Source organism: Acinetobacter sp. YH12135, from assembly GCF_013418565.1.
Classification (GTDB): domain Bacteria; phylum Pseudomonadota; class Gammaproteobacteria; order Pseudomonadales; family Moraxellaceae; genus Acinetobacter; species Acinetobacter towneri.
In genome coordinates this window covers 1-43,215 of sequence record NZ_VPBU01000024.1, presented here as the reverse complement: position 1 = coordinate 43,215, position 43,215 = coordinate 1, and the positions used below count along the sequence as shown (strand labels likewise).

At 42.9% G+C, this 43,215-nt stretch carries 37 protein-coding genes, 3 tRNA genes and 1 pseudogene; 19 read left to right on the top strand and 22 right to left on the bottom strand.

The genetic code is table 11. The features are described from left to right. The 3 genes from FTU70_RS12300 to FTU70_RS12290 form a co-directional block, all read left to right on the top strand. The coding region (locus FTU70_RS12300) for a zinc ribbon domain-containing protein (protein WP_180060668.1) at positions 1 to 337 on the top strand (337 nt) is incomplete at its 5' end. 206 nt (positions 338 to 543) lie between these two features. Then, on the top strand, positions 544 to 780 hold the full coding sequence (locus FTU70_RS12295) for a DUF2061 domain-containing protein (RefSeq protein ID WP_004976091.1): 237 nt from the start codon (positions 544 to 546) through the stop codon (positions 778 to 780). A gap of 207 nt (positions 781 to 987) precedes the next feature. Further along, positions 988 to 1,848 carry a LysR family transcriptional regulator gene (locus tag FTU70_RS12290; RefSeq protein ID WP_004976089.1) on the top strand — a complete coding sequence of 287 codons (861 nt, stop codon included), beginning with the start codon at positions 988 to 990 and terminating at the stop codon, positions 1,846 to 1,848. A 94-nt stretch (positions 1,849 to 1,942) separates the two neighbouring features. Here FTU70_RS12290 and FTU70_RS12285 read toward each other — a convergent pair whose 3' ends face one another. Further along, positions 1,943 to 2,188 (bottom strand): DUF2789 family protein, encoded by a 246-nt coding sequence (locus tag FTU70_RS12285; protein WP_004976087.1) that lies wholly within the window; start codon positions 2,186 to 2,188, stop codon positions 1,943 to 1,945. Between the two features lie 154 nt (positions 2,189 to 2,342). Continuing rightward, entirely contained in the window at positions 2,343 to 2,993 is a 651-nt protein-coding gene (locus FTU70_RS12280) for an HAD family phosphatase (RefSeq protein WP_070155338.1), read from the bottom strand. Positions 2,994 to 3,176: 183 nt separating this feature from the next. On the opposite strand from FTU70_RS12280, the gene FTU70_RS12275 reads away from it, so the two are divergent. Both FTU70_RS12275 and ptsP read left to right on the top strand, forming a co-directional pair. Continuing rightward, positions 3,177 to 3,659 (top strand): RNA pyrophosphohydrolase, encoded by a 483-nt coding sequence (locus tag FTU70_RS12275; RefSeq protein WP_004976084.1) that lies wholly within the window; start codon positions 3,177 to 3,179, stop codon positions 3,657 to 3,659. A gap of 99 nt (positions 3,660 to 3,758) precedes the next feature. Beyond that, positions 3,759 to 6,056: a phosphoenolpyruvate--protein phosphotransferase gene (ptsP, locus tag FTU70_RS12270; protein WP_154321075.1), complete on the top strand. Its 2,298-nt coding sequence runs from the start codon at positions 3,759 to 3,761 to the stop codon at positions 6,054 to 6,056. A gap of 15 nt (positions 6,057 to 6,071) precedes the next feature. On the opposite strand, the gene FTU70_RS12265 is transcribed toward ptsP, so the two are convergent. After that, entirely contained in the window at positions 6,072 to 6,263 is a 192-nt protein-coding gene (locus FTU70_RS12265) for a hypothetical protein (protein ID WP_004976081.1), read from the bottom strand. 442 nt (positions 6,264 to 6,705) lie between these two features. Here FTU70_RS12265 and FTU70_RS12260 point away from each other — a divergent pair, with 442 nt between their 5' ends. Further along, complete coding sequence (locus FTU70_RS12260; RefSeq protein ID WP_004976080.1) at positions 6,706 to 7,197, top strand: macro domain-containing protein; 492 nt, start codon at positions 6,706 to 6,708, stop codon at positions 7,195 to 7,197. 135 nt (positions 7,198 to 7,332) lie between these two features. Here FTU70_RS12260 and FTU70_RS12255 read toward each other — a convergent pair whose 3' ends face one another. After that, on the bottom strand, positions 7,333 to 8,985 hold the full coding sequence (locus FTU70_RS12255; protein ID WP_180060667.1) for an acyl-CoA dehydrogenase family protein: 1,653 nt from the start codon (positions 8,983 to 8,985) through the stop codon (positions 7,333 to 7,335). 81 nt (positions 8,986 to 9,066) lie between these two features. Here FTU70_RS12255 and FTU70_RS12250 point away from each other — a divergent pair, with 81 nt between their 5' ends. Together FTU70_RS12250 and FTU70_RS12245 are read left to right on the top strand one after the other, a co-directional pair. Further along, on the top strand, positions 9,067 to 9,699 hold the full coding sequence (locus FTU70_RS12250) for a TetR/AcrR family transcriptional regulator (protein ID WP_131261060.1): 633 nt from the start codon (positions 9,067 to 9,069) through the stop codon (positions 9,697 to 9,699). Between the two features lie 268 nt (positions 9,700 to 9,967). Further along, positions 9,968 to 11,488, top strand: a complete 1,521-nt coding sequence (locus tag FTU70_RS12245; RefSeq protein WP_026437976.1) for a catalase — start codon at positions 9,968 to 9,970, stop codon at positions 11,486 to 11,488. Between the two features lie 163 nt (positions 11,489 to 11,651). On the opposite strand, the gene FTU70_RS12240 is transcribed toward FTU70_RS12245, so the two are convergent. From FTU70_RS12240 to hcaE, 8 genes are all read right to left on the bottom strand, one after another. After that, the gene (locus FTU70_RS12240; RefSeq protein ID WP_180060666.1) at positions 11,652 to 12,704 is read right to left on the bottom strand and encodes an MBL fold metallo-hydrolase; all 1,053 of its coding nucleotides are present in this window, start codon (positions 12,702 to 12,704) and stop codon (positions 11,652 to 11,654) included. Between the two features lie 247 nt (positions 12,705 to 12,951). Beyond that, positions 12,952 to 13,860, bottom strand: a complete 909-nt coding sequence (locus FTU70_RS12235; protein WP_179991223.1) for a DMT family transporter — start codon at positions 13,858 to 13,860, stop codon at positions 12,952 to 12,954. 88 nt (positions 13,861 to 13,948) lie between these two features. Beyond that, positions 13,949 to 15,175: a 3-phenylpropionate/cinnamic acid dioxygenase ferredoxin--NAD(+) reductase subunit gene (hcaD, locus tag FTU70_RS12230; protein ID WP_180060665.1), complete on the bottom strand. Its 1,227-nt coding sequence runs from the start codon at positions 15,173 to 15,175 to the stop codon at positions 13,949 to 13,951. A 4-nt stretch (positions 15,176 to 15,179) separates the two neighbouring features. Beyond that, the gene (locus FTU70_RS12225) at positions 15,180 to 16,145 is read right to left on the bottom strand and encodes a 3-carboxyethylcatechol 2,3-dioxygenase (RefSeq protein WP_180060664.1); all 966 of its coding nucleotides are present in this window, start codon (positions 16,143 to 16,145) and stop codon (positions 15,180 to 15,182) included. A 71-nt stretch (positions 16,146 to 16,216) separates the two neighbouring features. Beyond that, the gene (gene hcaB, locus FTU70_RS12220) at positions 16,217 to 17,032 is read right to left on the bottom strand and encodes a 3-phenylpropionate-dihydrodiol/cinnamic acid-dihydrodiol dehydrogenase (protein WP_168460356.1); all 816 of its coding nucleotides are present in this window, start codon (positions 17,030 to 17,032) and stop codon (positions 16,217 to 16,219) included. 2 nt (positions 17,033 to 17,034) lie between these two features. Next, positions 17,035 to 17,361 carry a 3-phenylpropionate/cinnamic acid dioxygenase ferredoxin subunit gene (gene hcaC / locus FTU70_RS12215; protein WP_004976057.1) on the bottom strand — a complete coding sequence of 109 codons (327 nt, stop codon included), beginning with the start codon at positions 17,359 to 17,361 and terminating at the stop codon, positions 17,035 to 17,037. Continuing rightward, positions 17,361 to 17,879 (bottom strand): 3-phenylpropionate/cinnamic acid dioxygenase subunit beta, encoded by a 519-nt coding sequence (gene hcaF / locus FTU70_RS12210; RefSeq protein ID WP_180060663.1) that lies wholly within the window; start codon positions 17,877 to 17,879, stop codon positions 17,361 to 17,363. The genes hcaC and hcaF overlap by 1 nt, the downstream gene beginning before the upstream one ends. Further along, positions 17,876 to 19,243, bottom strand: coding sequence for a 3-phenylpropionate/cinnamic acid dioxygenase subunit alpha (gene hcaE / locus FTU70_RS12205; protein WP_154321080.1), 1,368 nt, complete (start codon positions 19,241 to 19,243; stop codon positions 17,876 to 17,878). The genes hcaF and hcaE overlap by 4 nt, the downstream gene beginning before the upstream one ends. A 280-nt stretch (positions 19,244 to 19,523) precedes the next feature. On the opposite strand from hcaE, the gene hcaR reads away from it, so the two are divergent. Next, complete coding sequence (hcaR, locus tag FTU70_RS12200; RefSeq protein ID WP_180060662.1) at positions 19,524 to 20,426, top strand: DNA-binding transcriptional regulator HcaR; 903 nt, start codon at positions 19,524 to 19,526, stop codon at positions 20,424 to 20,426. 331 nt (positions 20,427 to 20,757) lie between these two features. Beyond that, on the top strand, positions 20,758 to 21,435 hold the full coding sequence (locus FTU70_RS12195; protein ID WP_096901303.1) for a DUF1345 domain-containing protein: 678 nt from the start codon (positions 20,758 to 20,760) through the stop codon (positions 21,433 to 21,435). A 65-nt stretch (positions 21,436 to 21,500) separates the two neighbouring features. On the opposite strand, the gene FTU70_RS12190 is transcribed toward FTU70_RS12195, so the two are convergent. From FTU70_RS12190 to FTU70_RS12160, 7 genes are all read right to left on the bottom strand, one after another. Further along, positions 21,501 to 22,361, bottom strand: coding sequence for an alpha/beta fold hydrolase (locus tag FTU70_RS12190; protein WP_179989463.1), 861 nt, complete (start codon positions 22,359 to 22,361; stop codon positions 21,501 to 21,503). Positions 22,362 to 22,640: 279 nt separating this feature from the next. Next, positions 22,641 to 23,912 carry an OprD family outer membrane porin gene (locus tag FTU70_RS12185; RefSeq protein WP_180060661.1) on the bottom strand — a complete coding sequence of 424 codons (1,272 nt, stop codon included), beginning with the start codon at positions 23,910 to 23,912 and terminating at the stop codon, positions 22,641 to 22,643. 426 nt (positions 23,913 to 24,338) lie between these two features. Next, the gene (gene dmpG / locus FTU70_RS12180; RefSeq protein ID WP_096901305.1) at positions 24,339 to 25,358 is read right to left on the bottom strand and encodes a 4-hydroxy-2-oxovalerate aldolase; all 1,020 of its coding nucleotides are present in this window, start codon (positions 25,356 to 25,358) and stop codon (positions 24,339 to 24,341) included. 11 nt (positions 25,359 to 25,369) lie between these two features. Further along, complete coding sequence (locus FTU70_RS12175; RefSeq protein ID WP_180060660.1) at positions 25,370 to 26,266, bottom strand: acetaldehyde dehydrogenase (acetylating); 897 nt, start codon at positions 26,264 to 26,266, stop codon at positions 25,370 to 25,372. A gap of 25 nt (positions 26,267 to 26,291) precedes the next feature. Next, positions 26,292 to 27,089, bottom strand: a complete 798-nt coding sequence (locus tag FTU70_RS12170; protein ID WP_168417527.1) for a 2-keto-4-pentenoate hydratase — start codon at positions 27,087 to 27,089, stop codon at positions 26,292 to 26,294. A 429-nt stretch (positions 27,090 to 27,518) separates the two neighbouring features. After that, a complete protein-coding gene (locus tag FTU70_RS12165) occupies positions 27,519 to 28,187 on the bottom strand; it encodes an HAD-IA family hydrolase (RefSeq protein WP_154321084.1) in 669 nt (222 codons plus the stop codon). 353 nt (positions 28,188 to 28,540) lie between these two features. Beyond that, entirely contained in the window at positions 28,541 to 29,503 is a 963-nt protein-coding gene (locus tag FTU70_RS12160; RefSeq protein ID WP_168417529.1) for an RluA family pseudouridine synthase, read from the bottom strand. Positions 29,504 to 30,264: 761 nt separating this feature from the next. On the opposite strand from FTU70_RS12160, the gene FTU70_RS12155 reads away from it, so the two are divergent. From FTU70_RS12155 to FTU70_RS12135, 5 genes are all read left to right on the top strand, one after another. Then, positions 30,265 to 33,696, top strand: coding sequence for an Rne/Rng family ribonuclease (locus FTU70_RS12155; protein ID WP_180060659.1), 3,432 nt, complete (start codon positions 30,265 to 30,267; stop codon positions 33,694 to 33,696). 258 nt (positions 33,697 to 33,954) lie between these two features. Then, complete coding sequence (locus FTU70_RS12150) at positions 33,955 to 35,796, top strand: long-chain-acyl-CoA synthetase (protein ID WP_096901309.1); 1,842 nt, start codon at positions 33,955 to 33,957, stop codon at positions 35,794 to 35,796. Positions 35,797 to 35,990: 194 nt separating this feature from the next. Next, positions 35,991 to 36,066: transfer RNA gene (locus tag FTU70_RS12145), tRNA-Lys, on the top strand. A gap of 21 nt (positions 36,067 to 36,087) precedes the next feature. After that, positions 36,088 to 36,163: transfer RNA gene (locus FTU70_RS12140), tRNA-Lys, on the top strand. A 52-nt stretch (positions 36,164 to 36,215) separates the two neighbouring features. Then, positions 36,216 to 36,291 (top strand) — tRNA-Lys (locus FTU70_RS12135). Between the two features lie 261 nt (positions 36,292 to 36,552). Here the strand turns inward: FTU70_RS12135 and FTU70_RS12130 are convergent. Beyond that, the gene (locus FTU70_RS12130) at positions 36,553 to 37,125 is read right to left on the bottom strand and encodes a hypothetical protein (RefSeq protein ID WP_180060658.1); all 573 of its coding nucleotides are present in this window, start codon (positions 37,123 to 37,125) and stop codon (positions 36,553 to 36,555) included. Positions 37,126 to 37,443: 318 nt separating this feature from the next. Between FTU70_RS12130 and FTU70_RS12125 the strand changes: the two genes are divergently transcribed. Further along, entirely contained in the window at positions 37,444 to 37,710 is a 267-nt protein-coding gene (locus FTU70_RS12125) for a PspC domain-containing protein (RefSeq protein WP_180060657.1), read from the top strand. Positions 37,711 to 37,936: 226 nt separating this feature from the next. Here FTU70_RS12125 and FTU70_RS12120 read toward each other — a convergent pair whose 3' ends face one another. Further along, the gene (locus FTU70_RS12120; protein WP_096901312.1) at positions 37,937 to 39,040 is read right to left on the bottom strand and encodes an HPP family protein; all 1,104 of its coding nucleotides are present in this window, start codon (positions 39,038 to 39,040) and stop codon (positions 37,937 to 37,939) included. A gap of 202 nt (positions 39,041 to 39,242) precedes the next feature. On the opposite strand from FTU70_RS12120, the gene glyQ reads away from it, so the two are divergent. The 3 genes and pseudogenes from glyQ to FTU70_RS12105 form a co-directional block, all read left to right on the top strand. After that, positions 39,243 to 40,229 carry a glycine--tRNA ligase subunit alpha gene (glyQ, locus tag FTU70_RS12115; protein ID WP_004976017.1) on the top strand — a complete coding sequence of 329 codons (987 nt, stop codon included), beginning with the start codon at positions 39,243 to 39,245 and terminating at the stop codon, positions 40,227 to 40,229. Beyond that, positions 40,229 to 42,298: a glycine--tRNA ligase subunit beta gene (glyS, locus tag FTU70_RS12110; protein ID WP_180060656.1), complete on the top strand. Its 2,070-nt coding sequence runs from the start codon at positions 40,229 to 40,231 to the stop codon at positions 42,296 to 42,298. The genes glyQ and glyS overlap by 1 nt, the downstream gene beginning before the upstream one ends. Before the next feature lie 258 nt (positions 42,299 to 42,556). Next, positions 42,557 to 43,093, top strand: a pseudogene (locus FTU70_RS12105) (YaaC family protein); the annotation flags it as partial. A 27-nt stretch (positions 43,094 to 43,120) separates the two neighbouring features. On the opposite strand, the gene FTU70_RS12100 reads toward FTU70_RS12105, so the two are convergent. After that, a partial coding sequence (locus tag FTU70_RS12100) for a transposase domain-containing protein (RefSeq protein ID WP_046889966.1) occupies positions 43,121 to 43,215 on the bottom strand: 95 nt, incomplete at its 5' end.

Sequence of the window (43,215 nt, the reverse complement as noted above, 5' to 3'; positions counted from 1 at the left end):
ACATGCAGCCATCTTCGTTGGCAATGTGAATGCCAAAGCATTAGCACAAACCAGATTGGCTAAATCAGTGCTAGATGCCAGTTGGACAACACTAAGAACCATGCTCAAGTATAAATGCGAGAACGCATGTTATGAAGAAGTCAATGAAGCCTATACCACCCAAATTTGTTCGTGCTGTGGCTCACGCTCCAGTAGTCCGGAAGGTAGAGCAGGACTTGGAATAAGAGAATGGCAGTGTGTGGAGTGCGGTACGCTCCATGATCGGGATGTAAATTCCGCACTGAATATTCTTGCGCTCGGGCATGAGCGTCTAGCAGTAGGAATCTCCGTCCTTTAGGTCGGGGAGGATGTCAATGATTCATCACGACCTACCTATAAGCAAAACATGATAGATACTTAAAATTTTTTATCTTTGATATTTTTATTAAAATCTAATTTTCCAATCAAAATTACAAAATTATTCGTTTTTACAAATTAAACAAGAATAATTATCCTTTAGCTATCCACACAGAAAACGGTCAAAGCAGCAGAAGGAGTATTCACATGAGCCATATTCAAAAATTTGTCGCCAACAATCAACGCATGTTCAAAAAAACTTTAAGCTACTACATCATGCACATCACCGTGGCGATGGTGGTCGGTTATATAGTCACAGGCAATATTTGGATGGCCATTACCTTAAGTTTGGTCGAACCGACAGTACAAGCTGTTGCGTATTTCATTCACGAGCGGATTTGGGAAAAGAAAGCACAAACGCAAGATTCTAAAATTATCGCTTAATGGTTTTATAGATTCTGCTTGTGAATATTCCATTTCAGTTTGAGATCATCTTGGTTGCAGCCCACGATGATCTTTTTTTATCTCTGCTGTATCTCTACAAGATCATCCCGAATGCATAGTTTAAAAATAAGTAGAATTTGTTTTGATTAATTCTAATTTTTTCTAAATAATAAGCACAGTAATAAAAAATCTTTATGGATGGTGCAAATGAATCTTGCAGCCTTTGAAGCCTTTGTTAAAGTCATGGAAACAGGTTCTATTTCTTTGGCAGCAGATCAGTTATTTATTACCCAACCTGCGGTGACCAAACGCATTCACAGCCTAGAAGACTATTTTGGCGTGAAACTCTTTGAATCGGCAGGTCGTGGGGTGCAAGCCACGCATGCAGCACACTCACTATTGCCCAAAGTCAAAAACTGGCTGAATGAACTGGGCGATATTCACCACACCCTCAGTCATGAGCAAGGACAGGTTCAAGGCAAACTGAAAATTGGTACCAGTCATCATATTGGTTTGCACCATTTACCCAATCATTTGCGTGAATATGTGCAGGAATTTCCCAACGTCACGCTAGATGTGCATTTTGTCGATTCCGAACAGGCGCATGAACAAGTTTTGGCGGGCGATTTAGAACTGGCTTTTCTGACCTTACCGCCCAAATTAGATGAACGTCTGTCTTATGTCACCATTTGGAATGATCCATTGGTGTTTGTGGTCGCATCTTTTCATCCGCTTGCACATCAGAAAAACCTGCAATTGACCGATTTACTCGCCTACCCTAGTTTGTTGCCTGCCGCGCAAACCTATACCAGTCAAATCACTTTGGCAGAGTTTGAAAAGCAAGGTGTTAAACCTAAAGTCACCATGAGCAATAATCCGCTAGAATCTATTCGGATGTTGGTGTCAATTGGTTTGGGATGGTCTGTTTTACCTAAAACTTTGGTCAATCAAGACTTACAACAGTTAGATATTGACTTAGAAATGAACCGTCAATTAGGCATGGTATGGCATCCGGGACGAACGCAATCACGCGCTGTTTTAGAATTGATTGAGATGATGAAACACTAAAAGATTAATCGTTTCTTTTGAATGAAAAACACCCTCAGACACGATTGTACTGAGGGTGTTTTTTTATTGGCTCAACTTGGACACAAGTGAAGTCTTAACGACTCACCGAATCTTCATGCAAAGATTCATTCAATTGGTCTACCACAATTGCCCATGAACCATCCGATTTCATTTTTTCGACGATAAACTGACGCTGTGCTTCCGTCCAAAATTCTGCCTCGGCAATTGTTGTTTCTGCATTCAATTGATGCGTTTCAATAAATTGCTGAATCGCAGCTTCACTGGCATCCAAACCCAGTTGTTCAAATAAATGTGTCATTCTTGGGCGTACACCACTCATTTTTTCACTCCTGATCATTTTTAATTCTTGTCTTACCTTAGCATGCCTATTCTAAAAATGAATGACATAATCCAACATTGCAATAAATAAAAACAAAAAACAAATCAATAAGCTAGTAAAAGCCAAAGTAGCAACACCTCAAAAAAATTCAGACTTAAATTGACCAGTCCTGCACATCCCAACCTTGCTCTTCAGCCAAAGCCTGTAAACGTGCATCAGGATTTACAGCAATGGCGTGATCTGCATATTCCAACAAGAAACGGTCATTAATTGAGTCTGAATATGCCCAAGATTCTGTGACTTCGCGCCCTGCAAGCCACTGCTCCAAACGCACCAACTTGCCTTGTTGATAACACGCAGTATTAATGACTTTGCCTGTATATTTACCATCGACCACTTCGGCATTGGTGGCAATAATTTCACTAATACCAAACTCACGGAAAATAGGTGCAGTAATAAAGTCAGATGTTGCTGTAATCCCCACCAATTCATGCCCTAATTCTTGATGACGCTGAATAGCTTTAAACCCTTCAGGGCGCATTTGTGGACGAATCACCTTTTGCATAAATAGTTCATGCAAATCTGTGAGGTACTGATTGTCGTGCTGGGTTAAAAACTCAAATACAAATTCGTTATATGCAATTGGGTCGAGTTGCCCTGCTTTGTAGTCTTCATAAAACTTGTCGTTCATGGCGCGATGGCGAACAGGATCAACCAAGCCTTCACTTACCAAAAACTCACCCCAAGAATGATCTGAATCAGTATTTAACAAGGTGTGATCGAGATCAAATAGCGCCAATTTCATGAAAATACTCGTAAAAACTGAAATTTAAGAAAAAAATTGTAAATCTATCTCCGCTAGTCGATAGAAATTCGTTAAGATCATAGCAATTTTAACATTATTTACACTTTGCGTTTTCGAGTTGGAGAAAAGAAATCATCATCCCCGAGTGCAAAGTCATAAATTAAACAATATTTAGGTAGCCAAATGATCGACTCAGAAGGTTTCCGACCCAATGTCGGGATCATTTTGGCAAACGAGTTTGGACAAGTTTTATGGGCAAAACGCATTGGTCACAATGCATGGCAATTTCCGCAAGGAGGTATCCAATATGGAGAAACCCCTGAACAGGCACTTTATCGTGAGCTGAGAGAAGAAGTTGGCTTACTGCCCGAACACGTCCAAGTTATCGCGCAAACTAAGGGTTGGCTGCGTTATCGTTTGCCACATCGGTATATACGCACGGATTCAGATCCCGTATGTATTGGTCAAAAACAGAAGTGGTTTTTATTGCAACTGACAGCGTCAGCGCATCATATTCGGCTGAATTTGTCAGACCCACCCGAATTTGATCAATGGCAATGGGTCAGTTACTGGTATCCGCTTGGTCAGGTCGTCAATTTTAAACGTGACGTCTACCGTAAAGCGATGGTGGAATTGTGCAATCAATTGCCCCTGAAAAAACCTTAAAATTTGCATGAAGATGTAGATTTTTTAGCTTATTGTTATAGGGTCATCTGTGGTGTAAAACTGACCTCAAATCATTGATTGGAATATGGAGTAGCGCGTATGTCGAACATGCAACTGGATACCCTTAGACGCATTGTACAAGAAATCAATGCGTCCACCAGTTTGCATGAATCGCTCGATATTATGGTCAATCAGGTCGCAGAAGCCATGCATGTGGATGTCTGCTCGATTTACCTGTTGGATGAACGTAATCAGCGCTACCTCCTCATGGCTTCAAAAGGTTTAAACCCTGAATCTGTAGGACATGTATCTTTACATACCAGCGAAGGTCTAGTCGGACTGGTTGGACAACGTGAAGAAATTGTCAACCTAGACGACGCACCTAAACACGAACGCTTCATGTATTTGGCCGAAACAGGCGAGGAAATTTATAATTCTTTCCTTGGCGTGCCTGTCATGTATCGCCGTAAAGTTATGGGCGTTCTTGTGGTGCAAAACAAGGACAAACAAGACTTTTCTGAAGCCGCAGAATCCTTTTTAGTCACACTTTGTGCTCAGCTTTCAGGTGTCATTGCGCATGCGCATGCCGTGGGCAACATTGATGTGTTCCGCAAACCCAACAACCTGCCTGCCTACAAAACCTTTCAGGGCGTATCAGGTTCGGGCGGGATTGCACTGGGTCGTGCGGTAATTCTGTATCCACCTGCAGATTTGGCGGCTGTACCTGATCGTGAAGCTGAAGACATTAGTGAAGAGTTAGAATTACTAGACAACGCACTAGATGCAGTGCGTCAAGAAATTCAGGCACTAGATGACAAAATGCAGGATGCCTTAATGGCAGAAGAACGCGCTTTATTCAGTGTGTTCCTACGCATGTTGGATGAAAATGCCCTGCCTGCAGAAATTAAAGAACTGATTCGTGAAGGTAACTGGGCACAAGGTGCAGTGCGTATTGTAATTGACAATCACATTGCCCTATTTTCGCAAATGGAAGATGACTATTTACGCGAACGTGTTTCTGACCTGAAAGATTTAGGGCGTCGTATTCTCGCCTCTTTACAAGAAGCCGATGCCAGTCACCGTGAACTGACCGATGAAAGTATTTTAATTGGCGAAGAAATTTCCACAGCAGCTTTGGTAGAACTACCTGTCGATAAAATTGCAGCGATTGTTACCACCGAAGGCGCAATGAATTCTCACATGGTCATTGTGGCACGTGCTTTGGGTATTCCAACCGTAGTTGGCGTAACTGAATTGCCCATCAACAGCCTAGACGATGTGGAAATGATTGTAGATGCGCACCAAGGTCGGGTGTTTATCAACCCGCCACGTCGCATGCGGACGCGCTATAAAGAAATTCAAAAAGAAGAAGAACAGATTGCCAAAGACCTCAAGCAATATGAAACCAAAGACGCGATTACCCCTGACGGCGTAGCGGTAAAATTGTATGTCAATACAGGCTTGATGATTGACGTAGTGCGTGGCGTACAACGCGGTGCTAAAGGTGTTGGTTTATATCGTTCTGAAATTCCATTTATGCTACGTGACCGTTTCCCGGGCGAAGAAGAACAGCGTGCTATTTACCGCCAACAGCTCAGTCACTTTGCCAACAAACCTGTGGTGATGCGTACGCTAGATATTGGCGCAGACAAGGACTTGCCGTACTTTTCGATTGAAGAAGAAAACTCAGCCTTGGGTTGGCGCGGGATTCGCTTCACGCTAGATCATCCTGAAATTTTTTCTTCGCAAATTCGTGCCATGCTCAAAGCCAGTATTGGTTTGAATAATCTGCATATTTTGCTGCCAATGATCACCAGTGTCAGCGAGGTTGAAGAAGCCTTGTATTTGCTAGATCGTGACTTGCAAGCAGTGCAGGAAGAAGAACAGGTTAAAATCACCAAACCGAAAATTGGCATTATGGTAGAAGTACCGAGTGTGCTGCTGCAAATTGATGAATTTGCCCCGTTGGTGGATTTTTTCTCGGTAGGATCAAACGATTTAACCCAGTATTTATTGGCAGTGGATCGTAACAATCCGCGTGTGGCCAACGTCTATTCACACTTTCATCCTGCAGTACTGCGCGCCTTAACCCGCTTGGTGAAAGAATGTCATAAATATGACAAGCCTGTGAGCGTTTGTGGCGAAATGGCAGGAGATCCGCTGTCTGCGGTAATTCTGATGGCAATGGGCTTTAATACCCTGTCGATGAGCTCAAGTAATATCTTGCGGGTGCGTAAAGCAATTTGTCATGTACCAATGACCGATGCACAACATTTATTAGATCAGGCGTTAAAAATGAATAATCCGCTGATGGTGAAAAGTCTGATGGAATATTATTTTAAAACCCATGGCTTGGGCGATATGGTGAAACTAGCGACACGTATCGTATCTCCATAAAACTTAGTTTAAGCCTCAAGCAACACACCATTCACTCCAAAAACAACAAGGGCGATAATCATCGGAATATCGCCCTTGTTTGTGTTTGCTATAGCCTCGTTTGGCATTTTTCTTACGGTCTACAAAAACCTGACTTTTGTTGACCTCGTGCATGTGCTTGGCCACAAAGTTATGCTGAATAAGCTCAGGCTGTTTTTTCTTTGCCATTACGCTGTTCCTTTCGGTTGATCATGGAAATGAGCAGTGTCGCTACTCTTTTAGATGGAGATGTTGAGGGAAAATTCAAGCCAATTGCTTCTGCATAACGTGACTATTCTCTCACCAATGTTCCATATTAAATTGGGAAGCCGATCATACGCTTTTTTGTACATTTTACAAGCGATTTTCACTCAATAGTGCTAAGATAAAAAGAAGGGTAAATAAATTATTGCCGCCACTTTATCAGATTTTTCTGACGGTTATTTTTGAAGGCTATTTTAAAGAACACTCAGCGGCTTTACCCATACAATTATAGCATAAAATTCTAAAAATTTTTATTACTTTTCAAAGACTTATTAGTTATAAAATCCACTAGAAAAACTGCAATGATTGGCTAATATGAATATAGAAGATCAGTTTAACAAGACCATTAAAAACAGGAGTCAAATTCATGATTTATGAAGTTTCTGGAGATATTTTACTGAGCGAAGCACGTGCGATTGCTCACGGTGTTGCCCCTAACGATAACTTTGCAACAGGTTTGGCTTTAAGTCTGCGTGAGCACTGGCCTGCGCTATATAAAGACTTCCGCAACTATTGTCATATTTACCATCCTAAAGCGGGTGAGCAATGGACTTGGGTCAATGCCGAAGGTCAACGCATCGTCAACCTGATGACTCAGGAAGCGGCTTATGACAACGGTTCAAAACCAGGTAAAGCATCGACAGAATACGTCAACCGCACTTTGAAAAACTTAAAACAGTTGATTGAAGAAGAGAAAATTGAAAGCTTGGCGTTACCGCGTCTTGCAACAGGTGTAGGCGGTTTAGATTGGGAAGATGTACGTCCACTCATCTACAAACACTTAGAAGATTTGGATATTCCAATTTACATCTACACTCTATATCAAAAAGGTGTAAAAGCTGAAGAGCCTGCGAAATAAGTTTCGCTGAAGCAATCAGCTTTGCTACAAGCGAGCGTGATTGATCACGACTCGACTGCAATATACGGTTCAATTCACCCGTTTGGTTTTACCAAGCGGGTGAATTTTTTGTGCAGAATCAAGTAGCAAGGGATGCTATGCTGAAAATGCACGCTGCAAGATGGATGCAACATCGACCTGTTTAGGTTTAAGCATACCCACCACTTGCCCATGCAATGCACTATAACGCGACTGAATAAAACCTTCTGCCACAAAACTTGGCGCATAACGCAACAACAAAACCGCTTGTGCCAAAATCACCAAACGGCTCACCAAAACACGTGCCATAAATTGTAAATCGTTGCTGTTCGTGGTCTGCAATAACTGCTGCAAACCATCTAATTCACTGCCCAAAATAGGATGAGTAACGGCGGTGCGAGCAAAATCCTGCAATAACACCTGAATCAGCTCAGGTTCTCGCTGCATAGCGCGTAGTACATCCAGACACATGACATTGCCTGAACCTTCCCAAATGGTATTTACAGGTGCTTCTTTGAAAATACGTGCCATGATGCTGTTATCGACATAACCATTGCCACCAAAAACTTCCATCATCTCACCTGTAAGTTCCACCGCGCGTTTGCAAATCCAGAACTTTGCAGCAGGGGTCATTAAACGCTTCCATGCCAAAGACACAGCATCATCGCTTTCATAACAATGTGCCAAATGAAAACTGAGCTGTACCGCAGCTTCAGTTTCCAAAGCCAAATCTGCCAAGACTGCCTGCATTAATGGCTGATTCGCCAAAGTCTGTCCAAATGCTTGACGTTGTCGAGTATAGGCAAGGCATTGCACCAAGGCTTGACGCAGCATGGCACTACTGCCCACAGCACAGGTTAAACGAGTGTAGTTCGCCATTTCAATAATGGTGGGAATACCGCGCCCTGCTTCGCCAATCATGATGCCCCACGCCTGCTGAAATTCGACTTCAGAACTGGAGTTACTCCGATTTCCCACTTTGTCTTTTAAACGCTGTACCTGAATATTATTTTTTCTGCCATCTTCTAACCAACGCGGTACAAAGAAACAAGCCAAACCATCTTGTTCGGTATTGGCAACCACCAAATGTGCATCACACATTGGTGCAGAGAAAAACCATTTATGACCTGTGAGCAAATAGGCTTGCCCACGCCCTGTTGCTGCGACTGGAATGGCAAGCGTTTGGTTGGTACGTACATCTGAACCACCCTGCTTTTCGGTCATGCCCATGCCCAACCAAATAGATTTCTTTTGTGAAATCGGCACATCACGCGGGTCATATTCATGCGATAACAGTTTTTCGCCCATGCTTGCCCATAATTCAGGTTCACGCTGAATGAGCGGAATACTGCCTAAAGTCATGGAATTTGGACATAAATTGCCACACTCAACCTGTCCCGCCAAATAAAAGCGACTGGCCCAATCGACCCATTTTGCCGTAGATTGCGGTTGTTTAAATGGATGTGCATGCGTGTCAAACTTGCGATTCAGCGCCATCCAGTGATGCCATGCGGGATGAAACTCCACTACATCTTTACGGCGTCCACGTGCATCGAAGGCATGTAAAATAGGCGTATGCCGATTGGCTAAATCGGCATAGTGATAATATTCTGCCGATGCTGCAATATGTCCCAATTCGCTCAGTCGAGTCTGATCTTGACTGCCATAACGGGTTAAAATTTCTTGTAAAACCGTATCGGTTTCAAATAAGTTATAGTCTTGTAATTCATCAAACTGATTTTGAATTTGATGGGTCATCCATGTCTGCATTGTGTCACTCCTAGACAAACGCGATGCTATCATTGCATTTAGTATAGAGAAAAATATGTGCTCAGGTGTTCGGCTTTATTTATGAAAAATTCTGAGGTTCAAGTGCGCCGTAAGCCGCGCCAATCGCGGGCTAAACTGACTCAAGAGGCTTTACAGGAAAGTTTTGTTCGGCTTTTGCATGAACGCTCGGCAGCTGAAATTACCATTCGTGAAATTACTAATTTGGCAGGTGTCGGTTTAGGCACTTTTTATGAATACTTTGCCAAGAAAGAAGATTTACTGGCATTGACGATTCACCTGCAAGTCAAACAGCATGCAGAACACTTAAAAAGTTATGCCCAACAGCAACTTGAGTTATCCACAGTTGTTGAAATAAACCGCTATATTGCAACCATCATTCAGTTTCAGCTTCAGCAAATTCAGGCACAACAATGGCTTTGGGCGCAGACTTTTTTACTGGAACGGCAGGTATCACACATTGAAACTTACCAAAAAAGTTACAGCATGATGCTACAGATGTGGCAACAGATTTTCGCACCTGTCATACACAATGCCGAACAACAACTGCGCCTTGCTTTGAATCTGCATCGCATCAGTTATGGTTTTATTTCGCAAAGTTTATTAATCAATCCACATTATCAAGATTGGGATGCCTTGCACACCGATATTTCATTGGCGATTCAACCGTTTTTAGCAGCAGTTTCAGACATTTAGTGCAGCAAAACTGATTATTTAGTTTACAAAGATCTATCGAATACACCAATCATAAACAATAAATTTATCTATTTGTAAAATTATAAAAATCGTTTTACATTAAAATGGTGAGATTTGAAAAGCTTTCATCTACAAAGCCCGATCTGCATGGTATTGTGGTGTTGTAGTTGATTTTTTAAACAAACAAAACGGTTCATGGCCGCTTGTTTTAGAAGCTAAATTTCTAATACAGCCCACCACATGATGATCACAATAATGGAGAACAATGATGAGCCAAGAGATAAAAAAATGCCCTGTAACGCATTTAACCACCGATGCAGGCGCACCTGTTGTAGATAACCAAAATAGTATGACTGCGGGCGCACGTGGCCCACTTCTTGCCCAAGATTTATGGCTCAATGAAAAGTTGGCAAACTTTGTACGTGAAGTAATTCCTGAGCGTCGTATGCATGCCAAAGGTTCAGGTGCGTTTGGTACGTTTACTGTCACGCACGACATCAGCCAATATACCCGTGCCAAAATTTTCTCTGAAGTTGGCAAAAAAACTGAAATGTTTGCCCGTTTCTCTACCGTTGCAGGTGAGCGTGGCGCTGCCGATGCAGAGCGTGATATTCGTGGTTTTGCCTTAAAATTCTATACTGAAGAAGGCAACTGGGATTTAGTCGGCAACAACACACCAGTGTTCTTTTTCCGTGACCCGCGTCAATTCCCAGACCTGAATAAAGCGGTAAAGCGTGACCCACGCACCAACCTGCGTGATGCAACCAATAACTGGGATTTCTGGACTTTGCTGCCAGAAGCACTGCACCAAGTCACCATTGTGATGTCGGATCGTGGTATTCCTGTCGGTTATCGTCACATGCATGGTTTTGGTAGCCACACCTATAGTTTTATTAATGCCAATAATGAGCGTTTCTGGGTGAAATTCCACTTCCGCACTCAACAAGGCATTCAAAACCTGACCGATGCAGAAGCAGCAGAATTGATTGGTCGTGACCGTGAAAGCAGCCAGACTGACCTTTACAATGCCATTGAACGCGGTGATTTCCCGAAATGGACGCTGTTCGTGCAAATCATGCCTGAACTGGATGCAGAAAAAGTCCCTTATCACCCATTTGACCTCACCAAAGTTTGGCCGAAAGGTGATTATCCACTGATTGAAGTGGGTGAATTTGAACTGAACCGTAACCCTGAAAACTACTTCCAAGATGTTGAACAGGCTGCCTTTGCACCAAGCAACCTTGTACCAGGAATTAGCTACTCGCCAGATCGCATGTTACAAGCGCGTTTGGTCAACTATGCCGATGCTGCACGTTACCGTGTTGGTGTGAACCATTCACAAATTCCAGTGAATGCTGCACGCTGCCCTGTGCACTCAAACCGTCGTGATGGTCAGGGTCGTATGGATGGCAACTATGGCAGCTTGCCACACTATGAGCCAAACAGCTTCCATCAATGGCAAGAGCAACCACAATACCGCGAACCACCGCTAAAAATTCGTGGCGATGCAGATTTCTGGGATTATCGTGAAGATGATAGCAACTATTTTAGCCAGCCGCGTGCCTTGTTCAATTTAATGAACCCTGAGCAAAAACAAGCACTGTTTGATAACACGGCACGTGCGATGGGTGATGCTTTAGACTTTATTAAGTATCGTCATATTCGTAACTGTTATGCATGTGACCCTGCTTATGGCGAAGGCGTTGCAGCAGCTTTAGGCATGACCGTTGCCGATGCGCAAGCAGCACGTGCCAGTGACCCTGCACTTGGTCAGCCTGGCGTACTGTAATCTTTGTAGTTAAAGATCAAGTCAGTCTAAACAGCAAGACTTTAAACACCAAAACAAAGCCCCTATTTCGATAGGGGCTTTGTGTTCTATATCTATCATTGCCACTTTTCAGTAGCGTGAAAAGTAGCGCATCACTTTTATTTAAGGTCAAGTTTTTAAAAGATTAAACAATCAACTTCTTACCTTCACGAATACAATAAAACGGATTCATTAATTTAGATGAACGCTTCATGGCATGATGCAAGTCTGCCTCTGGTTGCTCACGCCCTTCATTGGTCAGCTCAAAAGTGCGGTAATGAATGGCCAAAGAACATTTGGAATGTAAATCTTTATGGGCCTGAAAGGCATCTTCAGGGTTCATATGCATATAACGCATCAGATTCCGTGGCTCGTAAGAACCTATAGGTAAAAGTGCCACACGTGGTGCGCCCATACGGGTTTGAATTTCTTTAAAGTGTGGCGAATAACCCGTATCACCCGCAAAGAAGCAATGATCTTGCCCATGTAAAATAGAAAAACCACCCCATAACGCCATGTTCTGATCGCGTGCGCCACGTCCAGAACCATGTTGTGCAGGAGTGTACACAATTTTCAACTCTTTAAACAAAGCCGACTGCCACCAATCCATTTCAATCACATGCAAGTCTGGTGGTAAATACCAAGCATTGCCCAAACCTGTATAAATAGGCATGGCAAATTGATGATTCAGCCATTTTAAGGTGGCTAAATCCATGTGGTCATAATGGTTATGGCTCAAGAAGACGGCATGAATGGTCGGTAAATCTTCCAGTGCAATCCCTGCAGGACAGGCACGTTTAGGCCCTCGCCCCTGTTTCGGACTGGCATGCTCTGCCCAGACTGGATCGGTTAAAAAGTTATACGGTCCAATTTGAATCAGCACCGTTGCATGCCCCACAAACCAAACTTGCCAATCATCCAAACTGGCGTGTGGACGTAATTGTGGCAAAGCACTTGGCGCTGTAAAAAATTGCTGTGCTTCTTGTTGCGGATTGACATTCCAACTGTTCGATTTGCGTTTTAGCAACCATTTCAATAAATCAGTTTGGTTGCGCCCCTCAGGACACGCAATCGGATTAAAAAACTGCGCTCCATCATAATGATTTGAAGGCAAAAACTGTAGCTTGGGTTTACGCCAAGTATGCGACCAACAGGCTTCCGTTGGCAGTTGAAAATGCTTTTGTTCCACGTTGTTCATGTAAGCCCAATAATATATAGCGCATCTACCATGATGCTTTTTATCCTGATCTGTTCAGAAAAAAACACAGCTTTGGTTCATGTGTTGACTCTATCACGCATAGTAGCGAAATCAAGCAGGCAATTTCCTTTATGTTTTTGTTGTTTTGAGAAAAAAGTCGTATCGACAGCGGGTTAATGATCGGAAATTTACACCTCAGATAAACGAGGCTTTAGAAAAACCTAAACACGGGTATAGCAATGCGGGCTTAGCGTTTAGCAAAATATTGTTCGCGCCATTCTTTCCAGAAATACATCACAATCCCGAACATCACCACGGCAATGCCAATAAACGCATTCATGCTGATGTGTTCATTATTTAAGGTCGCACCTAAAATTAACGCGATGATGGGAGTCATCACATTACTTAAAGATACGGTTGAGGCATTTAAACGACGAATCAGCCAGAAATAACACAGCATGGCGACAATAGACGACATGATCATGGTAAATACAAAACCAATCATGGCTTGGCTGCTTGGCATTTGAGTCGGGAAATGCGACCAAATAAAGGGAATTAATAACAATGACCCTGCCGATGATACCAATAAAGAACCTGTGGCTTGTGACATCGGCTTTAAAGGAGCATTGATTTGTTTGACCCAAAAAATTGAGCTGATATAGGACAGCATACTGATAAACATCAACACCACGCCCCATGGATTCACTTTGCTGTCGGCAGAGTCTGCAAAGACAAAGCTGAGTCCTGCAATCGCAATTGCCATACCTGTCCACTGTAAGGCAATCAATTTTTGTGTGCGTAAAATCACATGACCAATCAAGCCTGCGATTAAAGGAGAAAAGCCAAAAATCAGCGCCATTAAGCCTGAAGTTAAATAATTGGCAGCCAAGTAAATAAATAGCTGTGCACCAATTAAATTCAGACTACCCGCCAAATAGCTTTTCATTGAGGTGTGATCAAAAGGCAGTGGATCGCGCATGAGTTTGAGCAAGCATAGCGCAATCACGGAAGCCCCAAAGTAGCGGATAATCAAAACCCACATTGGATGAATTTCCTGCACACTCCAGACAATCGCCAATGGCGTGGTCGCCCAGATTAATACCAATAAGGCATAAATACTGGCGGTTACCACAACAGGAGATGTATTCGTATTCATCGCTTGCTCAACATAAAATGGACACTTTTCTTCGGCAGATAAAAAACAGACCCAAGTTGCCTCAGGTCTGTTTTTCATCAGTTCAAGCTTACTTCACCAATTTGCGAAGGTCTTGGCTCACATCTAAATATTTGTCTGCTTCAAAAGCAGCTTGTTTAGCAATCAGCTTTTTCAAGTGACGCATATCTTTGGCTGAGTTGACGGTAATTCCGCCGACAATCACGCCATCGGTCACACCAAACAATACGAATGAAGACTCACTGCGTTTGGAAGCATCCATCTCACCACGCACATGCCATTCTGCTGCTGACATATCTCCTACAAATTGGTAGTTAATGTCGAGTTGATCAGTCCAGAACCAAGCGGGATTGGCTACAGGATGTTCAACGCCCATCACATGACGCGCGAAGATACCTGCTTGCAGGTTAGCATTTTCCCAAGTTTCTACACGGCGATGATTGCCACATTCACGCAGTTGTGACGCGACATCACCCGCGGCATAAATGTCTGGGTTTGAAGTTTGACAGTTTTCATTCACATGCACGGCAAAGTCTGCATCTAAACCTGCTTCAACTGCCAATTGTGCGTTTGGAATAATGCCAATACCGTAAATCACCGCATCGGCACGTAGTTCTTCGCTACCTTCTAGGGTCACGACAATTTCTTCACCATCTAGCTTGCAGTCTGCAATTTGCGTAGACAGACGTACATCAACTCCTGCCAATAACTGCTGTTGCAGTAAAAACTCACTCAAGATGAGTGGTGATGAACGTCCCATCACCATTGGTCCCATTTCAATGACGGTTACCTGACAGTCTTTAAAGCGTGCTGAAGATGCCAACTCTAAACCAATCACACCACCACCAATTAAGATGATGCGACGACCCGCTTGTAATACAGGGACTAAGGCTTGCGAGTCTTCAAGATTACGCAACGTGTAAACGTGTTTACCTAAGGCATCAAAATTTGGCAAGCGACGTGCAGCACCGCCTGTGGCAAGTAACAACTTGTCGTAGGCAATAACCTCACCATTTTGCAATTCAACCGTATGTGCTTCGGCATTGATTTTGCTCACGCCATTGCCACGAATAGTGGTCACACCTAGTTCTGCCAATTTTTCTTCCGACAGAATCTCGATTTTGGTTTCTTCAGGACGCAAAATCACATCTTTAGACAGCGGTGGACGCTCATAAGGCAAATGTGTTTCATCTCCAATTAAGATGATGTTGCCTGCATATTGATTGCCGCGCAGCTCAAGAATGGCACTCGCCCCTGCCTGACCTGCCCCCACAATCACAATTGTTTCTACACTCATGGGCTTAACCTTTTAACTCGGCAGATACGATGCCAAAGCCCGCAATCCACTCACTAATATCTTTATAGCAATGCGTGGTCATTTCATACGCACCCAGTTCATCTAACGCAGCAAAAGCAGCCATCCACGAACGGACTTCCTGACCACCACGACCACCATCTCGACGAATTTCAGCTTCAGTCATGGCTTCCATTGCCGCAAAATCTGCATGCTTGAATTTCTCAAGTAAGGCTTTATCCCACTCTGGGCTAAGTGGCACTGCGACCGATGTATCACCCGCTGCAAGTTTTTGCCCAACAGCGATAATTTTGGCTTGGCGTGCATGACGTGCTTCAGCACTTGGGTTACGCCCTGCTATTAAAAACTCTTCAACTTCAGGTGGCACTGAACCCATTTGTGGTGTTGGTGGATCGTGCGACAGACCACCTGTACCTAAAACAAGAACACGTTCGTTTTCAAGATTTAAAGACTTAATAAACTGCCCCACTGCACGACCCAAAGCAATGGTACGTTTAGTGGTTGGCATTGGTGCAGCAGCACCGTTAATAAATACAGGAATAGTTGGGTAACGGTCTAACTGACCATCGCACAAGAAGTGTAAAGGCTGAGTCACCCCATGATCGGCCTGCATACGATAAGAGTACGCCACATCTACGCCTTCATCCAATACACGACGCACCATAGCCAACGCTTTGTCTTCAGGTACATCAATACGGTCATTGTCTTTGCCGTAGTCCCAGTCACCCGCAGCCGTTGCGCGAATACCCACACAGAAACTTGGCATCAAATCGTAAAAGAAACCATTAAAATGGTCTGGACCAAACGTGATAATTAAGGTTGGATCGTAAGCTTTGACTTCTGCAGCAAGTTGCTCAAAGGCAGCACGAACTTTTTGTTCTTTGGATTGATCTTGCGGTGTTGCAAATTCCATTAAAGGACTGTGCGATGCACAAATGAGTTTAACGGCCATGAGAGACTCCTAAATAAGGAAGGCAGCCCAGAGAAAGGCTGCCGATTCGTCTATTGAATTTAGACTCAATTTTATTCGTCAAAGAAACCTGCGCGTGGTTGACGTAAACCACGAATACCCAGACCACATTCTGCATTGATCAGAACGCCAGTCAGTGGACGGTTATTTTGACGAGATGCTAAGAGCACATAAGAACCTGTCATATCTTCTGGCTCAGGCAAGAAGTTAAGCGGCATACCGCGTGCAATTTTTTCAGGGTCACGCGCATCAAGTAAGCCAAGGTTTTCCTGCCCCAAAGAGGCTGCTCCCTTAATATTGACATTCATTGCTGATGGCGCAACGGCATTGACACGTACTTTGGGTGCCAACTCATAAGCCAACTCTTTCATGATGCCAACACCTGCATGTTTAGATGCAGTGTAAACAGGGCCACCGCCTGAAGAATACAGCGCAGAATTGGATAAGGTTAAGATGATGGAACCTTCAGATTTCACCAATTCATCTAGTGCCGCTTTTGCACCCAAGATCAATGCCTTGGTGTTAATGCCCATGATTTCATCAAAGGCTTTTTCAAGCTGTTCACCAGACGTATTGACGATATCTGCATAATGGTCCCAGATCCCTGCATTGCCAATAAAGCAATCCAGTTTTCCAAAACGCTCCACAGTGGCCTGTACAGCACGGACATTGTCTGCATAGTTGGCAACATCACCAGCGACAGCCACAATTTGATCACCAAAACGTTCTTTTAAGGCATCTACTTTAGATTGTGAGCGCTGTAATACGCCCACATGCGCACCTTCATCAAGGAAGCGTTCTACCAAAGCCCAACCCAAACCAGAACCGCCACCTGTAATCAGTGCCACTTCGCCTTTTAGCCAACCCATGCTTACTCTCCTGCCATTTCTACGTATAACGCGCCATCTTCAACCACCACAGGGAAGGTTTGAATTGGGTCAGTTGCTGGCAAGCATAAAGCTTGACCAGTTTTTAAACAGAAACGTGCAGAATGTAGTGGACATTCAACCGTGCCATCATCTTCAAGATAACCTTCAGACATAGACGCATTACCGTGTGAACAACGGTCATTCATGGCAAAGAACTCACCACCGTTATTGAATACTGCCAGTGCTTCGATACCGTTTACACCGCAGTCCACTTTTAACGCTTCGCCTTCGTCTAATTCGTCAACTTGGCAAACAAAAATCTTATTCATTAGAAGAATACACTCAGGTTGTGTGAGTTATACGTTACTTGGTCAAGCACAATCTTACGGTTGAAAATTTGGAAGCCTAAGCCACCGTCAACACGACGGATTTTGTCATTACGCTTACCACAGTAAATCGTCACGTCTTTCTCTTTTTGAGTACGGTACAGTAAGTAAGTTACGTGTACATCGTATTCACCTTCAACATCTGTTGCTTCAACAATCACGTTGCTAACCATGTGCGTTGTACGTGATGGAGGCTCTTCTGCCCACGCCATACCCGTTTCTAAACGTGCTACACGGCGCTCAAGCAAGTGTTTGTTGTCGTTGAACACCCAAGTGGTGGGTGGCTCAACTGAACGACGACGGTCACGGGTTTGCGCATTTGGTGTAGTACGCAAGGTATAAGAAATATCTTCTGCCATGAGTTCTAACCACTCACGGAATTTCCAGTCGTCCAGCAACTTTGCTTCGCGATACAAGAATTGGCTAACTTCGTGTTGAAGTTCTAAACTGATTTGACTCATTTCACTAGCTCCTTCTCGTATTCGTCAGCTGCTTTTTCAACATCTTCCCATTTTTCATGGATCAGCAAATCTGCCCAACGGCGGTACATACCACGTGCTGCAGTTTCAGAGAAAATGTAGTTGGTAATACCCGGAATACCATCTTCACGGATTTTTTCGTTACCTTTACCCATCTCAACAATCAGTTTGTTTTGACGCGCTTTGTAACCACGTAATACTTTTTGAATTTCAATCCAGTTTTCAGAGTCGTCTTGCTCTAAGAAACCTGCAGGACCGAATGCACGTGTTGCAGAACGCTCAAAAGCGTCTTTCACTTCTTGAGAGGCTTCAGCATCGGCAATACAGAATGCCCATACTTCAGTTTTGTTCGGACCACGTGGGTGCCATACGCGAAGTGTTGCTGTACCGTTCAACCAAGACAAGGTTGGGAACATCGTGTTGTGACCAGCCAAACGTAGGGCACGAACTTCACCTAAACGCTCTTTAACTTCGTCATACGTTTCACGGAAATAGTTAGCAACTTCACCATCTACCCATACGTTTGCATCTGGTTTTTCTGTAAAGAAGAAACCTGAACCATGACCACGTGAACCGTATTGAAGTGCGTCTTTCGCAGTTTCCCAAACAGGACGAGCGGTTTGTGCAGCACCCAATTGTTTACTGCTGTCATCATCTGGTTTTGCACCCAAAACCTGAATGGCAGATGCGTGAGAGAACAATGCGTGGTATTGGTCAGAGGCAAACTGTTCTGCAGCAAATTTCCAGTTACAGTCAATTTCCCACTTGTGTACACCACCAATAATTTCTGTACCACCCGGACGACGATCCACTACGCCATCTAAGTACCAAGCGATATCACCCATGTATTCTTCTAGGTCAGGAGTCGTTTCATCCCAGCAACCGAATACCAAGCCTTTGTAAGACTTCACACGGTTCACTTCCACCAAGCCCCATTGCTCTTTACAAGCACCTTGAGGATAAGCACGTTCTTCTAATGGAATATCTTTGAGTGAACCATCAATACCGTAAGACCAGCCGTGGTATGGGCAAGTAAATGCACGCGTATTACCACAGTCTGCGAAGCTCACACGCATTGAGCGGTGACGGCACTGGTTTAAAAATGCTTTGATTGAACCGTCTTTTTGACGTGCCACAATAATTGGATCTTCACCCATGTAGGTGTTGAAAAAGTCGCCAGCTTTAGGAATTTGGCTTTCATGACACAGGAACAACCACGTACGGCCGAACACGCGTTCAAGTTCTAATTCGTAGATATCTGGATCTGTATAAATAGATGGAGTGATACGTCCATTTTGTGCATCGACCAAAGCGTCGATTTCGCGCACATCAATTTTTCCACTCATGAAAAGCTCTCCTGTGACCAACAACGGCACAAAGTAAATAGACTCAACTTTGGATGGATAATGATTTTTTAGGGACGTTTAGTGAAATATTTTTTTTGTTTCAATTAATAGATTTTATAGATTAATAAAACTTTATATTATGCGATTAAAACATTACACAATGATAAAACCCTATTTATTTCCAAATGACACAATAATTTTCATCTGATGGTTGTTTATAGATTATACTTTTATTAATCTATAGTAAGACATATTTTGAATTAATCTTTGGAATGGCTGTATGGAATTACGTCACCTTCGCTACTTCATTACCGTGGCTGAAGAACTCAACTTCAGTAAAGCGGCACTTAAGCTTTATACGGCTCAACCTTCGCTGAGTCAGCAAATTAAAGACTTAGAAGAAGATGTTGGCGTTAAACTGTTAAACCGTACCAAACGCAAGGTTGAACTGACCGAAGAAGGCGCTGTATTTTTGGAACAGGCTCGCCTGACCCTTGCCCAAGCCGACAAAGCCGTTGCCATGGCACGTCAGGTTTCACAAGCCAAACAGCAAATGCTGCGTATTGGCTTTGTACCGGTGGCGGAAATGAAAATTTTCCCCTTTGTTTTGCCAAACTTACGGGTACAAAACCCAGATTTAAAAATTGAATTGCTCAGTTTGAACAATACCGAACAAATGAAGATGATCAAAAAAGGTGAACTCGACATCACCTTTACCCGACACAATATCAATAGTGATGAAATTGAAAGTCAGTTTGTGCTACGTGAGCCGCTGATTTTTATTTTGCCTAAAGATCATCCATTAGCAAAATATGAGCGTATTCCTGTTAAAGCTTTAAATGGCGTAGATTTTATTATTCCTGCGGCAGAAGCATCTTATACCTTGCACCATTTGATTGTCGATTTTTCTAAACAACATAATATTGAACTGAATATTGTGCAAAAAGCTGACAACATTTTATTTAATATCAACTCGATTGGTATGGGCTTGGGTTGCACCATTTTACCGGGCTATGTTGCTCCGCTAACCATGGAAAATACCGTCATCCGTCCACTTGATGTAGAACTTCCACATTTAGATTTATACGTCAGCTACGGCAAAAACAGCCATTCCGCTGCGGTACAGAAATTTATGGAACTGCTCACACGTGTGTTCTATTTGGACATCAACCGCGAACAATAATTCTAAAACCACTCGCGTTTTTCAACCTTTCAAAAGTGCTTGCTGCTTGATGTAGTAAGCACTTTTTTTGTGCATCCTAAATGCTAAAACAAAGCTTTAGACTTAAGTCTAAACTTATTTTTTTAATCTTTTTCTGAACTACTGCTCATTCTTACACTCAAACATTCGCATTTTTGCAGTCTGCTTTTTCCTCGCTTCGCTACCACATTACCTGCAAATTACAACTTAAGTCTAATAAGTTAAAATAGGCACCCCATCGCTATTTTCTAAAATTAAGCCGATGATAACAGGCAGTAACACCTTTAGATTGCACATCCAGAAAGGATCAAGAATGATAAAAACACCCTTCAGCAGAATGAAAACAGGGATTCAATATCGTCCTTATTTTTTTATCAGTTTTGTGATTACCATTGTGCTGTATGCTATTTTTCAGACCCTCACTGCATGGTCATGGTCAAGCTGTTTATTGATTAGCTGGAATATCGCGATTTCCTGCTATTTGGTTTTAACCATGCGCAGTTTGTGGCACAGCGATCATGCACATATTTTACAACGTGCCCAACAACAAGATGCCAGCAAATGGCTGATTTTATTCTTGGTATTTCTAACCTTAGTGATGTGCTTTATTGCGATCATTGTCGAGGTGAATTTATTTGCACAAAGTGAGTTTGTGCGCATGGGACATTTTATTTTATCCATTACCACTATTTTATGTGCTTGGTTTTTTATGCACACCATTTTTGCGATTCACTATGCGCATGACTATTATTTGGCACTGCAACAGCAGCAAGAAGGTGGTTTGGATTTTCCCAAGACGTCGCATCCAACCTATCCTGACTTTTTATATTTCAGCTATGTGATTGGTACATCTGCACAAACCGCCGATGTCTCGATTAGCTCACAACCCATGCGGGTACTGAACACGCTACATATTATTTTGGCTTATAGCTTTAATACCACTATTTTGGCAATTTGCATTAACTTGGTCGCGAGCTTTATTCAGCACTAAATTGGGTACATAAAACATCCATAAAAAAGGATGGCAAATTGCCATCCTTTTTTACCTCACTGCGCTTAATTTACGCCACGTGCAGTTAAGTAGTTTTTAATCACAGTGTTAAATTCTTCCGCTTTTTCAACCTGTGACCAGTGACCACATTGGCTGAAAATGTGTGCATCGGCATGTGGCACAACATTTAAAATGTCCCATGTACGCGATACTGGAATCACTACATCCTGCGTACCGTGAATCAGTAAAACAGGTACTGTGATGTCTTTCATTTTGTCAAAATCGAGTGGGAACTCAAAACGGTCACGGTCACGTGCGCCAACCACATCCATTAAACGGTCTGACGCATAGTCATTTTTTGCAGAAGCAAAACGAACCTTAACCAACTCATCTGTAATCAGGTCTTTGTTCACTACAAACATCGACAATGTTTTTTTGATGCCTTCTTCGGTCAAGACAGGATTCGCATGTGCTTTAAGCGCTGCAGTCTGTTTTGCACCACCTGTACCCATAGACACAATACCAAGTACACGCTCTGGGTAGTCCAATGCCAATTGGAATGCCAACCAACCACCGAGCGAGTTACCCACTAACCATGTTTTTTCAATGCCCAATGCATCTAATGTACGCACTGCATGATCTACCCAAGCACGAATACCATAAGCAGTGTTTGGAGCAACCACAGTCTGACCATAACCAATGGTATCAATTGCGATACAACGTGCTTGCTCACCAATTTGTGGCAAGTTTAACCACCAGTTTGCCGCAGCAGATACACCTGTGCCTGAACCGTGTAAAAATAGAATAGGTGTACCTTCACCCACTTCGTGATAGTGCGTTAATTCGCCTTCGGCAGTTTCAATCCATTTATCTTCTAAGCCAAAGAATGGATCTGTTGTATAGTCAGGGATTTGAACAGTGCTCATATATACTCCTCGTACAGTCTTTAGCTTGCGTTTGGCTCTAGGTATAGAATTTGACGTCAAGTGGACTCATTCAACATTACTTTTTACAGGCTTATATTACCTGTTCACACAGCATCAACTGATACAAATTTACGATCACAACCCATAAAAAAACGATTAAACAACTCTTTGAATTTTATAACTTTAATAAAATAAAAGTCTTAATTTATATAAGGTATTTATTCAGTAAATATTAAAAAAAGAGCGACTATAAAAAGCCGCTCTGATTTTTATCTAGCTTTAGAATTTATAAGTGTAAGTCGTGGCGATACGGTGTTCTTCTAAGTCATTCGCAAAGTTAAAATTGGTATCGATGAACATATAATTAAAGCCTAAACCTTTAAGCTTACCTTCTGGCACAACATAGTTCATAATGACGTTATTTTCGTTTTCTTTACCTTCTGGCTTGCCTGCGCCCAGATCGATATTGTCACCGCGGAAATGACGTACTGTCGCTGTTAAACCAGGAACACCCACATCAGCAAAATTATAGGTATAACCCAAACTCCAAGAACGCTCATCTTTACGAATGAAGCTCGCCACAGACCAGTTGTCTAAGTAAGGCTGCGGCACCCACCCGCCCAAGGTCGGGAACATTGGGGCTTTTGTACCGTGCTCACCAAACATTTGTTGATAACCTAACTGTACAGTGTGCATCCCATTGTTGATTTTTGCACCCGCAGACACGGCCTGGCTGTCAATATTGCCATACAGCTTGTCACCCGATTCGCTGTTGTCAAAATAGCGTACATGGGTATCCAGCTTAGTTTTTTCAGCCAAAGTCGTTTTATAGTTTGCAGCGACATAATGTTGTTGATAGATGTTGGTTACATCCGCATACCAATAACTTCCACCTACTTTAGGGGTAAATTGATGATCTACTCCCACAAGATACATGCCATCGTCTGTGCTTAATTTATTCGCTTCAGCAGCAGAAAAATTATTTTGAGGGAACAACGTAAAATCTTGGTATTGGTTATCATAACGTGCATTAATACCGTCTAAATAAGCCAAAGTTAATTTAGTATCTTTTAAATCCTTTGATTCTAACCATGCACCGCTATAAGTCGTTAACAATTGACGCGATGGGTCAAAAAACACCACAGGTGACATTGGTAATAAGTCACCTACTTTTAATTCAGTTTCAGAAAATTTAACTTTTAGAGTTGCACCGACCTTACCAAAATGATCTTTTGACTCTTTACCATCATGCGGCAAAACCCAGTCTGCATTTTTATCACGACCATTGAGTTTTACTGCGTGTTGAACCAGAAGATCAGCACCCACCTGAATTACGCCTAAATCGTGATAACCCGATTTAGCATCCAAGGTGACTGCTTGTGACCATGAACCAAAGTTCCCCGCAGGGTTGTCTTTAATTTGACGATCTAAATAAAAATTCTTAAATTTAAGTTGAACATTGCTGTCGTCAATAAAATCTGCCTGAGTTGCAGTTGTCCCTAAAGTTGCTGTCGCAGCAAAAAGTGCTATCCATAAATTGTGACGATGCATGCGTTTTTCCTATTCATCCAATAAGCGAATCTGGGCATCATGCAAAACTCTTGTCATGAAAAAAATCCGACCACAGTATTAAGCTTTTCTACAAATTCAGCACTTTCTGTATCGAGCAGCTTTTTTCCAAGTTTTTTAATTCTTTTTAACGATAAAAAATTAAGCTCAAAATCCTCACTAAATGAATTTTTATTTGAATTCACTGCTTAATTTAGGTGAAAAACGCTGTTATTTTTTGCATCATGTGAAGGATTAATCTTTTTTAACTTTAACCCCATGTGTTAGCGTTATTTTCTATAAACCCAACTTATAAGAAAAACATTTTAATCAGCACAAAATTCAGCACATTTTACATCTTTCACAGCATAAAAAAGCACCCCAAACGCATTTGGAGTGCTTAATTCAAGTCTGCTTTATATTAAAAACTTAGGCTTGCATTTCACGTGCTTTAGACATAGTCAATGCCAAGTCTTCAATCATATCTTCCTGACCGCCCACCGTACCGCGACGACCAAGCTCAAGTAGAATTTCACGCGCAGATACTCCATATTTTGCTTCGGCACGTTTTGCGAACAATAGGAACGATGAGTAAACACCTGCATAACCTAAAGTTGCTGCATCACGGTCTGCACGAATTTGATGCGTCATCATTGGAATGATCAAGTCTTCAGCAATATCCTGCACTTTAAACAAGTCCACACCTGTTTCCATTTGCATACGGTTTGCGACCGCTACAAACAATTCAAGTGGTGTATTACCTGCGCCTGCACCTAAACCAGCCGAAGCCAAGTCAACACGGGTTGCACCTGCGGTCACAGCCGATACAGAGTTCGCAACGCCCATGCCCAAGTTATGGTGACCATGGAAACCAATTTCGATGTCTGAGGCGAGGTTGGCACGTAAAATACCTACGCGATCAGTCACATCTTGAGGCAACATATAGCCTGCAGAATCTGTTACATAGATACAGTTTGCACCGTAAGACACCATTTTTTGTGCTTCTTCGAGCAATTTTTCAGGAGAAGCCATGTGCGCCATCATCAAGAAGCCCACAGTGTCCATACCCAGTTTACGTGCTGCAGTAATGTGCTGTTCAGAAACGTCTGCTTCAGTCGAATGTGTCGCCACACGAATGGTTGCCACGCCTACATCATGCGCCATTTTCAGATGATCAACTGTTCCAATACCTGGCAGTAATAGTGCAGAAACTTTTGCCTGTTTCAGGTTTGGAATCACTGCTTTCAGATATTCTTCATCAGTAGCGGCTGCAAAACCATAGTTCACAGAGTTACCACCTAAGCCATCACCGTGTGTGACTTCAATTAAAGGCACACCTGCATCATCCAAAGCAGTGGCAATCGCAACCATTTGCTCTGGCGTGGTTTGATGGCGCATTGGGTGCATACCATCACGTAAAGTCATATCATTAATAATAATCTTAGACATTTTGGTATTCCTTAAGCTTCAGCAGTTTTGAAAACGTGTTCTGCAAACATTTCTGCAGTACGTGCAGCCGCTGCAGTCATAATGTCTAGGTTACCTGCATATTTAGGCAAGTAATCACCCAAACCTTCAACTTCCAAGAAAATTGAAACACGGTTGCCATCAAAAACAGGGCCGTTTACAAGTTTGTAACCCGGTACATATTTTTGCACTTCTTTGATCATGGCATGCACAGATGCTGTAATCGCTGCCTGATCTGGCTCACCTTCCACCAAGCAGTGAACGGTATCACGCATCATTAATGGTGGCTCAGCTGGGTTAATGATGATGATGGCTTTACCTTGTTTTGCACCGCCAACTTCTTCAATCGCGCCTGCAGTTGTACGGGTAAATTCATCAATGTTTTTACGTGTACCCGGCCCCACAGATTTAGTTGATACCGTTGCAATAATTTCACCGTATTCCACAGGTTGAACGCGAGAAACTGCAGCCACCATAGGAATTGTTGCCTGACCACCACAAGTCACCATGTTGACGTTTGGCACTTCGCCCGCTTCAAGCAATGCTTCAAGGTTCACTGGCGGTACGCAGAATGGGCCAATTGCCGCAGGGGTTAAGTCAATCATCAGCACACCAAGTTCATTTAACTTGCGGCTGTTTTCAGCGTGAACGTATGCAGACGTTGCATCAAAAGCAATTTTAATGTCATCTTCAAGAATATGTGGCAATAAACCATCCACACCTTCTGCTGTGGTTTTTAAACCCATTTTTGCAGCACGTGCCAAACCTTCAGAAGTTGGGTCAATCCCCACCATCCACACAGGCTCTAACCATTCACTGCGTTGCAATTTATAAAGCAAATCCGTACCAATATTACCCGGACCGATCATTGCACATTTAATCTTTTTCATGCATGTACTCTCTTAGAATCTCGATTTATTCCGCAGCAAACGCAGCTGTTACTGAACCAAAGCCTTCAATTTCAACTTTGAATTCTTCACCCGGATGAGCAACAACCATAGGGCCTAAAGCACCGGTTAAGATGATGTCGCCTTTTAACAATGGACGACCACGGCGTACCATTTCATCGGCCAACCACACTGCAGCATTGAGCGGGTTTGCCAAACATGCTTTACCCACGCCTTGAGAAACAACTTCTTCACCACGTGTCATAACCATTTTGCAGTTCACTAAGTCTAGATTTTCTAGCTTGACGGGTTGTGAACCTAAAACAAATGCAGCAGAAGATGCGTTATCGGCCACGGTATCAATCAAACTAATTTTCCAGTTTTCAATACGGCTATCGACCACTTCAATGGCAGGCAAGGCATATTCAGTCGCGCTGATAATATCCGCATACGTGTGTTTTTCTTTGGTTAGATCTTGGTTAATCACCAATGCAATTTCTGCTTCTACTTTTGGCTGAATCAGCAAACCTGCAGGAATTGCTTCACCATCGCCATAAGCCATATCGGCAAACAACATGCCAAAGTCAGGCTGATCTACACCCAGTTGTGCTTGAACCACTTTAGAGGTCAAACCAATTTTACGCCCCACCAAACGACGACCTTCTTTTAAGGCACGTTCGGTATTCACTTCTTGAACGGCATAGGCAATATCTACGTCAGCACTTTCACCACCAAGTTCTGGGCGGATTGGCGCAATCGCAGTTTGAGAGAGTTCGGCAGTACGTAATGCTTGCGCAACTGATTCAACAACAGCAGAATTCGACATCAATGTTTCCTTAAACTGCAAAAATTGGGCATATACCCCGAGATGTTGGAAAGGTAATAATAGAAAATAGGGATGATGACCCCGATCTTGTCCATTCTCAGGACAAGCTATCCAGCTCAGAGGTATGTAAACTGATTAAGAATCGGAAAAATGGCGGGTTTATGCCAATACTTATTTTCTTTTTTTCAATAGCTATTAGCTATTAATCTATTTTTATAAAAAGCAAGCAAAACAGTTGTCTGTAGGCTATGACATTATTTTCCGAGTCATTGACTCGGCAATTCGCAGCAATCTTAAAATGTCTTAATCCTAACTTTAGACTAAAAGCTAAGCCTTTTTATGACGCTCCCAAAAGTACATAAAAAAAGAGCAACCTGAAATTTTTCAAGTTACTCTAATTTCAAATTCATCTAAATTGTTTTACTGGGTTTAACTCGCCTGACGTAAACGATATTGCTGCACTAAAAAATCATGCAAACTCGGCACATCATCTGCAATGGTTAAAGGCTGATAACGCTGCAACACCTCTACACTATGCACGCCATAACTCACGCCTACACGCGGCATAGCAATATTTTGTGCCATTTCTAAATCGTAAGAAGTGTCACCCACCATAATCGCTTGCCCGACCTGCACATCGGTACTGCTCAAAATTTCCTGCAGCATTAAAGGATCAGGTTTAGATTTGGTTTCACTTGCAGCACGTGTCGCCACAAACAAATCCTGACTTTGGGTTTGCGCCAACACTCGGTCTAAACCTTTACGGCTTTTGCCTGTTGCCACTGCCAATTTCAGTCCCAAACCTGACAACTCATCGAGCATATCTGCCACACCCTCAAACCAAGCATCGGTTTTTGAGTGTTCGACATAGTGTTCTGAATAGCACTGCAAAATCGCTTGATGCAGCTCTGGCACTTCAGGAAATAAACGCTGTGCCACTTCAGGCAAACCCAAACCAATAATACTTTTAGCCGCAGCATCGGTCAGGGGTTGCTGAAATTGTTGTGCTGCGAACTGCAAACTCGCCACAATTTGACCGACGGAATTAAATAAGGTGCCATCCCAATCAAAAATGATGAGTTCTACAGGTTTGTTCATATTAGATTCCTAGATTTGATTCGGCTTTTAAATTCCCTCGCTTTACCTTAACTCAAAAGGATAAACGACCAAGAATCAGCACATATATCACAACAAATATTCGATACGCGAAGGGCGACATGGATGTCGCCGTTTCGCTGTGGCACAGAGATGTTCCATCAGCGAAACAAAAGTTTTTTGTTACTTTTCATCTTTGAAAAGTAAGGCATAGCCTATACACCAAAAATTTAAATTAAAAACTTTAAAATGTGGCAGTGAATTACCCCTGAAAACCTCATCTCCTTTTTGCGAAACAATGTTCCTCATCTTTAAAAAGAAGCAAGCTGCTATCGCACAACAGAGAGTTACAAAAATTAAAACTCAGGTGGCGCCGTCGGCTTATCCGCCTTTTGCGCTCTCAACTGCGCCACCAAACTCTGCATATCTTCAGGTAAAGGCGCTTCAATCACAGGATAGCCTGGAATTTCCAAACGCATGGCATGTAAGCACAAACGACGTGGCGCAGGACCCCGATATTCAGTTTGATGACCATATTTATCATCACCCACCAACGGATGCCCAATGCTTAAACCATGCACACGAATTTGATGGGTACGCCCAGACAGTGGCGATGCATACACCAAACTGGCATGCATAAAACGCTCTGCGACCTTCCACAGGGTTTTGGATTCTTTACCCTCTTTAGATACACGTACTCGACGTTCACCATTGGCCAATTCATAACGATGCAATGGTGCATCAATCAATTGCTGATCTAAACTCACCTGCCCTTTGACAATGGCCGCATAAGTTTTTTGAATTTTATGTTCGCGCAATAAGTCCTGCAGCGTTTTTAAGGTGCTACGCTTTTTAGATACCATCACCAAACCTGAAGTATCACGGTCAATACGGTGAATCAGCTCCAAATATTTTTTACCTGTGGCAGCACGTAAACCCTCAATCAAACCATAAGCGACACCACTACCACCATGCACTGCAATGCCCGAAGGCTTATTCACCACCATCAAGCCTTCATCTTCATAAATCACACGGCTTAATAAGCTTTGTGCGACCTTATCTGAAATAGGTGCAGCACTGTCGTCTTTTTGTTCATAGCGAATAGGCGCTACACGAATTTGATCGCCAATATTGAGTTTGGTTTCTGCTTTAATACGCTTTTTATTGACCCGTACCTGCCCTTCGCGAATCAAACGATAGATGCGACTTTTAGGCACCCCTTTTAAACGACTAAACAAAAAATTATCGATGCGTTGACCCGCTTGATGCTCATCCACTTCAAACCAAGTGACACTTTGCCATTGTTGGGTAGAATTCATACAGTTAAGTGACCTAATAAAATACTAAAATTGATTAAAAACTGATCATTTAGGCTATGCTTTACACAAGAAACATAAGCTTAGCCCATAGGCAGATGATGCAAGGTTTGATATAGTCAGCGCACGGAAACCATCGTTAGTGGGTTCACGTTGAATCTTTTCAGGTTTTTCTGAAATAGAGCAATCAACCAACATCCCACTACATACGAGCAGGTCCCAAAAGAATTATGCCGACGCCGAAGGCTTATTATATCGGCAAAAAAGCAAACTGTTGCGTTTAATTGTACCTCAGGTACATAAATCAGTTTGTCTGAAAAAATATGTCGCCAACTTTGTTGGTTTTTAAACGTAAACTGATACACATCAGATTAGTCGCACCCTGAAGTCGCATTCAGGCTAAAGCGTTTGATGTATTGGATCTGCACAATTTGTAAAGATACGACGATAATTCCGTATCAAGACACTCTATCTATGTAAAGAAGAGCTGATCTTCGAGCAATGTGACAGTGAAAGTTACACACATCCAATACACCGCTCGTCCGCCAGTGAAGCGATCAGGTGACTTTATCCGTTTAAAGGTTAAAGCCGTATTGCCATCATCAATACGTGAATCATACACCGCAGCCAACCTAAATAAGGCCGGTAAAAAAAGCTCAGACCACAATAGGTTTTTTGAGATCTGAGCAGTTGATCCGTGATGCTTGATGTTCGCTACGTGTCTAGCGATTTTTTGCTGTGTATCACTATTAGGTGTTACACCCATGAAACGTATGTTGATTAATGCAACACATGCCGAAGAAATTCGCGTTGCACTTGTCACTGGTCAGCGTCTTTACGATTTTGATTTAGAAAATCGTACCCGTGAACAAAAAAAATCGAATATCTACAAAGGTCATGTGACCCGTGTAGAACCTTCTTTAGAAGCCGTATTTGTTGAATACGGTGCAGGTCGCCAAGGCTTCCTGTCTATGCGTGAAATCGCAAACTCTTACTACAAAGCCGATCCTCGCCAAACTTCAAATATCCGCGAACTGATTACTGAAGGTACTGAGCTTTTGGTTCAGGTAGAAAAAGAAGAACGTGGCAACAAAGGTGCTGCGCTATCCACCTTCATTTCTTTGGCAGGTCGTTATTTAGTACTTATGCCAAACAACCCGAAAGGTGGCGGTATCAGTCGTCAAATTTCGGGTTCAGTCCGTGAAGAACTGAAAGAGATGTTAGCTTCACTGAACATTCCTCGTGGCATGAGCGTGATTGTGCGTACTGCGGGTATTGGTCGTTCTCAAGAAGAATTGCAGCTTGACCTTCAACACTTAATGGACCTTTGGGCACAAATTCAAAGCACTGCAAGTTCAGGCCCATCACCAATGCTAGTACACCAAGAAGCAGGTGTCGTCACACGTGCCATTCGTGACTATTTGCGTGATGATGTTGCAGAAATTTTAATTGACTCAGAACAAGCCTATAACGAAGCTTATAACTTTGTGAAAGCGGTTATGCCACGTCAGTTAGACAAGCTAAAAACTTACACTTTAAATGAACCACTGTTTGCACATTTTGGTATTGAAAGCCAAATTCAAACTGCGTATGAGCGTGAAGTAAAACTGCCTTCAGGCGGTTCAATTGTCATTGACCAAACTGAAGCATTGGTTTCAATTGACATCAACTCAGCAAAATCGACCCGTGGTCAAGACGTTGAAGATACAGCGTTAAATACCAACCTTGAAGCTGCTGAAGAAATTGCACGCCAATTGCGTTTACGTGATATTGGTGGTTTGGTTGTTATCGATTTCATCGACATGACCAAAGACCGTAACCAACGCATGGTTGAAGCCAAACTCCGTGAAGCCACTCAAAGTGACCGCGCACGTATCCAGTTTGGTCAATTATCACGTTTTGGTTTAATGGAAATGAGCCGTCAGCGTTTACGTCCATCGCTTGAAGAAGCGACTGGTTACGTTTGCCCACGCTGTCACGGTACAGGTATGGTGCGTGACTTACGCTCTCTATCTCTTTCGATTATGCGTAAAGTGGAAGAAATTGCACTACGTGAACGTCATGGCGAAGTTCAGGTTGAAGTGCCTGTTGAAATTGCAGCATTCTTACTGAATGAAAAACGTCACAGTCTGGTTTACCTTGAGCAAACTTCAAATGTGCGTGTGACTGTATTACCTCACCCACACTTAGAAACCCCGCATTACGAAATTTCGTATAATCCTGAAGGCTTTGCACCAACCAGCTATGAACGTACTGAAGCAACTCGTTCAAGCGAAAAAGAGTTGGGTTATGAATCTTCTGAATGGCATTTAGAAGAAGCCGATCAATCGCACAGCCACGCTGCTGCACCTGCGGCAGAAAAAACTTCTGCAAGAAAACCACAAGCAGCACAGCAAAATAAAGCATCTGCACAACAGCAGCTTGCACCTGCGGCAGCCACAACAGCTGCAAGCCCATGTGCATGGTTAGAAAACCTGTTTGTTCAAAAGCAAGCCAGCACCATTGATCAAGCACGTAGTGCCAACAATGCGGCGGCAGCCATTGAGCAAATGGTAAATAGCGGTGCCGTGAGCCGTGGTCAGTTTGGTCAAATTGCAACTGCATCTGCTGCCCCTGCTGCAAGCAGTCAAAATGTATACCTTACACCATCGACAGTGGCACAAAAAACTGAACGTGACTCTGCAGAGAAATCTGCTGAACGTGAAGACAAACCGGCTCCGCGTCACAACAACAAAAAGCCGCGTCATAGCAACAACAATAACAACAAGCACAAAGAGCAACGTGAGCCACAAACTCAGCACGACAATCAACAACATCAAGTGCATGAAGAAGTGGTTCAGATGTCGCGTCAGGAGCAACGTCAGGAAGCGCGTGAAAACAAACGCAATTCTCGTCGTCAGCACAGCAATGACCAAGCACCGCAGCAGCAAGAAGCTCAAAATAACAATGAGCAGCAAAATGCCGTGCCACGTCGTGACCGTCGTAACCAGCCTCGTCCAGAACGCCCAAATCGTCACCGCGACCCAAGCGTATTGAATGAGCAAGCACCTACCGCAGTGGCTTCTAATCAGCCGAAAGTGGACTTAATTGATGCACCGCGTCAAGAGTTCAACACGACGGCTTTGGTGGTGAATGTCGATCAGGCTCAAACTGAAATTGTGGCATTGAATGCTGCGCCATTAGCGGCTGAACCAGTCACAGCAGTAGAAGCAACTGTGCCTGAAACGGTTGCTGAACCAACTCAAGCTGTTGCTGCGGTAGAAGCTGCTCCAGTTGTTGCAGAAGAAACAGCTGCACCTGCGGAAGTACAAGCACAACCGACTGCGCCTGCAAAACGTGCCAGCAACGATCCGCGTCAGCGTCGTCGTCAGCAACGTGAAGCTCAAGCACAGCAAGCAGCTGCACCAAAGTTAACGCCTTCACAGGTGCCAACTTTAGCGCAATACAGCATTGGTAGTCTGATTCGCCACGTCTATGGTGAAGATTGCTCAGTCCTGATTGAACAGTTTGGTTTAATTCCAACGTTCAATCGTGCTTTGCAAAAGTTCACCGATGAATATGCGGCAACGCTTGCAACAGCTGCGCCTGTGGCAGAGAAAAAACCTGTCACACGTGATGTGGAAGTTGCCAAAGCTGCTCCTGAAGCAGAACCTGCACCTGTGTTAGATCTGACTCCACCAAAACCTGTGTCAGATAAGCGTGTTGCCAACGATCCGCGTGAGCGTCGTCGTTTAGCCAAACAAGCTGCTGAGCAAGCCTTGGAACAAGCCAAGCAAGCACAGGCAGTAGAAAAAGCTGAAGCAGAAAGCACACCTGCAGCAGAGCCAACGACTGACGTTGTGGCAACTACCGACGCATCTGTAGAAGCAAACTCTACTGCAGAAACGTCTGTAGCGCTAAGCACAGAAGTCGAAGCAACTACAGAAGTAAACCCTGAAGTAGAGGCTACAACTGAAGCTACTCAGCCAGAGTTGAACGCGCAAGACGACCTTGCACAAACTGTCACTGAAACTGCAGCAGCGCAAGAAGAAACTGCCGTTGAAGTGGTCGCACCTGTACAAGTGGAATTAGCAGTAGATGACCCAGTCGAAACTGCTGAATCTGAACAGGACAAAGCAGAAAAAGAGAAAACTGCACGTCCGCGTCGCCCACGTGGTCGTCCACCTAAAAAAGTAACTCCGCCAACTGAGTCTTAATTCGCACTTTTGCAGCGGAATAAAAAAATCCAGTCATTTTAATGACTGGATTTTTTTTGCTACTTTAGAGCAAATGCAGTGGTGACTTAAATTTAAGCAAGTTAATTTGGTGTTAGGTGTTTTTGATTTTTAACAGCTTTTATAAAAACATCAGTCAAAGCTAAAAATTAGGTTGATTGCACTAGGACTAAGGGATTACAAAACAATAAGACGTGATGCTGTGCAGATGCAACGGATGATGACAAAAACAGGATTCTTATGAACCAGATGACAAAAAGCGATTTAATTGGCTTAACGGATGTTGCGGCAAAAATTCCGCAGTTTATGACTAAAGTGCCTCACCTGATCACAGGGTTAAAGCAAGCCTATTTACGCACACCCAACACGCCTGCAGGCTTAGGTCTAGCATTTGAAAAAGCCGTGCATCGTAACCCGCATGGCTGTGCACTAGTGTTTGAAGATCAGCAGTACAGCTATTTACAGCTCAATGCTTGGGCCAACCAAATTGCCCATTACTATTTAAGCATAGGTGCACGTAAAGGTGATGTAATTGCGGTGATGTTGGAAAATCGCCCTGAATTAATTGCCAGTGTCATTGGCTTAGCAAAAATTGGCGTTACCGTGGCTTTGGTCAATACCGCACAAGTTGCCAAAGTTTTGGCGCACAGCATCAATTTAGTCAAACCAATTGCCGTGATTGTGGGGGAAGAATGTCGTCAAGCCGTTGCCGATATTCGCCAAGAACTTGAGCTTACAGAAAATCGACTGTATTGGTTTGCAGATCAAAATACCCGTACCGATGCTGGCACTGCCCCTGAAGGTTTTCAAAATTTAGCGCAATGCATTGCATCATTCCCAAGCTTTAACCCTGCCACCACACAGTCAGTACAGGGCAAAGATGGGCTGTTTTATATCTATACCTCAGGTACAACAGGCTTACCTAAAGCGGTGATTTTCACCAATAGCCGTTGGACGTTGGCTTATGGTACCTATGGTCATGTCTTGGGTTTAAATCAGGATGATGTGATGTACTGCACTCTGCCGCTGTACCACGCCACAGGCATTGTGGTGTGCTGGTGTGGCGTAATTGCAGGCAGTGCCACCTTTGCCATCCGTAGAAAATACTCCACTTCATGCTTCTGGCAAGATGTACACAAATTCAATGCCTCTGCGATTGGCTATGTGGGCGAATTGTGCCGTTATTTAATGGATGCGCCTGCTTCTGATTTAGAGCGTGGGCATCGTGTGACCAAAATGATTGGCAATGGCATGCGTCCTAATATTTGGAGCAAATTCAAAACACGCTTTGGTGTTCAGGAAATTCTGGAACTGTATGCATCTAGCGAAGGCAACGTCGGTTTTAGCAACGTGTTTAACTTTGACAACACGGTTGGTTTTTCACCGACACCTTATGCGGTCATTCAGTTTGATAAAGAAAAAAATGAACCCGTACGCGATGCCAAAGGCAAATGCATGAAAGTCAAAAAAGGCGAAGTCGGCTTATTGATTGGAAAAATCACCCGTCGCTCACCGTTTGATGGCTACACCGACCCTGAAAAAAACAAGGCGGTGATGATGCAAAACGTGTTTAAACAAGGCGATGCCTATTTTAACACGGGCGATTTAGTCCGCGACATTGGCTTCCGTCACGCCCAGTTTGTTGATCGTTTAGGTGATACCTTCCGCTGGAAAGGTGAGAACGTATCCACCACAGAAGTAGAAAACATTGTCAGTGACTATGAAAAAATTGCTGAAGCTGTCGTGTATGGCGTTGAAATCCCACATACCAATGGTCGTGCAGGTATGGCTGCGATTACCTTAAACGAAGGCTGCCAGTTAGATGAACAAGACTTGCGTCAAATGCTGGTGGAGTTTAAAAAAGCAATGCCCGCTTATGCAGTACCCGTTTTTTTACGCATTCAAAAGCAAATGCAAACCACAGGTACATTTAAATATCAGAAGAACACCCTGAAAACTCAAGGTTTTGATTTAAAACAGTGTGATGAAAAAATTCTGGTGTTATTGCCAAACCAATCTGCTTATTGCGAGCTGACCCAAGAAATTTACGACAATATTCAACAGTATCAATATCGCTTCTAAGCCACTATGTTGCCTATTTTTTGATTAGATACGACAAATTTGTTGCATTTATAATCAAACATAGGCAACTTTTTTATTTTTTACTTGCGCTCGCTTCATATCTTGCTACAATACGCTCCATCAAACGAAGTGGTGCTTAAAACCCTCTGGTTTTTCTTGCACTTCACAATCAAGCCTGCTTGATTGCTGGTTCAGGGTCGTTAGCTCAGTCGGTAGAGCAGCGGACTTTTAATCCGTTGGTCCCGCGTTCGAATCGCGGACGACCCACCATTTCCTTGATCAACCTTAGATGGGTCGTTAGCTCAGTCGGTAGAGCAGCGGACTTTTAATCCGTTGGTCCCGCGTTCGAATCGCGGACGACCCACCATCTTCTTCAAGGTTGATACTTTAAAAATGATCAGCGTCATTTTTACTCCTCTGGGTCGTTAGCTCAGTCGGTAGAGCAGCGGACTTTTAATCCGTTGGTCCCGCGTTCGAATCGCGGACGACCCACCATTCCTTCTAAAAAATCTTTAAATTACCAGTCATCACAGCACTGTTCTGTGGATCGTGCAGTTTCGTAATTTACTATAGAATTCCCGTATTCTGCCCTGTTTGACTAACACTTTTATCCACTACACCTTGCTCAATTCAGTTGTAGACGATGTGCCATCATTGATAAATCATACTTTACACATCCCAAATAAAAACTTGATGTAAAAAAACAAAAGCCCAAAAGTTTTTCACGAATGGGCTAAGAATTGAATGAGCGAATAATTAACTTGCTCTGATTAAATGATAGTTTTGCGAAGGTAAGGGATTGCTTTTAAAGTATTCACGATTATTTTCTGTTGCAATCGCAATTTTGTTTTTATCCATAATTAAATTATGGTCTTGATCAACATTATAGTAAAAGTTCACCCCAGAGGCGCGTGCCACCACAATTTGATGCGCGTCTTCATCATAGAACCATAAATCTTTGCGGTATTTTTTTTTATTGTCGTAACTGATTTGCCCCGCATTGACAAAAATACGATGCGCTGTCCCACCAGGCAATAAGGTCAGAATATAATCGACTTTTCCGCTTTCGCACATAACAAACTTATCTTCACAGCTAATCTGAACGGTATAGCGCCCCACATAAGTCAGAAGATTCTCTGGAATATGATGTTCCGTTGCAGCCATTTGCATGGGTGCGATCGCCTGCCCTGCCACTTCAGTCAGTCTTTTGGTTTCTGCCTGTTCTGTATATTTTTGCACTGCAGCATGCTCAAGTTGTGAATCATTGCATCCAAGCAATGCCACTGCACTCCATATAGAAACTGCGCAAATATTTGATTTAGCCGACACACTATCCCTCATATAGAGTGACTAGACTGAATATTCAGTCCTATTCAAACCACCGAATAGGCAGCTCAATGTAAGCTATGCTTTTCCTCAATCCTTTGTGGTCAAGCGCTTACTCTGCCCATTGCTTCTTTACGATATTTTAGGTGGATGCTGGTTCAAGCAACACCAAAAGTTACATAACTTTACTAATTGCTTTGCCACCGCCCTTTAAAAAACCCAAGTGCATCACCATTTTTATTCTATAGACAGATGATGTGCTGTAAACCTAAACCTCAGCCTGTATTTATTTTGAATTTTAGATCTCTCAAGGAGAATTAGATGGCCAATGTTGGTTTATATCGCTCAAACCGCTCAAATATGATTGCTGGGGTTATGGGTGGTATTGCTGAACGTTTTGGTTGGAACGCAAATTTACTGCGCTTAATTTTTGTGATTGTTTCCGTGATGAGTGCTGCCTTTCCAGGCATTTTGGTGTATTTGGTGTTGTGGTTGGTGATCCCTAAACAAAACCAGTTGAATACAGCAAACTATACTCAGGGCTACACAAGACCTATACGCACGGTCAATTCTGATCAAGACCGATAAATGGTATTGAAATTTTAAAGACTGACCACATGTAAGATTTATAGGTTTTAATCGTTCGCTGATTCACTCTTAGATATCCCTTATTTACACAGTTTTTTTCTTTTTCGCTACGATTGCTCCCCCAAGCATCGTAGCTTTTTTTTGCCTTTCAACCTGCAATATATTTTAAAAGTCACAGCATTTCAGGATTGAGTCGTGTTGAATACGCATCGACAATACAAGTCAATCAATTGGTCTTTACAGCAAGCTGTTGATTTAAGACGGCAATCATATCGGCACGGCTAATAATCCCCACCAAACGCTGCTGCTCTACCACAGGAATGTAGTTAAAAGAACGCTCGACAAAGTACGGTACAAGGTCTTGAATACTTTGTTGCGGTTGCACCGTGACCACTTGGCGCAACATGATATGTTTTACTTGATGTTTCCAGCTATACGGCAAATCTGTTGCGTGTTTAAACCATTCCACCACTTCATACAATGCCAAAGTTCCCACCAAATGTTGTTCAGTATCAATGACTGGCAAACTCATTAAATTCATGTGTTTGAATTTTTCTAAAGCACTGTGAATATCCTCATCTTGCTGCAAACTAACCACATCTTTACTCATAATATCGGCACAAGTCAGTGCTTGAGTTTGTCGTTCACTGGCTTTGTGTTGCGCTTCTAAAATGATTTTTTGTAAGTCGTATTCACTAATATCTAGCAACTGGGTTTGTGCATCTAAAACATCTTGAATATCTTGCGGCTGAATAGTGGCTTTTTGAGTAGGCGTTGGGTCTTGGGTACGTTGATTCAACTGTGGCGTTTGAGGATAAGGCTTGCCAATCATGCGGTTAAATACGATTGCAATCATCATCAGCAAAACTGAATTAAGCAGCACAGGATAAAAGATGAAGTGATAACCCAGCTCACGCACGGCATCTCCGCCAAGCACTGCGGTAATGGCCACTGCTCCACTCGGTGGATGCAGCGAATCGGTGGTCATCATCAAGAAAATAGATAAAGCCACAGCCACACTAAAGGCTTCGGTTAAATTTGGAATATATAAAGCACAGCTCACGCCCATAATTGCTGCAATACTGTTCCCAACTACAATATTCCACGGCTGCGCCAAAGGACTGGCAGGCACAGCAAACAACAATACCGAAGATGCACCCATTGGCGCGATATACCATGCGTTAATATCGCCCAACACCCACCAACTGATCAGGGAAGATAATGCCAAACCCAATAATGCGCCCAAACCACAAAGTAGGCGTTCTTTTAACGGCAATACTTTAAAATTGGGTTTCAGCGTATTCAGCCAATCAAGTTGTGAATGAAACACGGGCAGGCAATCCAGTGGTGACAATTGGACAAGATTATAAGGCAATCATTTAGTAATGATGTATTTGTTTTATATCTTTCATTTATCAGTGAATTTGTAAAACCCCAAACAACCAACCGCTAGTTGTGCTTTAACCTTTGCCAGCACCCCGCAAAATCCTTATAATTGAGCACAATTTTTCTCTAATTTTAAGTGGATGACCATGAGTCGCGCCATATCGCATATTGATACCTTTCAAGGCTTAATTCTTGCCTTACAAAACTACTGGGCGGAGCAGGGCTGCGTCGTTTTACAACCTTACGATATGGAAATGGGTGCAGGGACATTCCACACTGCCACTTTCCTACGTGCTTTAGGTCCAGAAACATGGAACGCGGCGTATGTACAACCATCTCGTCGTCCTAAAGATGGTCGTTATGGCGAAAACCCGAACCGCTTACAACACTACTATCAATTTCAGGTGGTGCTGAAACCAAACCCAGACAACATCCAGCAGTTGTATTTAGATTCTTTAAAAGCGATTGGAATTGACCCATTGGTGCATGACATTCGCTTTGTGGAAGATAACTGGGAATCTCCAACACTTGGCGCGTGGGGCCTAGGTTGGGAAGTATGGTTAAACGGTATGGAAGTGACGCAATTCACTTACTTCCAGCAAGTGGGTGGAGTTGAATGCTACCCTGTAACAGGCGAAATCACTTATGGTCTTGAGCGTTTGGCAATGTACCTGCAAGGTGTAGACTCAGTTTACGACTTGGTTTGGACTAAAGGACAGTTTGGTACTGTGACGTATGGCGATGTGTTCCATCAAAACGAAGTTGAACAATCGACCTATAACTTTGAATACGCACCTGTAGAAAAAATGTTTGAACTGTTTGACTTCTATGAAGTAGAAGCGAGCCGTTTAATTGCAGCAGAATTACCATTACCTGCTTATGAGCAAGTGATTAAAGCATCTCACTGCTTTAACCTGTTGGATGCGCGCGGTGCAATTTCTGTGACTGAACGTCAGCGTTATATTTTACGTGTTCGTACTTTGGCACGTTCTATTGCACAAAGTTATGTGGCTGCACGTGCAAAATTAGGCTTCCCAATGGCTGAACCGCATTTACGCGATGAAGTCTTGGCACAATTAAAAGCACAGGTTGAAGCGGAAGCCAAAGCGCAAAATACTGAGGAAAGCAAATAATGTCTAAACATACAGTTTTATTTGAACTCGGTTGCGAAGAACTCCCACCGAAAAGCTTAAAAACCTTACGTGATGCACTACTTGCAGAAACTGAAAAAGGTTTGAAAGATGCAGGCTTGGCTTTTGATGCAATTGAAGCCTATGCAGCACCACGTCGCTTGGCACTTAAAATTGCTAATGTCGATGCCGCACAAGCAGACACACAAAAACGCTTTGACGGCCCTGCTGTTCAAGCTGCTTACGATGCCGAAGGCAAACCAACCAAAGCCCTTGAAGGCTTTATGCGCGGTCAAGGCATTACGGTAGATCAAGTCTCTACATTCCAAGCAGGTAAAGTTGAAAAAGTGTGCTACTTAAAAGACGTGAAAGGTCAAAGCCTTGATGCGTTATTGCCACACATTTTACAAACAGCATTGGACAACCTGCCAATTGCAAAACGTATGCGTTCTGCTGCAAGCCGTACTGAATTTGTGCGCCCAGTAAAATGGGTCGTTTTACTTAAAGATCATCAAGTAATTGAAGCAACGATTCAAGACCATCAGGCAGCTAATGTCACTTATGGACATCGTTTCCATGCACCTGAAGCTATCACTTTAACGCATGCCGATGAATATCTCGCGAAGTTAAAAGCTGCTTACGTTGTGGCGTCGTTTGAAGAGCGTCAAGCGATCATTGATCAGCAAGTAAAAGCATTAGCGGATGAAGTGAATGCGATTGCAATTGTGCCTAGCGATCTACGTGACGAAGTCACTGCACTGGTTGAATGGCCAGTAGCTTTACGTGCCAGCTTTGAAGAACGCTTCCTTGCCGTTCCTCAAGAAGCCCTGATCACTACCATGCAGGATAACCAGAAGTATTTCTGTCTGGTGAATGCTGAAAACAAATTACAGCCTTACTTCATTACCGTTTCAAACATTGAGTCTAAAGATCCGACTCAAATTATTGAAGGTAATGAGAAAGTGGTTCGTCCACGTCTGTCAGATGCTGAGTTCTTCTTCCTGCAAGACCAGAAACAGCCATTAGCTTCTCGTAAAGAGAAACTGGCCAACATGGTATTCCAGGCACAACTGGGTACTTTGTGGAACAAGTCTGAACGTATTGCTAAACTGGCTGTCGCACTTGCTCCGATTACGGGTGCAAAAGCTGAAGATGCTGAAAAAGCTGCCCTGCTTGCAAAATGCGACTTAACTTCTGAGTTAGTAGGTGAATTCCCAGAACTTCAAGGCATCGCGGGTACTTACTACGCACGTCTTGAAGGTGAAAATGATGAAGTGGCTGAATCTTTAGGTGAGCAATATTTACCTAAATTCGCGGGTGACGTTCTGCCTAAAACCAAAACGGGTACAACGATTGCCCTTGCGGATCGTCTAGATACTTTAACTGGTATTTTCGGTATTGGTCAGGCACCTACAGGTTCTAAAGACCCATTTGCGCTACGTCGTTCTGCCATTGGTATCCTGCGTCTAGTGACTGAAAATGAACTTGATGTATCTATCGAAGACCTGATCAAGCTAGCCTTGGCTGCTTATGGCGATGTATTAAAAGATCACGACAAGACTTTGGCAGATGCTGTTGCATTCCTTGAAGGTCGTTACCGTGCGAAATACGAAGACCAAGGCGTTGCAGTAGATGTGATTCAAGCCGTTCAAGCTTTATCACCAAAATCTCCACTAGATTTTGATAAACGTGTGAATGCGGTAAATCACTTCCGTGCCTTGCCTGAAGCGGCTGCATTGGCTGCTGCAAACAAGCGTGTTGCCAACATTTTAGCCAAAGAAACCGCGCCTGAAGGTACTGTCGTTGAAGTAAACTTGGTAGAAGATGCAGAAAAAGCATTATTCGCTGAACTTGCAAAAATCACACCTGTGGTTGAGCCATTATTGGCAGCAAAAGACTACACCACTGCACTTTCTCAATTGGCTGCATTACGTGCGCCTATTGATGCCTTCTTTGACAGTGTCATGGTGATGGCAGATGATGCTGAGTTGAAAGCCAACCGCTTACGTTTACTCGCGCAGTTACGTGATTTATTTACACGTGTTGCAGATGTAAGTGTGTTGCAGCACTAAAGTCTTAATTACTTGTAAATTAAAAGAAACCCCGCTATAAATTAGTGGGGTTTTATTTATGTGGGTAAAAATGAGTAAGTTAGAAAAGGGTGAAATAGCTCTATTTAAATATAATAAATTAAGATTTTCTTTTGCAAATTTAAACGCTGGTGATCAACAAATATTAACTAGTGATCCATGGTCGTTAATTAACTCACATCTCCAACAAAAAATATCAAAAAGCCGTGGTGAAAATAAAGTTTTCTCGAACGTGCATTATATTTTTCTTCTCTTGCAGAGTCCTTTTACAAAGCAGCTAATAGTGTCTTACTGCCTACAAGAGCCACTCTTTTATACTATGGAATGCTCAACTTAGTTAAATGCTTCCTTTCTTATAACAAAATTGAGCTTGAAACAGTTCATGAGCATCATGGCTTAAACTTACCTCTTGGCACTGAAGGAGTAATTCAGGTAAAACCTAAAACCAATGAAGGCGTGAACATATTTGCTATATTTTCAGAAATACTTGGTAAAAAAATTAATCACCCATTAAACATAAACTTTCGTCAAGCTGTAACAAATATTCCTGAAATTCACAGCCTCTGTCATAGCTTAAACTTAATAAATAAAAGAAAACTTTTACCCATTAATGTAGAGATTCTAACCAATTCAGAACACAATAAATTATTTACTGAAGTGATAATTGATAATGAACAAAAAACAAAAGTGGATATAACTAAGTTTCTCAAGGAGAAACGACTTAATTATTTTAAAGATGGATTCCCTCGTGAAGGAAAAATTGTATATAGATCGTAAGCGTCCGCTGAATCCCATACCTATTTTTTAATTCGATTTAGGTTTCCAGCAGTGCGGCAGCAATTCTTCAATTTGGGTCACTTTGTGTGTCGGTAACCTTTTCAGCACATCACTTAAATAGG

Bases quoted from the DNA above. Each gene is read 5' to 3' on its own strand.
- FTU70_RS12240 (WP_180060666.1), bottom strand. From the start codon at position 12,704: ATGAACAACGTGGAACAAAAGCATTTTCAACTGCCAACGGAAGCCTGT.
- hcaE (WP_154321080.1), bottom strand. From the start codon at position 19,243: ATGAGTGGAAAAATTGATGTGCGCGAAATCGACGCTTTGGTCGATGCA.
- FTU70_RS12235 (WP_179991223.1), bottom strand. From the start codon at position 13,860: ATGAATACGAATACATCTCCTGTTGTGGTAACCGCCAGTATTTATGCC.
- FTU70_RS12150 (WP_096901309.1), top strand. From the start codon at position 33,955: ATGAACCAGATGACAAAAAGCGATTTAATTGGCTTAACGGATGTTGCG.
- FTU70_RS12290 (WP_004976089.1), top strand. From the start codon at position 988: ATGAATCTTGCAGCCTTTGAAGCCTTTGTTAAAGTCATGGAAACAGGT.
- dmpG (WP_096901305.1), bottom strand. From the start codon at position 25,358: ATGTCTAAGATTATTATTAATGATATGACTTTACGTGATGGTATGCAC.
- FTU70_RS12245 (WP_026437976.1), top strand. From the start codon at position 9,968: ATGAGCCAAGAGATAAAAAAATGCCCTGTAACGCATTTAACCACCGAT.
- FTU70_RS12185 (WP_180060661.1), bottom strand. From the start codon at position 23,912: ATGCATCGTCACAATTTATGGATAGCACTTTTTGCTGCGACAGCAACT.
- FTU70_RS12255 (WP_180060667.1), bottom strand. From the start codon at position 8,985: ATGCAGACATGGATGACCCATCAAATTCAAAATCAGTTTGATGAATTA.
- FTU70_RS12195 (WP_096901303.1), top strand. From the start codon at position 20,758: ATGATAAAAACACCCTTCAGCAGAATGAAAACAGGGATTCAATATCGT.
- FTU70_RS12225 (WP_180060664.1), bottom strand. From the start codon at position 16,145: ATGGCCGTTAAACTCATTTGTGCATCGCACAGTCCTTTAATGGAATTT.
- hcaB (WP_168460356.1), bottom strand. From the start codon at position 17,032: ATGGGTTGGCTAAAAGGCGAAGTGGCACTGATTACAGGTGGCGGTTCT.
- FTU70_RS12265 (WP_004976081.1), bottom strand. From the start codon at position 6,263: ATGGCAAAGAAAAAACAGCCTGAGCTTATTCAGCATAACTTTGTGGCC.
- glyS (WP_180060656.1), top strand. From the start codon at position 40,229: ATGTCTAAACATACAGTTTTATTTGAACTCGGTTGCGAAGAACTCCCA.
- FTU70_RS12165 (WP_154321084.1), bottom strand. From the start codon at position 28,187: ATGAACAAACCTGTAGAACTCATCATTTTTGATTGGGATGGCACCTTA.
- FTU70_RS12285 (WP_004976087.1), bottom strand. From the start codon at position 2,188: ATGAGTGGTGTACGCCCAAGAATGACACATTTATTTGAACAACTGGGT.
- hcaF (WP_180060663.1), bottom strand. From the start codon at position 17,879: ATGAGTCAAATCAGTTTAGAACTTCAACACGAAGTTAGCCAATTCTTG.
- hcaD (WP_180060665.1), bottom strand. From the start codon at position 15,175: ATGAGTGTAGAAACAATTGTGATTGTGGGGGCAGGTCAGGCAGGGGCG.
- FTU70_RS12250 (WP_131261060.1), top strand. From the start codon at position 9,067: ATGAAAAATTCTGAGGTTCAAGTGCGCCGTAAGCCGCGCCAATCGCGG.
- FTU70_RS12275 (WP_004976084.1), top strand. From the start codon at position 3,177: ATGATCGACTCAGAAGGTTTCCGACCCAATGTCGGGATCATTTTGGCA.
- FTU70_RS12280 (WP_070155338.1), bottom strand. From the start codon at position 2,993: ATGAAATTGGCGCTATTTGATCTCGATCACACCTTGTTAAATACTGAT.
- ptsP (WP_154321075.1), top strand. From the start codon at position 3,759: ATGTCGAACATGCAACTGGATACCCTTAGACGCATTGTACAAGAAATC.
- FTU70_RS12170 (WP_168417527.1), bottom strand. From the start codon at position 27,089: ATGTCGAATTCTGCTGTTGTTGAATCAGTTGCGCAAGCATTACGTACT.
- FTU70_RS12125 (WP_180060657.1), top strand. From the start codon at position 37,444: ATGGCCAATGTTGGTTTATATCGCTCAAACCGCTCAAATATGATTGCT.
- hcaC (WP_004976057.1), bottom strand. From the start codon at position 17,361: ATGAATAAGATTTTTGTTTGCCAAGTTGACGAATTAGACGAAGGCGAA.
- FTU70_RS12160 (WP_168417529.1), bottom strand. From the start codon at position 29,503: ATGAATTCTACCCAACAATGGCAAAGTGTCACTTGGTTTGAAGTGGAT.
- FTU70_RS12260 (WP_004976080.1), top strand. From the start codon at position 6,706: ATGATTTATGAAGTTTCTGGAGATATTTTACTGAGCGAAGCACGTGCG.
- FTU70_RS12155 (WP_180060659.1), top strand. From the start codon at position 30,265: ATGAAACGTATGTTGATTAATGCAACACATGCCGAAGAAATTCGCGTT.
- FTU70_RS12190 (WP_179989463.1), bottom strand. From the start codon at position 22,361: ATGAGCACTGTTCAAATCCCTGACTATACAACAGATCCATTCTTTGGC.
- glyQ (WP_004976017.1), top strand. From the start codon at position 39,243: ATGAGTCGCGCCATATCGCATATTGATACCTTTCAAGGCTTAATTCTT.
- FTU70_RS12175 (WP_180060660.1), bottom strand. From the start codon at position 26,266: ATGAAAAAGATTAAATGTGCAATGATCGGTCCGGGTAATATTGGTACG.
- FTU70_RS12295 (WP_004976091.1), top strand. From the start codon at position 544: ATGAGCCATATTCAAAAATTTGTCGCCAACAATCAACGCATGTTCAAA.
- hcaR (WP_180060662.1), top strand. From the start codon at position 19,524: ATGGAATTACGTCACCTTCGCTACTTCATTACCGTGGCTGAAGAACTC.